This window comes from Trichococcus paludicola, from assembly GCF_003052295.1.
Taxonomy (GTDB): Bacteria; Bacillota; Bacilli; order Lactobacillales; family Aerococcaceae; genus Trichococcus; species Trichococcus paludicola.
Window position 1 is genome coordinate 1 of sequence record NZ_QBLC01000005.1, and the last position, 57,671, is coordinate 57,671.

The 57,671-nt window shown below is 46.9% G+C and carries 49 protein-coding genes (1 of these 49 running past the window's edge); 25 read left to right on the forward strand and 24 right to left on the reverse strand.

The features are described 5' to 3' along the window. Positions 1-390: 390 nt before the first annotated feature. Genes C7R56_RS08040 through C7R56_RS09025 form a run of 4 tightly spaced genes read right to left on the reverse strand, consistent with a single transcriptional unit; the run spans position 391 to position 4,015 of the window. Positions 391-993 carry a response regulator transcription factor gene (locus C7R56_RS08040; RefSeq protein WP_107996028.1) on the reverse strand — a complete coding sequence of 201 codons (603 nt, stop codon included), beginning with the start codon at positions 991-993 and terminating at the stop codon, positions 391-393. Then, on the reverse strand, positions 990-2,948 hold the full coding sequence (locus C7R56_RS08045) for a sensor histidine kinase (protein ID WP_107996029.1): 1,959 nt from the start codon (positions 2,946-2,948) through the stop codon (positions 990-992). The genes C7R56_RS08040 and C7R56_RS08045 overlap by 4 nt, the downstream gene beginning before the upstream one ends. Before the next feature lie 7 nt (positions 2,949-2,955). Beyond that, positions 2,956-3,861 carry a polyprenyl synthetase family protein gene (locus tag C7R56_RS08050; protein ID WP_159072201.1) on the reverse strand — a complete coding sequence of 302 codons (906 nt, stop codon included), beginning with the start codon at positions 3,859-3,861 and terminating at the stop codon, positions 2,956-2,958. After that, complete coding sequence (locus C7R56_RS09025; RefSeq protein ID WP_159072202.1) at positions 3,848-4,015, reverse strand: hypothetical protein; 168 nt, start codon at positions 4,013-4,015, stop codon at positions 3,848-3,850. The genes C7R56_RS08050 and C7R56_RS09025 overlap by 14 nt, the downstream gene beginning before the upstream one ends. Positions 4,016-4,914: 899 nt before the next feature. On the opposite strand from C7R56_RS09025, the gene C7R56_RS08060 reads away from it, so the two are divergent. From C7R56_RS08060 to C7R56_RS08075, 4 genes are read left to right on the forward strand one after another with little or no spacing between them, the layout of a single operon-like run. After that, entirely contained in the window at positions 4,915-5,412 is a 498-nt protein-coding gene (locus tag C7R56_RS08060; RefSeq protein ID WP_107996032.1) for a hypothetical protein, read from the forward strand. A 3-nt stretch (positions 5,413-5,415) separates the two neighbouring features. Then, positions 5,416-6,660 carry an efflux RND transporter periplasmic adaptor subunit gene (locus C7R56_RS08065; RefSeq protein ID WP_107996033.1) on the forward strand — a complete coding sequence of 415 codons (1,245 nt, stop codon included), beginning with the start codon at positions 5,416-5,418 and terminating at the stop codon, positions 6,658-6,660. Further along, positions 6,661-7,344: an ABC transporter ATP-binding protein gene (locus C7R56_RS08070; RefSeq protein ID WP_107996034.1), complete on the forward strand. Its 684-nt coding sequence runs from the start codon at positions 6,661-6,663 to the stop codon at positions 7,342-7,344. Continuing rightward, the gene (locus tag C7R56_RS08075) at positions 7,341-8,540 is read left to right on the forward strand and encodes an ABC transporter permease (RefSeq protein ID WP_107996035.1); all 1,200 of its coding nucleotides are present in this window, start codon (positions 7,341-7,343) and stop codon (positions 8,538-8,540) included. The genes C7R56_RS08070 and C7R56_RS08075 overlap by 4 nt, the downstream gene beginning before the upstream one ends. Positions 8,541-8,906: 366 nt before the next feature. Here the strand turns inward: C7R56_RS08075 and C7R56_RS08085 are convergent, their stop codons facing one another. Next, on the reverse strand, positions 8,907-9,488 hold the full coding sequence (locus C7R56_RS08085; RefSeq protein ID WP_107996037.1) for a GNAT family N-acetyltransferase: 582 nt from the start codon (positions 9,486-9,488) through the stop codon (positions 8,907-8,909). A 137-nt stretch (positions 9,489-9,625) separates the two neighbouring features. On the opposite strand from C7R56_RS08085, the gene C7R56_RS08090 reads away from it, so the two are divergent. Next, the gene (locus C7R56_RS08090) at positions 9,626-10,189 is read left to right on the forward strand and encodes a P-loop NTPase family protein (RefSeq protein ID WP_107996038.1); all 564 of its coding nucleotides are present in this window, start codon (positions 9,626-9,628) and stop codon (positions 10,187-10,189) included. Between the two features lie 23 nt (positions 10,190-10,212). Here C7R56_RS08090 and C7R56_RS08095 read toward each other — a convergent pair whose 3' ends face one another. Next, a complete protein-coding gene (locus tag C7R56_RS08095) occupies positions 10,213-11,025 on the reverse strand; it encodes an AraC family transcriptional regulator (protein WP_159072203.1) in 813 nt (270 codons plus the stop codon). 1,012 nt (positions 11,026-12,037) lie between these two features. Between C7R56_RS08095 and C7R56_RS08100 the strand changes: the two genes are divergently transcribed. Beyond that, entirely contained in the window at positions 12,038-13,441 is a 1,404-nt protein-coding gene (locus tag C7R56_RS08100) for a hypothetical protein (RefSeq protein ID WP_107996039.1), read from the forward strand. 374 nt (positions 13,442-13,815) lie between these two features. Here the strand turns inward: C7R56_RS08100 and C7R56_RS08105 are convergent, their stop codons facing one another. Both C7R56_RS08105 and C7R56_RS08110 read right to left on the reverse strand, forming a co-directional pair. Then, entirely contained in the window at positions 13,816-15,837 is a 2,022-nt protein-coding gene (locus tag C7R56_RS08105) for an ABC transporter ATP-binding protein/permease (protein ID WP_107996040.1), read from the reverse strand. A gap of 105 nt (positions 15,838-15,942) precedes the next feature. After that, positions 15,943-16,599, reverse strand: coding sequence for a TetR/AcrR family transcriptional regulator (locus C7R56_RS08110; RefSeq protein WP_107996041.1), 657 nt, complete (start codon positions 16,597-16,599; stop codon positions 15,943-15,945). A gap of 158 nt (positions 16,600-16,757) precedes the next feature. On the opposite strand from C7R56_RS08110, the gene C7R56_RS08115 reads away from it, so the two are divergent. The 7 genes from C7R56_RS08115 (at position 16,758) to C7R56_RS08140 (ending at position 24,329) form a co-directional block, all read left to right on the forward strand. Continuing rightward, a complete protein-coding gene (locus C7R56_RS08115; protein ID WP_107996042.1) occupies positions 16,758-17,741 on the forward strand; it encodes a lactate/malate family dehydrogenase in 984 nt (327 codons plus the stop codon). Between the two features lie 197 nt (positions 17,742-17,938). Further along, entirely contained in the window at positions 17,939-18,868 is a 930-nt protein-coding gene (locus C7R56_RS08120; protein WP_107996043.1) for an ABC transporter ATP-binding protein, read from the forward strand. Further along, positions 18,865-19,695 carry an ABC transporter permease gene (locus C7R56_RS08125; RefSeq protein ID WP_234402612.1) on the forward strand — a complete coding sequence of 277 codons (831 nt, stop codon included), beginning with the start codon at positions 18,865-18,867 and terminating at the stop codon, positions 19,693-19,695. Before C7R56_RS08120 ends, C7R56_RS08125 begins: the two co-directional genes overlap by 4 nt. 44 nt (positions 19,696-19,739) lie before the next feature. Next, complete coding sequence (locus C7R56_RS08130; RefSeq protein ID WP_107996044.1) at positions 19,740-21,548, forward strand: DUF4153 domain-containing protein; 1,809 nt, start codon at positions 19,740-19,742, stop codon at positions 21,546-21,548. Positions 21,549-21,855: 307 nt separating this feature from the next. Continuing rightward, entirely contained in the window at positions 21,856-23,076 is a 1,221-nt protein-coding gene (locus C7R56_RS08135) for a MalY/PatB family protein (RefSeq protein WP_199903011.1), read from the forward strand. Between the two features lie 48 nt (positions 23,077-23,124). Next, positions 23,125-23,256: a hypothetical protein gene (locus tag C7R56_RS09110; RefSeq protein ID WP_267896502.1), complete on the forward strand. Its 132-nt coding sequence runs from the start codon at positions 23,125-23,127 to the stop codon at positions 23,254-23,256. Between the two features lie 182 nt (positions 23,257-23,438). Continuing rightward, positions 23,439-24,329 (forward strand): DMT family transporter, encoded by an 891-nt coding sequence (locus C7R56_RS08140; protein ID WP_199903012.1) that lies wholly within the window; start codon positions 23,439-23,441, stop codon positions 24,327-24,329. A 214-nt stretch (positions 24,330-24,543) separates the two neighbouring features. Here C7R56_RS08140 and C7R56_RS08150 read toward each other — a convergent pair whose 3' ends face one another. From C7R56_RS08150 to C7R56_RS08190, 8 genes are all read right to left on the reverse strand, one after another. Further along, positions 24,544-24,915, reverse strand: coding sequence for a hypothetical protein (locus C7R56_RS08150; RefSeq protein WP_107996046.1), 372 nt, complete (start codon positions 24,913-24,915; stop codon positions 24,544-24,546). A 403-nt stretch (positions 24,916-25,318) separates the two neighbouring features. Further along, positions 25,319-26,173, reverse strand: coding sequence for a MurR/RpiR family transcriptional regulator (locus tag C7R56_RS08155; protein WP_107996047.1), 855 nt, complete (start codon positions 26,171-26,173; stop codon positions 25,319-25,321). 10 nt (positions 26,174-26,183) lie between these two features. Beyond that, positions 26,184-27,113 carry an exonuclease domain-containing protein gene (locus tag C7R56_RS08160; protein ID WP_107996048.1) on the reverse strand — a complete coding sequence of 310 codons (930 nt, stop codon included), beginning with the start codon at positions 27,111-27,113 and terminating at the stop codon, positions 26,184-26,186. 42 nt (positions 27,114-27,155) lie between these two features. After that, positions 27,156-27,446, reverse strand: a complete 291-nt coding sequence (locus C7R56_RS08165; RefSeq protein WP_107996049.1) for a hypothetical protein — start codon at positions 27,444-27,446, stop codon at positions 27,156-27,158. A gap of 304 nt (positions 27,447-27,750) precedes the next feature. Next, positions 27,751-28,461, reverse strand: a complete 711-nt coding sequence (locus C7R56_RS08170) for a Crp/Fnr family transcriptional regulator (RefSeq protein WP_107996050.1) — start codon at positions 28,459-28,461, stop codon at positions 27,751-27,753. Between the two features lie 84 nt (positions 28,462-28,545). Beyond that, entirely contained in the window at positions 28,546-30,417 is a 1,872-nt protein-coding gene (locus C7R56_RS08175; RefSeq protein WP_107996051.1) for a heavy metal translocating P-type ATPase, read from the reverse strand. A gap of 379 nt (positions 30,418-30,796) precedes the next feature. After that, positions 30,797-32,191, reverse strand: coding sequence for an L-cystine transporter (locus C7R56_RS08185; RefSeq protein WP_107996053.1), 1,395 nt, complete (start codon positions 32,189-32,191; stop codon positions 30,797-30,799). A gap of 568 nt (positions 32,192-32,759) precedes the next feature. Next, positions 32,760-32,981 (reverse strand): heavy-metal-associated domain-containing protein, encoded by a 222-nt coding sequence (locus C7R56_RS08190; protein WP_107996054.1) that lies wholly within the window; start codon positions 32,979-32,981, stop codon positions 32,760-32,762. Positions 32,982-33,147: 166 nt separating this feature from the next. Here C7R56_RS08190 and C7R56_RS08195 point away from each other — a divergent pair, with 166 nt between their 5' ends. Next, positions 33,148-33,576 (forward strand): NAD(P)-dependent oxidoreductase, encoded by a 429-nt coding sequence (locus tag C7R56_RS08195; RefSeq protein ID WP_107996055.1) that lies wholly within the window; start codon positions 33,148-33,150, stop codon positions 33,574-33,576. 74 nt (positions 33,577-33,650) lie between these two features. Here the strand turns inward: C7R56_RS08195 and C7R56_RS08200 are convergent, their stop codons facing one another. Next, positions 33,651-33,989 (reverse strand): YtxH domain-containing protein, encoded by a 339-nt coding sequence (locus C7R56_RS08200; protein WP_159072204.1) that lies wholly within the window; start codon positions 33,987-33,989, stop codon positions 33,651-33,653. 167 nt (positions 33,990-34,156) lie between these two features. Next, positions 34,157-35,029, reverse strand: a complete 873-nt coding sequence (locus tag C7R56_RS08205; protein ID WP_159072205.1) for a MurR/RpiR family transcriptional regulator — start codon at positions 35,027-35,029, stop codon at positions 34,157-34,159. Positions 35,030-35,196: 167 nt separating this feature from the next. Between C7R56_RS08205 and C7R56_RS08210 the strand changes: the two genes are divergently transcribed. The 5 genes from C7R56_RS08210 to C7R56_RS08230 all read left to right on the forward strand — a co-directional run bounded on the left by C7R56_RS08210 (position 35,197) and on the right by C7R56_RS08230 (position 41,897). Continuing rightward, positions 35,197-36,606: a glycoside hydrolase family 1 protein gene (locus tag C7R56_RS08210; RefSeq protein ID WP_107996058.1), complete on the forward strand. Its 1,410-nt coding sequence runs from the start codon at positions 35,197-35,199 to the stop codon at positions 36,604-36,606. Positions 36,607-36,659: 53 nt separating this feature from the next. Further along, a complete protein-coding gene (locus C7R56_RS08215; protein ID WP_107996059.1) occupies positions 36,660-37,991 on the forward strand; it encodes a PTS sugar transporter subunit IIC in 1,332 nt (443 codons plus the stop codon). Between the two features lie 33 nt (positions 37,992-38,024). Then, positions 38,025-39,503, forward strand: a complete 1,479-nt coding sequence (locus tag C7R56_RS08220; RefSeq protein WP_107996060.1) for a glycoside hydrolase family 1 protein — start codon at positions 38,025-38,027, stop codon at positions 39,501-39,503. Between the two features lie 187 nt (positions 39,504-39,690). Further along, positions 39,691-40,023, forward strand: coding sequence for a hypothetical protein (locus C7R56_RS08225; protein WP_107996061.1), 333 nt, complete (start codon positions 39,691-39,693; stop codon positions 40,021-40,023). A gap of 443 nt (positions 40,024-40,466) precedes the next feature. Continuing rightward, positions 40,467-41,897 carry a 6-phospho-beta-glucosidase gene (locus C7R56_RS08230; RefSeq protein WP_107996062.1) on the forward strand — a complete coding sequence of 477 codons (1,431 nt, stop codon included), beginning with the start codon at positions 40,467-40,469 and terminating at the stop codon, positions 41,895-41,897. A 297-nt stretch (positions 41,898-42,194) separates the two neighbouring features. Here the strand turns inward: C7R56_RS08230 and C7R56_RS08235 are convergent, their stop codons facing one another. Both C7R56_RS08235 and C7R56_RS08240 read right to left on the reverse strand, forming a co-directional pair. Next, the gene (locus C7R56_RS08235) at positions 42,195-42,875 is read right to left on the reverse strand and encodes a response regulator (RefSeq protein ID WP_107996063.1); all 681 of its coding nucleotides are present in this window, start codon (positions 42,873-42,875) and stop codon (positions 42,195-42,197) included. Then, positions 42,875-44,476, reverse strand: a complete 1,602-nt coding sequence (locus C7R56_RS08240) for a Spo0B domain-containing protein (protein WP_234402613.1) — start codon at positions 44,474-44,476, stop codon at positions 42,875-42,877. The genes C7R56_RS08235 and C7R56_RS08240 overlap by 1 nt, the downstream gene beginning before the upstream one ends. Positions 44,477-44,709: 233 nt before the next feature. Between C7R56_RS08240 and C7R56_RS08245 the strand changes: the two genes are divergently transcribed. From C7R56_RS08245 to C7R56_RS09030, 3 genes are all read left to right on the forward strand, one after another. Further along, positions 44,710-46,008, forward strand: coding sequence for a 2-hydroxycarboxylate transporter family protein (locus tag C7R56_RS08245; RefSeq protein WP_234402620.1), 1,299 nt, complete (start codon positions 44,710-44,712; stop codon positions 46,006-46,008). A gap of 49 nt (positions 46,009-46,057) precedes the next feature. Beyond that, the gene (locus C7R56_RS08250) at positions 46,058-47,230 is read left to right on the forward strand and encodes an NAD(P)-dependent malic enzyme (protein ID WP_107996064.1); all 1,173 of its coding nucleotides are present in this window, start codon (positions 46,058-46,060) and stop codon (positions 47,228-47,230) included. Between the two features lie 222 nt (positions 47,231-47,452). Next, positions 47,453-47,590, forward strand: a complete 138-nt coding sequence (locus tag C7R56_RS09030) for a hypothetical protein (protein WP_159072206.1) — start codon at positions 47,453-47,455, stop codon at positions 47,588-47,590. Positions 47,591-47,605: 15 nt separating this feature from the next. On the opposite strand, the gene C7R56_RS08255 is transcribed toward C7R56_RS09030, so the two are convergent. After that, positions 47,606-48,763: an ROK family transcriptional regulator gene (locus tag C7R56_RS08255; RefSeq protein WP_107996065.1), complete on the reverse strand. Its 1,158-nt coding sequence runs from the start codon at positions 48,761-48,763 to the stop codon at positions 47,606-47,608. 145 nt (positions 48,764-48,908) lie between these two features. Here C7R56_RS08255 and xylA point away from each other — a divergent pair, with 145 nt between their 5' ends. The 3 genes from xylA to chvE all read left to right on the forward strand — a co-directional run bounded on the left by xylA (position 48,909) and on the right by chvE (position 53,055). Next, complete coding sequence (gene xylA / locus C7R56_RS08260) at positions 48,909-50,216, forward strand: xylose isomerase (RefSeq protein WP_107996066.1); 1,308 nt, start codon at positions 48,909-48,911, stop codon at positions 50,214-50,216. A 52-nt stretch (positions 50,217-50,268) separates the two neighbouring features. Further along, positions 50,269-51,762, forward strand: coding sequence for a xylulokinase (gene xylB, locus C7R56_RS08265; RefSeq protein WP_107996067.1), 1,494 nt, complete (start codon positions 50,269-50,271; stop codon positions 51,760-51,762). A gap of 204 nt (positions 51,763-51,966) precedes the next feature. After that, entirely contained in the window at positions 51,967-53,055 is a 1,089-nt protein-coding gene (gene chvE, locus C7R56_RS08270; RefSeq protein WP_107996068.1) for a multiple monosaccharide ABC transporter substrate-binding protein, read from the forward strand. Between the two features lie 265 nt (positions 53,056-53,320). On the opposite strand, the gene C7R56_RS08275 is transcribed toward chvE, so the two are convergent. The 3 genes from C7R56_RS08275 to C7R56_RS08285 form a co-directional block, all read right to left on the reverse strand. Continuing rightward, complete coding sequence (locus C7R56_RS08275) at positions 53,321-54,967, reverse strand: glycoside hydrolase family 13 protein (RefSeq protein ID WP_107996069.1); 1,647 nt, start codon at positions 54,965-54,967, stop codon at positions 53,321-53,323. After that, the gene (locus tag C7R56_RS08280; protein WP_107996070.1) at positions 54,964-56,589 is read right to left on the reverse strand and encodes a glycoside hydrolase family 13 protein; all 1,626 of its coding nucleotides are present in this window, start codon (positions 56,587-56,589) and stop codon (positions 54,964-54,966) included. Before C7R56_RS08280 ends, C7R56_RS08275 begins: the two co-directional genes overlap by 4 nt. 73 nt (positions 56,590-56,662) lie before the next feature. Further along, positions 56,663-57,671: the 3' portion of a glycoside hydrolase family 13 protein gene (locus tag C7R56_RS08285; protein WP_107996071.1), read on the reverse strand. Its footprint extends 755 nt past the window's final position; 1,009 of the gene's 1,764 nt are visible here — the last part of the coding sequence; its start codon lies off the right edge, out of view; it ends in the stop codon at positions 56,663-56,665.

Genomic DNA, 57,671 nt, shown 5'->3' on the forward strand with positions numbered 1-57,671 from the left:
GGTGGTTGGAACCTTTTTTTGATTCGTTTCAGCTAGTTATGTCCCAGCCTCTTCTTATTTTTTTAACATGAATTCCCAGAATCTATAATGAAGAGGGATAACGGCCTTGTGTAACTCCTTCTGCTTCATCGTAACCTCTCCCAACGCGCTAACTTCGGACGAAAATTTCATTATTCTCAATTTGATATAATCGTTCAGCGCGGGCAGTAATAATCGTAATCGCATTAGTTATAAATATTGAAATCTGTTCTATGCACTCTATCTTCTTTTCTTCTGGAAGTTTACTAAGCCTTGAATAAATATACGATGGAACAAATTCCTTCGATGGTGCAAGTGTGACAATAAAGGCCATTCCTTAATGTGATCTGAAACTTCGTACATCAGTTAGCATTATTGTAGACGAACATTAATAATGCCCAATTCAATCGCTTTAATTACTGATTCAACAACAGTACTCGTTTGTAGTTTCTCACTTACAGAATACATGTGATTTCGAACTGTTCTCTCCGAAATTCCCAGTTCAGATGCAACCGCGGTTTGTTTAACTCCTTGAGAGATCAGTTGTAAAATTTCTTTTTCTCTGTCTGTTAAAAGGATACGTCCACTAGTCTTAAATTCAGGAAAAAGTTTCTTATTTTCAAATTGAATGATTTTCAGGTTATCCACCAAATCATCTGCTTCGATGTGCTTATCAAAAAAGCCATGAGCACCAATTTTAAAAGCTTTCTCCTTATATTCTATCAAGCTAAAACCTGACAAAAAAACCAGTTTTACCGGGTATTTTTGCAGGATCTGGCTCCCTATTTCTAGTCCGTTGTGTTCGCCCATGTGAATATCCATTAAGATGATGGATGGCACGTAGGAATCTACAACTTCAAGAGCCTTCTCTGGATCAGATAGGTAAAAAAAATCTGATATTTCAGAATAACTTTTAAGCGTTATCTCCAGACTTCTTCCGATTAAGTGATGATCGTCAATTAACAGTATTCTCATAAAGCTTCACCTTTTTCAAAAGGAATGTTTATTTCTATGATGGTTCCAGGGTTAACTGTTTCCATTGGAAAAATCTCAAAAGATCCATTTAACCACTTTAAATCATTTTTTATAGAAAGAAGTCCGATATGCTCTTTCCCCTTAAATAAATTTTTTTCAATTTTAAAGTAATCATGTATTCCTTTTCCATTATCTTCAATGACTATGGATAGAATATTTTTTCTGTTGAGTATTTTGGTTATTCCAAAAGTAGCTTGTGAGTGTTTCCCAATATTTTCGTTGAGCTCTTTAATAACTCTATATACAGGAGCTACTAAGTGTTTGGGTAGTTCCTCATTTAACTGATAAATCAACAAAAACTCTATCTCAGGATACTTGTGATTGAAATCTTCTATCAGAATTTGAATATTTTCCTCAAAACTTAAATAATATAATGTAGATGGAGAAATATTAAAAACTTCATCTCGTATAGATCGAATCAATTTTGAAAACTCTATGCGTACCAAGGATTCTATTTCATCATCTCCATGAAGGTTTGAGACAAGGGTATGTAATCCGATAATGGACTGCAGGACGCTATCGTGCAAGTAATGCGTATATTTTGTTTTTTCTTTTTCAAGATTATTGAACAGTTTTGCTTGTAATAATTCGGTTGTTCCTAGCGAGGAATCAATATATTTTTGCTGGTTAGTATGCATTTTCCTGATAGTCGTAATAATCCCTTCGTATTGATGCAGGATATCTTCTATATGATCTAAATCAACCGAATAGTCCGTTTTTTCTATAAAGACAAATAACTTTTCATGAAATCTTGAAACGGATAAATAATGGTAAGTCTTTCCACGTATAGTTACTTCTTGCTTTGAAGAGAGCGACGAAAAGATTTCTTTTTTTATTGCTCGGGAAATTCTGCTTCCGGACTGACAAAGTACAAACCTTTGATTGTTCGATTGCATCATAACTAATATTGTCGAACTTTTTGTTTCACCTTTCAATCGATTCAGCAGTAAATTGGACACGCTATTCATAAAATTAGAATACGTAACCTGATTTAGGAGTTCTATTTTTTCATTGTTCAACTCTTCAATATTTTTTTCGGCCTTCATTTTTTTTAAGTGCTGAATATATTGAATTAAAAAGTGAGAGAGATAACAAAAGAAATAAAAAAGAAGCGTGACCATCAGTTTGTTTTGCAAAGAAACTTCCAACCAACTAATGATTATAAAAAAACAAAAGCTTAAAATATTTATTGCCATATTCAAAATAAGGCTATCCGGTAACGAAATCGTCTTCATGTAACTCAAGATACAGGCAATGCACGTCGGAAATACCAAAACTAATAAAGCTGTCCTCGGATCGCCTGATACGCCAGACGAAAAGACCGCTGGCAAAGAATAACTAACAATAAATGGAATAAAGGCCAACAGAACAGAAAAACTTAAAAATTTAAAGCTTAATGAACTAAAGAACAGTTTACGTTCCTTATATATAGTTATATAGCTCGTAGTGGTTGAAATAGTTAACAGTACCAGCAAGGTGAATTCCGGATAAATTTTGAGAATAAAAGAAAAAAACGAATAAATTGAACTACCTGTTAAAATTAACATACTTATTTTAAATAGTTTTCTATTTTCTGATTGAATAAATGAATATAGAAACAAATAAAGCGAAACTGGGCAAAGACACAAAAGCAATAACCCAGTAAAATTAAGCCAGGGGACGTTAGAGTAAATAAACAAGAACATCAAAGCCATAATCGTAGTTAAATTATAAAACTTGGATGAGGAAGGATAGTCGGGTATATTTAAATAAATAAAACTCCCTAATGAAAAAATATAGGCGCCAATAAAGAGATAAATAAGATCCGTGTGCTCCATTGCGGTTAGGTAATAAAATATATAGGTCAGCATAATAAGCCAAGGCATTGTAACGCCAGCTATTTTCATTATTTTCAAATCTATGTTACTCCTTTAAATAGCTCTTTAATAAAGTAAAAACTTCTACAGAAATGTTAGAATTATTCTTTAGAATTTGAAAAGCTTCTTCAAAGTAAAGCGAGGCAGCTCTTAAACAATATTCAACCGCACCGCATTCTTCCATATAATATGCTAAGAAAGCTAAAGAATCCTCATCAGTTATTCTATTCTCAACAATAGTGAAAAACATTTTATTGTTATCTATAGTTGCGTATTCAAGGGCCTTTATAAAGGGAAGCGTTTCCTTGAATAAAACCAAATCCGACTTGCTCGTGTCCATACAGTCTAGCGCATCGTTTTGCAGTTGAAAGGCAGTAGAGAGATTTTGTGCACAGTCTTTCCAAATAAGTTCATTCTCAGGACAAGCAAGGTAGAAGACCAGTTGAACTAAAGGAGTAGATTTCTGTAACATCTTAGAAAAATAAACTTCTACAGAGGAATCTTCTGAAAGTGTTGAATAAAAATCGAAACGCTCTCCATTTATTGATTCTGTAAGAAAATATAATATTTTAGAGGCATCGAGATAGTTTTTGGTGAGTTCACAAAGCTCTCCTATACATATAAAAAGTAGAGACATAGCGTTAATGAGCAACTCATTTTTTGGCAAAGCAATCACACTGTCTCCGTCTAAAATATCATCAAGGTAATCACACAAAATAAAAAGAATATCCAGTCTGACCGCAATCTGATTCTTTGTTGGAAGGGAATGTGGTTTATTTTGATCCAAAGAAAGAAACAAATAAACTTTCCCTAACGACAATCTGTCCGTACTTTTTTTTGACAACTCCATTTGCACGAGATCCACAAAAGAAGAAGAAAAATTCTTCTTAAATTCTGATAAGTAGGCAGTTAAAGCTATATCATATTCCTCTTCAATTTTATAAGTTCCCATATTCTTGTATATCAATTTTTCGAACCCAGTTATTTTCACCATTCAACGTAAAGGATACGTTTCCATTTTTCCCGATATCAAATAATGGATTCTTTCTCTTTAACAGTATCTCCTCCTCTATTTTTTTCAACTTCTCTTCGATTACTTTATCCATACAGCCGCTCCTTTTTTTCATTTTACGTTCAGTATGTAGTCTTCCAATAAATATTCTATCTTTTCAAAGGTGAGTATGTCCATGAATACATAGGGGGTTGCCGGTTTTACTCATACCTCTCGATATAGGAATCATTTAAACTGACTTTAGGAACATGGGCTTTCTAAAGTCATTTTTATGGCAATTTGAAACGGAGGTATTGGTTCATGTAAATGTCTTAACACCATTATTTTCCTATGAAGATAAAGCCGAGAAAAATGCTGGTTGCTGATTAACAAACTAAAAGCGTTAAGAAGGAGACTCACTGCACTTTTTTTGAGTCTTCAACTGTTATTATAGCACTTTTTTTACATAAAGATGCGTGAAGGAATCAATAAATTTACATATCAGGAATGGGACCCATCTCCCTCATTATTGTAAAAAGTATTTTAAAGAGTTGTCTTGAAGGTAATGTTATTATTCTTGCAACGTACGTGTTAAATATAGGCTAGTTACTCGGCTTATAATTCAACAACAAATCAAGAAAGGAAGGCACTCATATGAAAATTTCAGAGGTGATGCTTTTTTTCGCATTGCTAGCTACTTTTTTTCTGATTTATTTGGACTTTCAAGTTAACAGACTTGATTATCGATTAATATTGGTATGCATTTGTTTAATAGTCATGCTAATCATCAATCGAAATAGTATCACTACAAGTTTAATGGCTCTGACGATGATTGTTTTACTATCCAGGCTGCAGTTTAACTTAATCGCATTTATGATACTTACGATATTCTTTGGAACATACTACTTTTTAAAAAATGAAAGCTAAACCATGCGGCTGACCTTGAAATCAGTAATTGCAACTGTCATCAACCAAATATTAAAAATATATCAATGAAAAGGTGTGTAATCTAAAATGAAGACAAAAGACAAACAGGATTATCTTAAAAAGGCTAAAAATTGGAATATGGTGTTATTAGTTTTAAAAGCTCTAGGGCTGCTTACGTCGATTGTAGGGCTACGGGGGATTTTAAATCCTGACAAAGCACTCTACACAGAAGCTGTCTACGGATCTTCAGCTACGCAATTATATGAACAAGCAAATAGTATAGGAACAAAAGCTTATGCCGTTATTGGCGTAATCATCTCGATTACAATCCTGATTATGCTTATCTCTGCACATAAAAAACTAAAAGCAGGCGTCTCAACTGCAAAAACGCCTTACTACCTGCATTTATTTTGGATCGTAACCGGGATTATCTACTCCTTGCTGTTCACTCCCAAAATAGAAATTCAAGGATTTACCGAATTTGCCAGTATGATTTCTATCGTAAGTATTGGTCTACAAGCGCTTGTTTCCCTACCAGCGATTTTTTCCATAATCTATCTATTTAAAGCCGAAACAGAGGCGTAAAAAATGAAGAGAGACAAGGCAAAGGAAGAACACGCTAATAAAAAAGGCTTTAACATGAAACCACTATCCAAAAAGAAACGCATAATCATTAGTTTCGTATGGGCAATAGTCGCCATTTTAGCGATCAGTACGGCGTTTTTTTTCAAACAAAAACAACAACAAGAACCTGCAGTGGCCTCCTATGACGCGGTAACAATAAAAAAAGCCGATGATTTAATTTTTAATGGATCCGTTGCGGCTCAAAATGTAGAGGAATTCTATTTTGATCAGACAAAGGGCGAGGTTTCCGACATTTTAGTAACAAATAATCAAGAAATCAGTGCAGACACGGTGGTTTTGGTCTATCAAAACGAAACCGTACAAGATCAAATAACGGAACAGCAACAAACGCTCGATAAACTAACTTTAGCGGTGAATAATGCACAAGAAAATCTAGACAATACGTATACAAAAAAACAAAACATTCAAAATAGTTTGAATGAAGCATTAAGTAAATTCAATAATGCAGATGCCGATTCAATGGAAGGTCAAACCATTCGCCAAGAAGAACAAGCTAAAATGGATCAGTATAAAGAAGCTATTTCTTCTCAGGAAGAAGTCATCTCACAAGCGCAGCAGGTACTAGATTCCGCAAACTTAGATTTATCCACTGCCACTCAAAATATGGAATTTGCCCAGAATAAAATTACAACAAATGTAGCAGCAACAACTGATGGAACCGCCATTGTGGAACCGAAAGGGAAAACAAATGCGAGTGTTCCCGTTATTAAAATTTTAGGTAAGGACACAATCATAAAAGCATTAGTTTCCGAGTATGATTACAGACACTTAGCAACAGATCAAGCTGTGGAAATCCAATTGCTGAATAGTAATAAAAAAATTGCAGGTACGATTACAGAAGTCAGTATATTGCCGGAGTCTACAGCTACTGAGGGGACTGCAACGGCACAATCTAATGTGGCAAATTATTCCTTCAAAGTAAAACCATCAGAAAACTTACAATATGGGTATAGTTGCCAAATTTATGTACCCGTTAATGAACTGCGTATACCCAAAAAGGCAATCCTGAACGAAGACGATAAGCAATATGTTTTTGTTTACTCCAAAGGAACGGTCAAAAAACAAGCTATCCTGGCAGAAAATAGAGAAGGTGTTTTTGTTGTTACAGAGGGATTAAAAGAAAAAGACCGCATTATTTCCGAGCCATCTCAAGACTTAAAAGACGGCCAAGAAGTGATGGTGAATTAGATGATTAGTTTGGTTAATGTGAATAAATACTATCAGAACGACGAAGAAAGCCTGCATGTTCTCAAAAATATTAATCTAGCGATTGCTCCAGGTGAAATGATTGCCATTATGGGCCCATCGGGCTCGGGCAAATCAACCTTAATTAATTTACTGGGATTCATCGATAAACAATTCGAAGGAGAGTACTTATTTGAAGGGGAGGCTCTATTGACTTCTTCGGATGAAATCCTCTCCAAAATTCGGAATCAAACCGTAGGTTTTGTGTTCCAAAATTTCAGCTTGATCGAAAATAATACTGTTTTTGAAAATGTTGAATTGCCCTTGCTTTATAATGGCTATAAATTCCATCAAACAGAAGAAAAGGTAAGGGCTGTTTTAAAAAAAGTGGGTCTATCCGATAAGGCAGATAAACACCTGAAACAATTATCTGGCGGTCAACAGCAGCGCGTGGCAATTGCCAGAGCGTTGATTAACCAACCTAAATTCCTCATTGCGGATGAGCCGACAGGTGCATTGGATTCGCATACTTCTGAGGAAATTATGAAGTTATTTGTTGATTTGAATACCCAAGATCAGGTTACGATTATTCTCGTTACACATAACCCTGATATGGTCCCGTATTGTTCAAGATTAATAAGTATTCGCGATGGTGAGATTATTGAAGACAAGGCGTTACGCCCATGAACATATATGTTAATTGGCGAACCGCTACTAAAGCAATCTTAAAAAACAGAAAACGAAGCCTGTTAACCATATTTGGCATCGTTATTGGGATTGCCTCCGTCATCACTATTTTATCAATCGGTCGTGGATTCGAGAAAGAAACGTTAAAGAATTTAACCAATGGCGAATCGGATGAAGTGAACATACAAGTAAATTATGCCCCAAGCAACGACAGTCTGAGCTATAGCAGTTTGGATTATTTCACTGATGTGGACATTGCAACCGTAAAGCAAGTGGACGGAGTGAAATCCGCAAATTACCCTGACCCCGATTATTCGAACATTTATAAAGGCATTTACATCAAAGGCAAAAAACAAAATAAGCAGGTTTCTTTAATAAATAATCTGGGTAAGGATCCCATTGTCGGACGCCAGCTGACCGCGTATGAAAACGAAACGCTGGATAAAGTAGCTATGATAGATTCCGTTACCGCAAAAGAGATGTACGGAAGTGCTGAAAATGCATTGGATCGTGGGATTGAATTAGAGGGCCATCTATTTAAAATAATCGGGATTTATCAAGGCACGGAGTCAGAAAGTCTATTTTCTATGCCAGAAAGCAACATTCAAATTCCCAAAAAAACCTATCTGCACTATTTCAATGACACGACTGAAAAATCTTCCTTAACAGTGACATTGGAAAAGGGAGCCACGCCTAGTTCCGTGACGACGGATGTGATTGAACAACTCAAGGAAAAGGGCGCAATGAAAGCCTTTGGTGAGTATCAAGTATTCGACACCGCCTTATTAACTGACGGGGTCAGTAAAATCCTCCGCACGATCACCGTATTTATTTCCGCCGTTGCCGGAATCTCCCTTTTTATTGCAGGTGTAGGCGTCATGAATATGATGTACATTTCTGTCTCAGAAAGGACAAAGGAGATTGGGATTCGACGTGCACTGGGAGCCACCCAAAAGTCCATTCGGATGCAATTTCTTTTGGAGGGCGTCACACTGACCTTGTTTGGAGGGATTGTGGGCTATATTGTAGGGATCAGTTTTGCATATATAATTGGCTCCATCATTGATATTCCAATTTCAATTGAATTTTCAACTGTTTTTTTAGCCATAAGTGTATCGACTGGGATCGGTTTAATTTTTTCTGTCATGCCTGCTTCAGCAGCTGCTAAAAAGGACCTGATTGAAACATTAAGATAATCCAAGAAGCGCCATTTGATTTCACACTGAATATTTGGAGGTATGAGGTATGAAAAAGTCGCTTTATACAGTTGTAAATTTCATATTTGGAATAATGTTCATTTCTTTAGTTTTTATTTTTTTCTTAGATTACTCTGAAAATGTAAGCAAGAATACTTATATTTTTGGAGGAATGTTATTAATGTTGGGAATAGCGTTTAACTGGTATATGTTTATTAGAATAGTTAACAAAAGAGGGTAGACACATGGAGAAAAAACGAAAAAAATTAGGCTTATTAGTAACTCTATGCTGTGCTTTATTTATAATATTTTTTTCATTATTTTTAAATAAATAGCGGGACTGCTTTACAGACGGCGGCTGATTTTTTATTTGATAAAGGATATTCCTTTGAGGTCCCACTGCATATGGTCATAGACATGTCCGCTCAGCGTTCGCTCGGAAACGGTCTTGAAGCCGACCTTTTCATAGAGCTGTTTTGCCTGAAGATTGTCCTTTTCGCAATTCAGGCCGATGACGGTTTCACCCGCGGCCGAGGCGAGTGTCGGCAGGGTTTGCAGTAATTGGTGGGCGACGCCTTTTCCACGCGCTACTTGCTTCGTCACGATGGAATCCAAATACCATTCTCCGGCAAACGTTTCGCTGTCGGGGAAAAGTCTGGGCGCCGCGATGTGCATTTCCTCAAAAGCGTTCCGGAGTGCGGCATCGATGATGGGTTCGGTTGCTCCCGGATAGCCGAAGCAACAGCCGAGGATTTCGCCGTTTTTTTCATAGACAAGGCCATTCCGGAAGCTGAACCGGTAGACGTCCTCGTGCATGGCCCGGACCATCGCGGCTTTCAGGACATCCGGATTCAACAGATCGAGCAGCGGCAATTCCATATCAACGAAAATCTCGTGGATCAGGTCGTAGAGTTCCGGGCAATCCTCTTTTCGGGCTTTGCGTATCATCTTGCATCGTTCCTTCCGTTTTTTTTAATTCCAGTATACCATTAGTTGCGGAGGCGCATCAGTTGCTGTTCACTGCATTTCCGCTGTGGTAAACTGGTCGATGGAAGAGAATGTCTCGTTCAAAAGGAGGGATCGGTTTGGCAAAGAAGAAGGCCAGCGGGAGTCGGAAGGCCATGAAGCGGATCGTCGTCATTGGATGCAGCGGATCGGGGAAGTCCACTTTTTCGCGCAAGCTGCAGCAGTTGACAGGCAATCCATTGCATCATCTCGATAAATTGTTTTGGCTGCCTGCTTGGGAATTGCGCTCTGATGCGGAACAGGACCGAATCCAAAAAGAACTTGTGCAAGAGGACAAGTGGATAATCGACGGCAATTACCAACGGAGCCTGCCGATCCGGCTGGAGCGTGCGGATACAGTCTTCTTTTTCGACTACCCAAGAAGGTTGTGCCTTTACCGCGCGTTGAAGCGGATCGTTTCGAACCGCAAGCGCACCCGTCCAGATATGGGGGAAGGCTGTCCGGAACGCTTCGATTGGGAATTCATGAAATTCATTTGGAACTTCAACAAAAACAACCGCCCGGGCTTGGTCGCCTTATTGGATCAGGTACCGGATGGCATCGAAATCCAACATTTTCGCAGACCGCATGAGGCGATAGACTATTTGTGGGCATTGAAAGAACAAAAAGAAGAAGTCGCTTAAAACAGCGGCTTCTTCTTTTTGTATTATTGGTTTCCTTGACGACGATATTGTGAAGGCGTGCAGTTCGACAATTCCCGGAATGTTTTCGAGAAGTGTGAAGGTGACTGGAAGCCGACCAAGTGTGCAATATCGGCGATTGCAATATTGGTGTTGCGCAACATTTTTTGCGCTTCATCGATACGGATATGGATCAAGTAGTCGATCGGCGACATGCCAACTTCCTGCTTGAAGATACGGATCAAGTAGAATTTGTTGATGTGGACCAGATCCACCAAGTCATCCAAAGTGATGTTCTTGTGGTAGTTCACTTTCATGTAATTCTTGACCGTTTGGATTTCTTTGTGGTTCTTCTTGTTCAGCGAGTTGCGGATCGAGAATTCTTCCAGACGCAACAAGTGGATCAGGATGATCTCGACGAAGCGTTTGCTGACCTCTTCGTAGCCTTGGTTGCGAGTGCTCATTTCATCCAGCAATAAATTCAGGAAAGTTGCGGTTTCTTTTTCACCGTCGTTGTGGCGGTAATAAGAGAAATCGCTTTCTGCGTCTCCGATTTTTGAGAACTCCAGACCGTGGATACCGACTTCGATGATCTCTGCTGCTTTATCTCCTGTCAGGTCCCAATAGTACTCTACATTTGGATTCAATAAGATCAATTGATCTTTTGAAAGCTTTTCCGTCGTTTCTTTCATTATTAAAGAAACATCCCCAGATGTAACGTAGAAAAGTTTAACATAAGGGAATTTTTGGTAGTTAGTAGGTTGGGCGGCTGTGATTGTATTCTTTTCAGCGAGTACAATCTTCAAGGAGAGGTTTTTTATGTTGGACATGGTATACATAGTTATCCTCCTAACGTAATCTATCTGATAGCAACGGTTCGACAATTTGAAAATTAATTGACTCAAATTCCATATCATCCGAACGAGCCAATAACAATAATAATATACTATTTTTTTACTTTGTCTAGTATATTTTATAAAAATATAAAAATTTAATCCTTGTCATAAAAAGGCTTGTTTGTAATATGTCTGTAATTAAATCTGACATGTACAAACTAGCGTCTAAAAATGATAAGTTTATTGCGGAAAGTATGTTGCCGTTAACGAACCCAATTTATTGATGCAACAGAGGGGGCAAATATTTTGCCATTAAAGCGTATGGATTGAGGGATCGGTGCCGCTCCTCCCAATCGCGGCCGACTGCAAAAAAAGTATCTGGCTGAGGGATCACTATCCCTTTTTGGCGTGCAATTTAATGGCCACTTCAACATGGATTTCCGTTCCCAAGACAACGGAAAGATTCTCGGAGCATAATCGACATAAAGTATGTTTTTGTTTATTAAAAACCGGAACAAAAACAAAATAATTACAGTGATTTGCAATTGAAAGCCTGTTTGATGGTTTTTTAGCGATTTCAGATGATTTAAATTCGCAATATAGCTGATGTAAAAATATTTATTTTCTGGATGCTGGGATTTTTGCTCATTAAAAAGTGAGGGACGGGAGAGACCAGGAAGGGATACTTTTCTGGAAATGCTTATGGGTTGGGATTCCTCAGGCGCTGTAGTATATTTGTACCCTAATGCGATAAACGGTATTTCATGTATAGTATAGCACCATCGCGTGAAAACGTCATTAAATAACTGAACATTTTTATATCAACTGAACGGAATTTGTATAAATTTTTATAAATTCTATGTAGGATGTTTGTTTCAGCTTTCAGTTAATTGCACAATTTTCAGTATTTGGTAGCCAAATTGGTCAGGCGCGTAGGCTTTCTTGCTTTGTTTTTTAGGCAATATGGTAAAATGGACTTAGAATTGTAAGGGATTACGGTCCGGAGGTGTGGAAGATGAAAGGTGATTACGATCTGTTTTTTGAGTATTATTGCGCGATGTATGACTATGTACTGGCTGAGAAAGTGTCAGTGAATGAGCATACGTTGCATGATTTTCTGCATACGCAGCACTTTTATCGATTATCCCATGAGGCGCAACGTTTTGCGAAGCGGTTTGCAGAAGAGGACATCTCCGTGGATCGGCTGTTGCTGAATGAACAAGAAGCGCATGAATGGTATCTCTTCTATTACAAACAGAATTTTCCAGCGGGTTATCCTTTCAACCATGCAAACTTGGAATTCATGGAAGGGGAATATGAGCTAAAGGACTTTTCACCGATAATCGGGCCTTTGGGTCATCAACCCTTGCATGCGGGGATTTTGCGGAAAAGGGTGAATGAAGATTATTTTATTTTCCCTTATTTCAGGAATCAAGTGAAGTTGTCGCACCTCATTCTCAGGCCTATTGTAAATAAATTAATGGTAGAAAACAAATACAATGTCAGGAAGTCGATTGAACTCGTTCAGTTGTTTGAAGCTGAAGCAATCGGATCGGGTTGGGAGCGGACCAGAATCAAGGCGCAGATGGAAGAAGTGTTGCGGCAACAGTTACATTATCGCGTCAGTTATTCTGACATAAAAAAACTGTGGCTACAAATGATTTTCATCAGCTTCCGTTACGAAAAGAATGAGGCGAGTTATATCCAGTGGGAGCATCATGATTATGAGGATACGGTCCGGAAATTAGAAAATTTTGCGGTGGTTTTGGATGGCAATCCGGACATTCAGCTGACTGCTGAAGAAGGCGCATTACTGAAATGGGTCCGTTTTGTCGTTTTTCGATCCCGTGGCATGCATGACAGGGCGAAGGAAGAGGCACATAAGCTGTTGGAACGCGAAGAATTGGTGGTGGGTGCAAGCCGGCAGCCGTTGTACACTAAGTTGGACATTGTGCCTGTCAATGATACTTACAAGGATTTGGTGGTCCGTAAACTGTCGATCGATTTTCGGGATATTTTGGTTTCCTATTTGTTGGAGAGCTACATTGCCGATCGGAAATATGAAGCAGCTTTTTTCTTGTTGCAACAATCCGACCCTTATTTCAAGCATTTTATCCCCCGGTATTACCGGAGTGCAAACCGCAACAAGTGGATGCCGGGGGAGGGCGAAGTTTCCACCGAGCAGCTTTTTCGTGAGCAGTTCCAACGGGTGCGGATTGTCCTCGGGGATCATTGGGTCGATGCGTTGCATAAAGAGATCGAGCAAGAAATGAAGGAAGGCGTTACCCTGAAGAAGGACGCGTTTGATTGGTTGTTACGATACTTGTACAATGTGATGAGCATTTTCCATGAAATGCAAGAAAGCGAATTGGCCGATCAGATGAATGCCTTTTATGCGCAAATCCGCCTAGCGGAATAAATAAAAAGAAGCAGCCGACAAAAAGTCCGGCTGCTTCTTTTGGTTCGTCTTAGTGGTCGATTTCTAGAGTGGGATTCATCGTATCCTTGTAGTTGAGTTCTGATTCGCAGATACCGCTCCCGTTTTGTCATGGCTCTTGCGATTTTTAATCGCTTAGAGACATGATACACTTGACCGGTACGGTCACAGTGCGTCCTCCTGTTGTCCACTCCAACGTCCGGGTATCTAAACGCGAATCATCACATCCTGCTAGTTGAACTCTGAATTGCAGGATGTTCCGCCTAAGCTGACAACCACACGTGGACACAAAGCGTCCGCTTTGTTTTTGTCCTCTTAGTGCTCGCCCCCTACCGCAATTCATCGTATCCTTTTTCTTAATCGTGGCGAAGTGCTTCTACTGGATCCAGGCGGGCTGCTTTTTGGGCAGGCATCAGGCCGGCTACCATGCTGATGATCACACTGGTGACGATGCCGAATACCGCAAACGCCGGTGTCATATTTAGGATGGCCGTATCAAAAAGATTCTCCACAACAATGTTTCCGACAACGGTGATGAGGTAGGCGATGCCTACGCCCAGAATTCCGCTGAACAGACCGATCAGGAAGGACTCGGAAACGAAGATGCGGCGGATATCTTTCTTCCGGCCGCCAATCGCTTTGATGACGCCGATTTCTTGTGTCCGTTCCACAACGCTGATGTAGAGCACCGTCAAAATCATGATGGCGGACACGAACAAGGAGATGCCGGCAACCCCGGAAAGGATGTAAGTGAAGATATCCAACATCTGGGTGAACGTGGAAGCCAGGGCATCCGCGGATGAACCGCGGTAACCTAGAGCGGCTACTTCATCTTTGATCGCTTGGGTATTTTCAGGATCGTCGGATACCAAGTAGACAACATTTGGCTCCACTTCCATATTGTTCTCTGCAGTCAATGTTTCAAAGGAATCAGCCGACATATATACAGACTCGAATGCGCCGATGGCTTGGCCGGCCGTGTAAATGCCGCTGATGATGTAATTTTTTTCCAATGACTCACCGTCTATGGTAACGTCCAGAGTCACTTCTTTTCCGAGGGCTTCTTCCGGAGTAGCACCCATCTGATTGGCTATGCCTTCTGTGACCAGAATCTCGCCTTCTTCAGGAAACGCCCCGAAAAGGATGTTGGAATCGGTCATGCCTGAGGTTGTTCCGAAAGTCATGAAGGAGTATTTATTCTCCTCAAAGATGACATTATCGCTTCCAATCGTAAAGGAAGAATAGGCCAGATTGACTTCAGCGACATGCGGAATATTCCGCAATTCCTCAATGTTCTCTTCTTCGAACGGATCGGACTGCGTTACGCCCGTAGGGGGGCCCGATGGCGTAGAGCCGGCGGGTATCTCAGCCCCGGTAGGAGTCGTTATCATCATGGATGAATCGGTGTTTTCACTGTTGTTGGTTTCGATGACGACGGGCATCTGGACTTCACTGACCAGAGGATTGACATTGGCATTCATTGTTTCGGTCAGGTAGTCATTGACGCCTTCGCCAAGGGACAGCATCACGATGATGCTCATGATTCCGATGCTGCCGCCAAGAGCGATAAGGATGTTCCGGGCCAACTTTTCCTTCATATTAAGAAGGGCCAAGCGGATTGCTGCAAAAAAAGTGAGATTCTTGCTTTTGATTTTTTGCTGCAGTTCCAATGCGTTGTCCTGCAAGGCAATTTCGCCTTGACGGATATCGCCGATGATTTTTCCGTCATCGATTGTGACGACGCGCGTGGAGCGGGCCGCTACCTTTTCCGAGTGGGTGACCATGATGACGAGTTTGCCGGTTTTGGCGATGTCCTGGATGATGTCCAGCACCTGATCCGTTGTCTGCGAGTCCAGTGCGCCGGTAGGTTCATCGGCAATGATGATATCCGGATCATTGACCAGGGCGCGGGCGATGGCCACACGCTGTTTTTGCCCGCCGGATAACTGGCTGGGTTTCTTTTTGTATTGGTCGTCAAGGCCGAGCTGCTTCAGGACTTCTCTCGCCCTGGCCACCCGGGTTTTTTTGTCGACGTTCGAAAGCGTCATCGCCAAAGTGACGTTATCCAGCACGCTGAGGTGGGAAACGAGATTGAAACTCTGGAAAACGAAACCGATTTTCTCTTTGTGGTAATTCACGAAATCTTTTTCCTTGAATGTGCTCATATTTTGGCCGTCAATGGTTATTTCGCCTGAAAACTGGCTGTCCAGACCGCCCAGCAGATTCATCAAGGTCGACTTCCCGCTGCCTGATTCGCCAACGATTGAGACCAATTCACCTTTGTCTAAGGAAAGATTGACGTTCTTCAATGCCTGGAAATCTTCCGCGCCGCTGATCGGGTAATATTTGTTCAGATTTTTTAGTTCGACAAAAGCCATAATAATGCGATGCCTCCTTATTATTTTAAAAGAAACGACGACGAGTGAGTATTTACTCACCGTTCGATTAGTCAAGTATAGCGATTCGGGAAGGGACTGTCAATGCTATTGCTTATCGGGTCGGAGGCCTTTGACGATCTGCTGGGTCAAATATGCGATTTCGGCTTCTTTGTCCCGCTTTGTATCCGTGAAAAGGACGTAATGGGTCAGGTGATTACCGAACAGGATGCTCATGATATATTGCCAAATAACGGGATTGGGCCAATCGACGACTTCGTTTTTTTCTTTGTAGCCGTCGAGGATTGCGTAAATGCCATCTATTAAGTCCTTGGGGATCATCGTGTTGAACTCTTGGAATCGCTGTTTGTCGTACATCATTTCAGTTAGGAAAATTTTTCCTGACTGGAAATGCTCTTCCGGCATCATAACGTCCTTGCGCACGATGAATTCCACGAATCGCTCAAATGGCGCATTCTCTGCTGAATTACGGAACTGCTGCACTTGGGCGAGCGCTTCCGTCGAGATGATATCGCGCAGAATCGGGAAAATCGTAGCGTAAAGCAAATTTTCCTTGGTCCCGAAGTGCTTGTAGATGGTCCCTTCAGCAACGTTGGCTGCTTTAGCGATATCCTTTGTGCTGGTATTGGAAAATCCTTTCGTCGAGAACAGCACGACGCAAGCATCCAGAATATCCTGCATCTTGGGCGACAAACCCTCTTTACTGCGAATTTTTTGTTTTAAAGCTTCCACAAACTTTTCCATTTAACGTATGCTCCTCTGAGTGATGTTGCTTCCATAGTACTCGGACCGACGGATTATTGCAAGCCGACGCCATGACGGGCCCTTTTTCACGAAATACATGTGATAAATCAACGAAAAGGTGCTAAGATGAAAGTATGATGAGAACTGGAGGGGAAAAGATGCAAAAAAACAAACTTGTTGTGGTGGGTGTGGGTCACGTAGGTTCCTATGTATTGGCTGACGCAATGAAATTGCGGTTATTTGCGGAAATTGCGACAATCGATATTCTGAAGGATGTTGCCCATGGGGAAGCCTTGGATCAGGCGCATGCGACCGCATTGACCTATATGTCCAATGTGGACGTACACGCGGGGGATTACGCCGATTGCGCGGATGCGGACATCATCATTATCGCTGCCGGACCGAGTGTCCTGAAGGATGATAAGAATCCGAATGCCATCCCGGATCGCGCCTCCTTGACCGGCAAAAATGCGGCGGTCATCCGTGAGGTGATGGGCGAAATCATAAAATATACAAAAGAGGCCATCATCATTTTGATCACAAATCCATTGGACACGGTGACCTATATCGCGGCCAGCGAATTCGACTATCCGGAAGGGCGGATCTTCGGGACAGGCACGATGCTGGATTCGGCCCGTCTACGGAAAGTGATTTCACAACAGTACGGTGTCGATCCCAAAAGCGTGACCGGCTATATGATGGGCGAGCACGGATTTACCGCCTTTCCGGTGGTGAGTAGACTAGCCATAAACGGCATCCGTTATGAAGAGTTCGGAACCCATTTCCCGGAAGTGGAGATATTGAATCCCGAAGCAATCGGGGCGGCGGTCGTGAAGTCGGCCTACGATGTGCTGAACGGCAAGGGCTGGACGAATGCCGGGGTTGCGCAATCCGCCATCACCTTGGCGCAGGCGGTCATGCTGGATGAAAAGAGCGTCCATCCCGTCTGCACGATTTTGCGCGGACAGTACGGACATGATGGGGATGTTGCCTTGAGCATGCCTTGCCTGATCGGCCGTAACGGTGTAGAAAAGCAATTCGGGATTGCTTTGGATTCGTGGGAAACCGACAAGCTCAACGCTTCCATCGATTACATCCAATTGGCGATGAAGGATGCGAAGACAGGACCGTTCAAACGGTAAGCACAAGGGAGCACAGCCACGGGCTATGCTCTTTTTTTGATGGCGCCTTTTTTAGTGCTAAGCCCTTAAATGCATCGCAAAATTTGACAAAGGTGCGCATGGATATCCATAATTATGATATAGACGTTTCGTTTTATCAGCAACAGTTCTAATGTTGGATGCGCTCACCTTATTTTGTTGGGAAGGCAGGCATAGAGATGGCAGCCATAATTAATGTGAAAAATTTTTCGAAATATTATGGGGATTACCTTGCGGTGGAGGATGTTTCTTTCGAAGTGGAAGAGGGCAGCAGCTTTGCTTTTCTGGGTCCGAACGGTGCGGGGAAGAGCACGACAATTAACGCCCTATGTACGATGATCGATAAAACCTCGGGAGTGCTTTTGATTGATGGAGAAGATGTCTCTAAGCAACAGAAAAAAGTCCGCAAAGCGATAGGCATCGTTTTTCAGGAACCTACATTGGATCAGCAGATGACAGTGCAAGAAAATCTGGTTGCTCACTGCAGCCTTTATGGGGTGCCAAGGGATGAGGTGGGGGAACGAATTGGGATACTGCTGGATCTCGTTGATTTGTTGGAATGGCGGAATAGCCTGGTCTCTACCCTTTCCGGCGGGATGAAGCGTCGCGTGGAGATCGTGCGCGCGCTGGTCCATTATCCGAAAGTTCTTTTTTTGGACGAACCGACGACGGGGCTTGATCCCCAGACAAGAAATCGCATGTGGGAATACATCATGAAGCTGCAGAAAGAGAAAAATATAACGATTTTCTTGACGACGCACTATATTGAAGAAGCGGAAGTGTGCGATCGAGTGGCTATCATGGACGACGGGAAAATCATCGTCAACGATACCCCGCAAGCTTTGAAAAAACGGTATACCAAAACGCGGGCCGTATTGAAGGTGAAGGATTCCCGAAAAGTTGAAATCTATTTCTTGCAGCAGGAGTTCCGTTATGAAAAGAGAGGTGGATACTTGCACCTTGAGGTGGATGACATGGGAAGATTTATTGAGACAATCCATTCATTGAAGGATGATATTCTCGATTTGGAGGTTACGAAAGGGAGCCTGAATGACGTTTTTCTTGAAATTACAGGCAAAAAAATCCGTGAAGGCGGTGATGCGGGGTGAGAGTCGTCTGGACATTATGCTTGCGCAATCTGCGTAACTTTATGCGCAACCGCATCCGCTTGCTGATTACTTTTCTTACGCCTTTCGCTTTCATTTATGTATTGTCCTCCCTTTTTCAAAGTCAGCTGCAAGAAAATTCCGTCAATCATGTCATTGCGGGTGTGACAATCGCCACCGTATTTCAAACGTCATTGAATATCGCGGCGACTACGATTGAGGACATCAGTTCAGGGTACATGAAGGAAATACTGGTTAGCCCCATCAATCGTTTTCAGGTAGCAGTCGGACAATTGTTGGCAGGCGCCCTGATTGCGACGTTGCAAGGCTTCATCATTTTTGTGATCGGGATGTTCACAGGTCTGGGATTCGAAAAGCCGCACACAATCGTGTTGGTCTTCCTTTCCATGTTCCTGGTAGGGATTGTCTATTCTGCCTTGGGGCTTTGGGTTGCCACCATCGTTCGGGATGCGCAAACCTACCAAATCGTTGGTCAGGCGGTAGTTCTTCCGTTGGTTTTTTTATCCGGTGCCTATGTTCCTGTGAGCCTTTTTCCGACCTTTTTGGAATACCTGTCCTATGCGAATCCCATGACCTATACGACCATGTTTTTTCGGGCGATCGTCTTGGAAAACAACGGAACGGACGCCGAAATGGTCAAAAATGGATTAGCGTTGAATTTCAACGGGTTCATATTCAAGCCATGGATGAGCGGCCTTGCCGTATTCGGATGTGGCATTGTCTTCCTCGCGATGGCAACCGTTACGTTCCATCGGGCCGATTTTACGCATAAACGAAAGAAAAACAGGAAAGCAGAGAGGATCGGATAGCGTTATTTTCCTATCAGCCCTATTGTAAGAAAGGAGTGGCAAAAATGAAATTCAAAGATTCATTGCGGACGGCCTACAAAGGAATGGGCCGCTCAATCAGTCGTTATCCATTGACCGTACTATTTTTGATAGCGGTCGCAGTGTTGAACAGCTTCATGATCGAAAACCCGCGCGAGGATTATGCCCGCTATCTGTTCACTTTTTTGGTGGGAGCCATGCTGAGCATCGTCGGCCAAATGGTTTATGAACGTTTCTATACGCAACGGAACACCCGCTATCTGTTGATGGGTGGAGCCGTGTTGCTCACGATCGGTTATTACTTCGCGGTCGGACCGCAGACGCAGTACAATATAGCCATAAATGTCAAAACGGGTGTGGCGCTGTTCGCTCTCATGATTGCTTTTATTTGGATACCATCAATCAAAAATGTGAAAGTGCCTTTCCACCGGAGTTTTTTGTCGGCTATGAAAGCTTTCTTTACTACCATACTTTTTTCAGCAGTGTTGACAGCCGGAATCAGCGCTATTTTCTACGCCACTGATTACCTGCTCTTCAATATCGATTTCAAGATCCTCACGCATCTTATGAATATCGTCGCTTCCTTGTTCGCACCGATCTATTTCTTGTCGATGACGCCGCAGTACCCGGGCAAACGCGAAGAAATGATTCCGGATGAGGCATGGGCGAAGCGCGGGGAAACTTTGGATCGCCAATTTATGGTGCCGCGGTTTCTGGAAATCCTGATTTCCTACATCATCATCCCTTTGACTGCCATCTATACGTTGATTCTCGTGATCTATGTCGTCATGAATATCGGAGGCGAATTCTGGACAACCAATCTTTTGGAGCCGCTGCTTGTTTCCTATGCGATCATCGTCATCATCGTCTATATCCTTGCCTGCAATCTCGAGAATAAGTTTGCCGACCTGTTCCGCAAAATTTTTCCTAAGATCCTGATTCCGATCGTTGTCTTCCAGACCATCGCCTCCTTCCTGAAAATCAGGGAGATGGGCGTCACGCATGGCCGCTACTATGTCATCCTGTTCGGCATCTTCGCGACGATAGCGGGCGTGATCTTCAGTTTCATGAAACCGAAGCATAACGGTTTGATCGCCATCGCCTTGCTTGCGCTGTCGGCCATTTCCATCATTCCGCCGATCGATGCCTTTACCGTCAGCAAGAACAACCAAATCGGTTTTTTGGAACGGAAATTGATGGAAAATGACATGTTGGTTGATAACGCCATCGTTCCGAAAAGCGATGTTTCCATCGGCGATAAGATTGTCATCACCAAGGTCGCCTCCTACATCGACAACATGGGCTACAACAAAGAGGTGGCCTACTTGCCGAGCGATTTCAATGTCTACAGTGATTTCAGCGATACCTACGGATTTGATATGACTTATTCCGAAACGGAATATCCGCAAGGCGAGGGAGAATTCGTCTATTTGAACTGGGATGCCGATCCCGTCGTCGGAATCGCCGGCTTTGATGTCATGCTTCATCAGTATCTTTACTACTCCGAAGTCGAAACAAGCCCAGTTGAAACTACCGATTTTGAAGTGGATGGACAACCATACCAACTGGAAAAAAGGTTGGATGGCACGTATTATGTCTTGACCGTAAAGGATGCGGCAGGAGAGGAATTGATCGTCTATAATACCCGCGAAGTGTACGATACCATTTTCGAGGAGGCTGCGACTTCCGGCTTCGACAAAGGGAATCTGACGACTGAGGATGCGACGATATCTACCGAAAATGACCAGATCCGAATGAATATTTTGGTCAATTCCTTGGAGCGCACACCGGATTTCACCGGTGGAGATCTATACATTTTCATTGAATTCAAGTAAACAAAAGGCCAGCAAACATACTTTCAAAGCCCCGGTGCGCAATTAGAGCGTAACCGGGGCTTTTTTGGTTTTTACCAATGAATGAACATGTAAGGAATAGTGACGCGGAAGAGCGGCAGTTAGATAGGGGTTCGGCGATGGGGTTTTATTTGGTGTGAGGTTTTGTGACCTGATTTGTCATGAGAAATTAGACTTTGGACAAAAATCCCCTTATAGTTAGTTACATAATTGCATTGCACCCATAAACAAGGTGCTGATCCGACACTCGTGTGATTAAATCTCACACGAGTGGGAAGGGAGAGATAATATGGTGTATGGGATGGAGATTGAAGGAAACAAAAAAATATATGATTTCGAGTCGGTCCTCAGCAGAAAAAACAAAGGCTCCGTGAAATGGCAACAGATGTATCAATGGATGCCGGATGTAGCGGATGACGTGGTGCCTCTTACGGTGGCGGATATGGAATTCCGGACTGCGCCCGAGATCACCAAAGGCTTACAGGAATATTTGGAAGACAACATACTGGGCTATAGTGTCCCTACCGAAGGCTACTATCAAGCGGTCATCGATTGGCAACGGCGCCGGCACAATTTTGAGGTGGAGAAGGAATGGATTTTGACCAGTCCTGGTGTCGTTTCAGCATTTTATGCGGCAGTCAGGGCGTATACCCAGCCGGGTGAAGGTGTCATCATCATGACGCCGGTTTATTATCCTTTCTTTGGAGCCATCGAAAATGCGGGACGGAAAGTCGTCAGGAATCCTCTCTTGAATCGCGCGGACGATTACACGATCGACTTTAAAGGGCTTGAGCATCTTTGCCGTAAGAAAGAGAACAAGCTGATTATTTTCTGCAGTCCCCATAATCCAGTCGGAAGGGTGTGGACGGAAGAGGAGCTGGCGCGCTTGGCGGATATCGTTTTACGCTATGACATGATTATCGTCGCGGAGGAAATCCATCATGACCTGATCATGCCCGGCTACGAACATAAGGTTTTCCAGACACTTTCCCACGCAGTGGCTGAAAGGACGATCACCTGCACTTCGCCATCCAAAACATTCAATTTGGCTGGGCTGTGCACTTCCAACATCATCATTCAAAATGAGACTTTGCGGAAGAAACTGTCCGATGCGCTCGGAAGTGTCGCATGCGGTATGGTCGGGACGCTGGGGTTGGAAGGCTGCCGAATTGCCTACGATGAAGCGGAACAGTGGCTTGATCATCTGATTCCGGTCATCGACAGGAACCAGCATCTGGTGCGCGACTTCTTCGCTGCAAATTTCCCCAAAATAACCGCCCCCTTGGTTGAGGGAACGTATCTGCAATGGGTAAACTTCAATACACTGGGATTAGAACCGGAAGAACTGGAACGGTTCATGCGCGAGGAAGCGCAGTTCTTTACCGATGAAGGTTATATTTTCGGAGATGGAGGCGAAGGCTACGAACGCATCAACTTGGCGGCGCCGACCAAAGTGATTGAAGACACGCTCAATCGTCTCGGGCAAGCATTGTACCGAATGCAACAGTAACCAGTAAACCAGCAAGATGTGCGTTTCATAATGAAGGAGGGAGCAACAATGATGAAAAATTTTATTAAATGGGGATCCGTTGTCTATTATTTCGCTGGAAAGAAACCTGAAAAGGCAAAGAAACCAAAAAAAGTAGAAGAAATCAGGGAAGCTTCCATCATCACTGCGTCCATCGATTAGTTTGGACAAACCCGCATGGGGAACGCATGAAGCAATGGCTTAATGACAAATGATCCATAAAAGAATACGGAACGCAGCTGGCTGCGCGTTCCGTATTTTTTTGCGTCAGACCTGTCCCGGCCCATAAACTCTGTGATATGATGGGTGTACTATTTTCATCAAACAAGGGAAGGTGTGGGGTTGTGTCGAAAGGAAAAGGGAAAGTGATGCTGTCGATGCTGATATTCGGGACGATCAGCATCTTCGTTAAGAATATTGATTTGGCTTCCAATCAGGTTGCCTTCTTCAGGGGCGCTTTGGGGAGCCTGTTCCTCTGGGGGACATTGGTGGTGCGCAAGGAAAAGATCCCTTTGGAATTGGTGAGGAAAAATGCCAAGTTCCTGTTGCTTTCGGGTTTTGCTGTCGGCATGAACTGGATCTTGCTGTTTGAAGCTTTCCGCTACACGACGGTATCGAATGCAACCTTGAGCTATTATTTCCAACCAATCTTTATGACGCTGTTGGCGCCGTTCGTCTTCAAGGAATCCTTGACCGCGAAGAAGATCGCTTGCGTCCTGTTGGCGATGCTCGGGATGTTCCTGATCATCGGCGTGAGCCCGAATGCGGGGACGTATAATCATCCGGTCGGGATCGGATTCGGTTTGGCTGCGGCGTTTTTCTATGCGGTGGCCATCATGTCCAACAAAAAAATCGCGGGTCTTGGCGGGATCCCTTTGACTGCTTTGACGCTCGTCATCGCAACCGGAATCCTGACCCCTTATGTCGCACTGACTTCCGGGTTCGGATTGGGACAATTGACTGGCGGATCCATCACCAGTCTGCTGGTTTTGGGGATCATCCACACGGGGATTGCCTATGTGCTGATGTTTGCGGGCGCCCAGGCGGTCGAGAGCCAGACATTCGCTGTACTCAGCTATGTAGACCCGGTGACAGCGATTGTGGTCTCGGCTGTATTCCTGAAAGAAGACCTGTCTCCCATTCAATTGGCGGGAGGCGTACTGATACTCGCCGCGGCCTTCCTGAACGAATTTCTTGGCAACAAAGAGAAACAAATGGCGACCAGCAAAGAGTAGCAAAAAGGCAGCCGCTTTCCATATGGGAATTGAATTTATGCTCAGAAATAACCCGTCAAAAACCGGTTTGGCGGGGAAAAACGTCCGCGGACAACAAGCGATTGCCCGTCAAAACCATTTTGGCGGGGAATTCCGCCACGAACGCGAACAACAAAACACAGAAAGGGGCGGCCTCATTGGAGGCAGCCCCTTTCGTTCGGTATAGATTCAGTTGTTACGCGATTTTTATCATGCGCTTCCGGATGGCTTTTTCCCATGTATAATAGTGATTGACTGCGAATTTGAAGAGGGTACCGTCTTTCCTTTCGATGATCAGCGCTTTGCGGAGGCCGTAAGCGCCTGGACGTACACTCCTGATGTCTTCATAGGGAATAGCGATGTCGTAGATGCCATCAGCGAAGGCTTTTGAGAAGGGTTTGAAGAAAATCTTTGTCATGATTTTGGCTATTTCCGGCATGTCGAAGCGGAGCTGCTTGTCTGTCAAAAAGCCAAAGCCATCCAGGGCGGACTGTTCGCTTCGGCACCAACTCATCCTACCGCTGTACAAGATTACTTCCCCGGATCTGTCTCCAGTCTTTTTAAACATATCGATTCCTTCTTCCATAAACAAAACAGTAGCAATCCTTCGCCCTTATTATACCAAGAAGCTAATCAACAGGTCTAAAAATAAACAAAAACCCGAACAAATTTGTCCGGGTTTCGCAGAGCAGAATGCCTCTTTGCGTATGGCAGTACGCGGTTGAAAGCCTTTCTTCTCAAGGATGGATTCATTTTTTCCGGCGCTTACTGACTGAGCGATCTCACGCCGGGAGGAGCAACCTGTCATCAAAAATGAAGGCGCCTCTCTTATGGATGCACTCAGTATAAGCCATAACCCTTTGGGAAAAAAGGTACCAAGCCCCGAATGAAAGAAATCTATCACAACTTGCATCAGGATGGTTCGAACACTGATAGGATCCTTTCAGAAGGCGCAGCCGTTCCGATGATCCTCACCAATTGATTCGGCTGATTTTTTTGTAATAATCCATTTTCAGTGCGACATTACGCTCGTAGTCGAGTTTGAAATAGCTGGTGTACAGGCAATCCAACAGGAACAGCAAGGAAAGCCTGGTCGAAAACGAAGAAATCTTATTGTAATGACTTTCGTTCGAGCTCATGTAGAGATGGTGCGTGGCTACATCTGCGAAAGGAATGGCATCGGTGGATGTGATCAACAGAATGGGCGATCGGTTATTCTTCAGGATCTTCACGATTTCTGGAATGACCGTGCCCCGTCCGCCGTATGAAACAACAATGGAAAGATGCGAAGGATCGCTGGCGGCCGCCGTCAGACGTTGGTGATACTCCTCTATCGGGACATTGACGAATCTGCCGATTTCCTGCATCTGAAACTTGAAGTTTTCCGCGAAAAACAGATTCCCGGCGGAGGTGTAAAGGTCGATGGCCGGCATCTTTTTCATCAACGAAGCCGCTTGGCGCAGCTGCTCCAGATCCAAGTTGTTGAGCGAGGACACCACGGTCTGCTCATAGAGTTCCTGCATCGTCCGCGTGATCTGGTATTGGGTTTCGTTGGGGTGGATCGGATAGTTGAAATCCAAGGTCGTCCTTTCCTTCAGGTAGTCGCCCACCGAAGAAGAAACCAAGATCTTCAATTCGGAAAGGCCGGCCAGGTCCATCTTTTTGCACAAACGGTAAATCGTTGCGTTCGAAATGAAGCTGGCTTCGCTGATTTCCGAGGAAGTCATCTTCACGAAAGCTTCGGGATTTTCTTTTATATAGGAAACCAAAATTTTCTCGTTTTCGGTCAGGCTCACTAAATTATCCATTTTGCTGAAGATATTCATCCGTGTCACCTCATTTCTTCAAAAAAATGCGCAGGAAATCCGATTCGGAAAGCAAGGTCAGATTGTGGCCGCTGCCTTGCAGTTCACGGACAGATTGGATTTTGCGGCTCTCGCTCGGTGTGCCGATTTTGCGCCAATCACTGTCAGCGACGACCAGGTAAAGGGTCTCGTAGCTCAGGTTGGCATCGAAATGGCCACCGACATCGACAACGAGCTGCGCCAAATCGTTGCGCTTCAGTTTTTGGAAACGGCCGGTAAAGCAGACGTGCTTGTCGTAAAAGACGTGTTCCTTATCGAACAGCAGGCTCTTCGGCTTCCGCGGTGCGGCTGTTTTTGTCCGTTTGGCAGGGGTGTTTCTGCCGCCTTTCGCCACTCCAAAAGCATGCGAGAACAATTTTCCCATCCGGTATTGGTATTCATCCAGGAAGCCTTGGATGTCGTAATCGTATTGCGCCAGCATTTTGCTGGTGATCAGTCCGCAGGCGACAGCATCCTCCACTGCATTATGGTGGTTATCGATTGTCATGCCGAAGTAGTCCAGGACGGTCGGCAAACGGTTATTGTGCAGGTCCAGCATGCGCTGCGCCATCTTGCAGGAACAGAAAAATTCATTCTGCATCATCGGCAGTTTGTAGGTTTCAATCGTCTGCTGCAGGCAGCTCATGTCGAATTGGGCAAAGTGGGCCACCAGCGGATCTGCTCCGATAAAAGACCGGATGTCCGGATAAAGTTCGTCGAAGGAAGGTTCCCTGGCGACCATGGCCTCGGTGATGCCGTGAATCTGGATATTCCCGCGGCTGAAATATTGGCGCGGATTGATGAGCGCGTAATAGCGGTCGACTTCCTTCCCGTCGGAAAAACGGCTCAAGCCGATGGAACAGACGCTGTCACCACGGCTGTTTGCAGTTTCAAAGTCAATGGCGACGTAATCCATTTGCATGCATACTCCTTTTGGTTGTTTATTTATAAATGAATAGAAGATCTATTGCTGCTGCAAAGCCATGATCTGTTGGTAATAAGGGATCAGGCTGCCCAAAGCCGCGCCGATGATGAAGAACAACAGCATGCGGATCAAAATATAGGCCCAGCTTGCTGTATAATCCCGGGTCGGGTTTTTATTGGAGCGTCGGAAGAGGAAGAACATGCCGATTCCCGCAATCCAACCGATGCCGGACAAGAGCGCTTGGGAAGTCGCCGGATTCAGGTAGCCGATCACGAAGCCTACAACCGTGGCAAAGGCCAACAAAAGCCGTTGCTTCATTTTTTCTGTCATCAAAATTTCCCCCTTTTTCGTAAACCCATTCTACCACAAAGGGCGCTTGCGGAATACGGTTGTGATCCGACAAAAAAAGGATTGGAACCCAAATTTGTCGGTTGAACTTTTCATGTCGCAACGCAAACAGTCGATAGAACTCTAAATTGTCGATTGAACTACTCGTGTCGCAACGCAAACAGTCGAGAGAAACCCAAATTTGTCAATTGAACTACTTTCTTCGCATCACAAACAGCCGACATCTGACGACACATGCGCTCGCAAACCAAAAAACCGTCTCCATACGAGACGGTCGCTAGCAGTTTTACAAAAACAACAAGCCGTCGAGATCCAGGATGACGATCTCGCGGTGGTTCAGTTGTTTGATGAGATGGTGGTCCTCCAACGAACCCATTTTCCGGCTGATCGTTTCCGGTGTCGTTCCGAGGTAGGAAGCCAGATCCTTCTTCGACATCGGCAGCGTGATGGTGTCGCCGTCCTTCGTGGCCAATTCGGCAAGATAAAGGGCCAAACGGGCTTCGACTTTTTCTGTAGCCACGTAGGTCGTCTGTCTTTCCGACTTTTCCAGCCGGTTAGAGAATTCCTGCAGCAATTTCAGGGAGATGGCCGGATATTTCAACAAAAAGTGCTGCAGATCGCTCCTTTTCATCCGGCAGACTTGTGTCTCCTTCACCGCTTCGGCATAGGCTTCGTGCTTCGATTCGCTGAAGAGGGCCAACTCTCCTGTGAAATCGCCCGGATTGAGGAAGCGCACGAGCTGCTCTTTCCCGGATTCCGCCAGTCGGTAGATGCGGATCAAGCCGGAATGGAGGATGTAGAGCGTATCCGACGCTTCGCCGGGGCGGTAAATCAGTTCGCCTTTTTTGTAGGTCGCCGGATTGGTCACGGACATGATTTCGTCCATCTGGTCCGGCTCCAGGTGATTGAAGATCGGCACAAGCGAAATGCAGGAACTGTGCGAGTTGCAGGCGCATTCTCCGCTGCAGTTGTGCGCCGCGTTTTGGTTATTGTTCATAGGGTGGATTCTCCTTTTCGGAACAGGTCATGCAGTTGTTCGGTCATTTAAATTGTACCGCAATTCAACGGCTGCATGCGAATTTTAGTTTGATGCGACAGTATTTTTCCGGCCGAATCCGATCAGGCGCATGGCGTTCAGGATGACGGCTAGGATGCTGGCTTCATGGATGAACATGCCGCTGGCGAGATGGACGGATCCCAGCAGGACGCCCGCCAAAAGGAAGATGACGACGGCTACCGCAATGGCGATGTTCTGTTTCATATTTCGCATGGTTGCCTTTGACAGCGAGTAAGCATGTGAAAACTGCATCAGCTTATCGGCCATCAGTACAACGTCGGCCGTCTCCATCGAGATGTCGGTCCCGCCTTCGCCCATCGCCAAGCCGATGTCGGCGGTCGCGATGGCAGGCGCATCGTTGATGCCGTCCCCGGCCATCGCCACGACAGCACCATCTGCCTGCAGTTGTTTGACGAAACGCACTTTGTCCTCCGGCAACAGCTCGGCGTGGAAGGCGTCCAACCCCAATTGTTCGGCGACAGCTTGAGCGGTATGGCGGTTGTCACCCGTCAGCATGATGATCTGTTTGATGCCGTTACGGCGCATTTCGGCCAAAGCCTGCGGTGCATCCTCACGGATCTGATCGGCAATGGAAAAGAGCCCGGCAAGCTTGCCGTTAATGGCTGCGAAAACAACGGTATTACCGGTTTTTTCACGTGCGACTGCATAGCTTTCCGCCGCTTCATTTATCGAGATTCCGGACTTTGCCATCAGTTTGCGGTTGCCGGCGACGAGATGACGGTTGTCAATTGTGGCTTTCAATCCGTGGCCTTTTATGACTTCCGCATCTTTCGGCGCAGCAGTGTCCAGGCCGTGTTGATGTGCGTATTTCACGATTGTCTGTCCGAGGTGATGTTCGGAAATGCGCTCCGCCGAAGCCGTCAGCTGCAGCAGTTCCTGGCGATCGATGGCACTAACGATATGGATGTCGGTCACTTCCGGCTTGCCTTTCGTCAGCGTGCCGGTCTTGTCGAAAACGAGCGTATCGACTTTGGAAAAACGATCCATGACTTCGCCGCCTTTCACGAGCACGCCGTATTTAGCGCCGTTACCGATGCCGGCCACGTTCGATACCGGAGCGCCGATTACGAGCGCACCAGGGCAGGCGATCACAAGAAAAGTGATGGCAAGATGCAAGTCACGCGTCCAAACGTAAACGACGACAGAGAGCACCACAATCGCAGGCGTGTAGAAGTTGGCGAAGGCATCGAGGAAGCGTTCGGCCTTGGATTTGGATTCCTGCGCCTCTTCGACCAATTCGATGATTTTGGCGAAAGTCGTGTCGTCGCCGACCTTTTCCGCGATCATTTCGATGTAGCCTTCGTCGACCAAAGTCCCCGAAAAGACTTTAGCGTCCACGGATTTGTTGGCCGGAATCGCTTCTCCCGTCACAGCGGCTTCGTTGATGGCCGCCTGACCCTTCACGATGATGCCGTCGACAGGGATTTTTCCGCCCGGTTTGATGAACAGCCGATCCCCGACAGCAACTTCCTCGACGGGCACGACGACTTGGTCAGTGCCATGCAGGACGATGGCTTCCTGAGGCGCCATGTCGATCAAGGAGCGCAGAGAAGAACGGGTCTTTTCCAAGGTGCGTGCTTCCAGGAAATCACCGAACAGGAACAGAAAAGTCACAACGGAAGACTCCGTATATTCGCGGATGAACAGCGCGCCGATGACCGCGATCGTCACCAGCAACTCGATGCTGAAAGCCTTCATCCGCAGCGCCAGATAGGCTTTGTACATGATTGGCACCACCGCGATGAGCGTTGCGAGGATAAGCGCGTAGTCAGCAACTGCAGCATATCCGAGTGTTTTCAGGATGAAGCCGAGCGCAATCAGGATTCCTGAGAGTGCGGTTACGCGGTTTTTGTATTTGTGGATCCATTTGATCATGTAAATGACCTCCTCTTGTATTTCCTATAGCCTAATCATACGCCATCAGGCAGGAAAGCGACTTGATCAGGGTCAAGCTTTGGATGTGGAAATACGCGAGGGTTTCTTCGCGCGGGTGAGCGGTCGCAGCTCCGGTGAAGAGGCGCTCGTCGGAGTTGTGCGACTGGTTGGGGGCTGTGCTCCGACGAGAATCTGCTCGCAGGAGAAGAGCCTGCACATTACCGCTGTTCTCCGGTTTGGGGAGCCTCGCCGGAGGAGCGCAGCTATTGCCCTGACTCACGCCACCGCTCATTGGCATCCGAACACAAAAAAAGCTGCCTGCAAATTGCAGACAGCCGAGCCCTTCGCCAGGACAGAGAATTATATATAGAAGTAAAGACTAAATCGCATCCCCATCAACAACGGCAGCGTCGTCGTTCAGGATGGAGGAGTCGAATTCCCCGATGTTGCGGGAGGAAACGACGCCCGCCAGCATGCTGTCGTTGACGTTGGTCAGAGTACGCATCATATCGATGACCGGTTCTACCGAGATGACCAGTCCGGCGATTGTGACAGGCAAGTTCAGCGCGCCCAGAACGATCAAAGCGGCGAAAGTCGCACCGCCGCCGACACCGGCAACACCGAAGGAACTGATTGTCACGACCAGGATGAGCGTCAAGACAAAGCCGATACTGGTAACATCAATGCCCAAAGTTGGAGCGACGATGGTCGCCAACATAGCAGGGTAGACGCCCGCGCAACCGTTCTGACCGATGGACAAGCCGAAACTGGCAGCAAAGTTGGCAGAGGCATCATCGACACCCAAGGCTTTCGTCTGCGTTTCAACGTTCAAAGGCAGTGCGCCGGCGCTGGAACGGGCAGTGAATGCGAAGCTCAATACCGGGAAGGCTTTTTTGAAGTAGGTAATCGGATTGACGCCGACTGCTGCGAGAATCAAGCTGTGCACCAGCAGGACGACAAGCAAAGCGGCATAGGAAGCGACCACGAACAGTCCCAAGTTGACGATGGCTTGGTAGCTGGATGTCGCCATCATTTTGGTCATCAAGGCCAAGATTCCGTAAGGAGTCAAGCGAAGGACCAAGGTAACGATACGCATTACGATTGATTGGATGACTTGCAGTCCTTTATTGAACAAAGCAGCATTTTCGGGCTGTTTTTTCTTGATGCCCATATAAGCGATCCCGACAAAAGCGGAAAAGACCACTACAGCAATCGTACTTGTGCTGCGCAGGCCGGCCAAATCCTGGAAGATGTTGGTCGGGATGAAGCTGAGCACTTGGCCAGGGATCGTCAAGTCAGCGACTTGGGTCTGTTGGGTAGTCAAGGCTTCAATCCTTGCGGTTTCAGCGGAACCTTGCGTGAATTGCGCGCCGTCAAGATTGAAGAGGATGACGGATGCCCACCCGATAAGGGCAGCGATGGCGGTTGTACCCAGCAAAGTGCCGAGTACGGATCCGCTGATTTTGCCCAGATTTTTGGTTTCTTCAATGCGGGTAAACGCGCCCACAATCGACACGAAAATCAAGGGGATAATCAGCATCTGCAGGAAGCGGACGTAACCGTTACCGACGATGTTGATCCAGTCGATGGCAGTGATTGTTATTGTGCTGTCCGATGCGAAGAGCAGCTGGATGGCAGCCCCGAAGATAACCCCCAAAGCCAGCGCGATGAAAACACGTTTTGAGAACTTGACGTGTTTGGCGCCCAAACGATAAAGTGCGAAAAGCAATGCCGCAAATACGGCTAAAATAATGACAATGGAAATGATGTCCATTTGAACTCCTCCTTTAATTTATCTATCCCGAGAACGTAAAAAAGCCCTCGTCCCTATACTCCAAATGCTTGGAATACAGGGACGAAAGCTCTTCGTGATCCACCCTTATTCGCACGACCCTCGCGGATTGTGCCTTATGAAGTACGCAAAATCAGCCATACTTCTGTACGCTATCGGGTACAAACCGAAATGACACTAACGCATCATTTTGCTCCGAGACGCATTTTCGCTTTCCTGACCATGCCTCTTCTCACCGACTGAGGCTCTCTTTGATGACCCTGAAAGGTACTTCTTCTCTTCATCGCACAACTTATTTTCATTTGTGTTTTCATGATAGCACGCTTATTTTTCGAAAGCAACTGATATCCCTCGGTTCAGGAATAATTGAATTTGCGGGAGTGATGTGGTGGGCGCGGAAAAGATAAATAACTATCCGGAATCCATGTTTCTGGCCCCGAATCCGGATGAGAAGATGAATAACTTTCCGGAATCCATGTTTTCGGACACCCTCGAAAAATAAAAAAGCAGGGGACGCCTCGAAAAATGAGATAGCCCCCTACTAAAAAAGCTAGGATTCTTTGACCGATTGGACTTCGTAGCCCAATTTTTGGATCGTTTCACTGATGTCGTTCGCTGAAGTCTTGGTGCCGTCGAATGCGGCTTTGACTTTGCTTGAGTTGAACAACACTTTGACGGTTTCGACCCCCTCGATTTTGCTGACGGCGGATTCGATTTTCTTGATGCAGGATGGGCAAGTGACGGGTCCTAATTGGATAACGGCTTGGCTCATGATTCATTCCTCCTATTTGTCTGGTATGACTATAGTATAAGCGGAATGCGCCGGAAAGAACTTGACCGGCATCAAGTATTCGAAATCATTTTAAGTTTTGAGATACCTTCTGTAAAGCCGCACTGCTTTTTGTTTTGCGGAACAACAAAAAGTAGCTGTAAGCGGTATATTATTATTTTACGGGACGGAAGTTTTAGCAAAATCCGACTTCGTTTCCCTGCATGTCCCTGTCACAGCGGAAACAACAGAGATGATCAATAAGGAAACGCTGCGCTTGATGAAACCGAACGCTTACCTGATCAATTGCGCCCGCGGAGAACTCATCAACGAGGAGGCGCTCCATGAAGCCTTGAAGAGCGGCGTCATCAATGGGGCCGCCCTGGATGTCTTTCAGGAGGAGCCGATCGCGCAGGGTCATCCTTTCTTCGAATTGGATAACCTGATCATGACACCGCATAACGCCATCATCACGCATGAAGCGCTAGATCTGATGGGCTACCATGCAGCCGTCGGAATCGATGATGTACTAAATGGCAGACAGTCGCAATGGCAGGAACGCTTAGTGCAAACTGCTGTGGCAGAAAAAGTTCAATAGAGCGGAAATAAGCTAAAAAATAGAGTGGAAAAGCCATCCGGAAAGGATGCCTGTTCCACTCTATTTATATATACTCACAATGTCTTCATTGCTTCCTCAATCGGATCGAGTTCGTCCGACTCGGTCACGGGCGCTTCCGTTTCGGCATCTAATTTTTCCTCAACTTCAGCAGCCTTCGAGGCGAATTGTTGCTTCACCGTGTCTGTCGTTTCTTGGGCCATTTCTTTGGCTTGATCGACGGCTTCTTTTGCAGTTTCCTTGGCTTTATCGGTGTAGTCCATCACCTTGTCCAAGGTCTCATCGGCTTTGTCGGCCAAATCTTTGCGAATTTCTTTTCCTGGCTTAGGTGACAATAGTAGGGCGATTCCTCCGCCAATCATAATCCCTTTGACGAAACTAGAAAATTTTCCCATTCTTGGTTCCTCCTTCTTCATGCGGCAACGCGAACACTGCCAGCGGACATCAAGACAAACGATTGCTTACCAAGGACCTACCTCAATGTGTACAATACCAACATTTCCTTCTGACATCAGTATATAACACACCAAAAATTATGCAAACGATAACCATCAAGCCTCGTCTAAATATCGCCCATCTTCTTGTTGATCTGAACCATGCTCAACCGACCGGTATGCTCCAGCATGTATTCGTAGTTGGCTAAGTAATCTTTTTCGAAGATGCCGCTGTAGAAAAGATCGAGGATATAGCTGAAACCAGCGGAAGAAGCGAACTGACCGATTTTTGAATAGTACTTTTCCCAAGGCGGGATAAAGAAATTGTAGTCGCAAGCCTCGCTGAGACTGTTCTGGCCGAATGATGTGATGGAGATCGTCTTCGTTCCGCCGTAACGGCAAAGTTTGGCATCGCCTATCGTTTCGCGGGTTTCGCCGGTATAGGACAGCAGGATCGCCACATTTTCTTCATTGGAACGGCTGGCATAATAGTCTTGTTCGCCTGGACCGCTGGCGACGATCACGCGTTTGCCGATGCGCATGCAGTGGTATTGGAATTCCTTGGCATGGGCGATCGTCGAATGGGAGCAGTAGACATTGATCGTTTCGGCCGCATCCAAGAGTGCGATTGCATTCTCCAACTGGTGGTAATCCAAAAGGCTTTTTGTTTCCGCAATGGCGGCTTCCTTCAAGGCTGCAATGTTGGTTGCAATCTTCTGCACTTTATCCCCGCTTTGGATTGGAAAATTGGCGTCCAATGTTTGGGCCGAGTGGGAGTCTGATTTCTGTTCCGTCAAGTACTTCAGTTTGAAATCATTGAATCCTTTGTATCCGAGCTTTTGGCAGACCCGGACGACGGTGGCGTTCGACGTAAAAGTATGCTTTGCCACCTGTAAAGTCGTCATATCGACGACGCTGTCAAAATTATTGATGAAATACTCCACTACCGCTTTTTCCGTTCCGGAAAAAGATTCCGAAGCAAGCTTCGTCTGCAAGTCCATTCTGCTGTTCACCTCATTTAATATCATACGATCCGTAATGCCGTTACACGCAAACGGCAGGATAAAAACAAATTATGTAACCGCTTTCCAAATGCGTCCGGAAGTATATACGCCGGTTCTCTTAATGGTTATGATAGCATTAATAAAGGCTTTAGAGGAGGAAAAAAATGAGTAGATTTCCAAAAGGTTTTTTATGGGGCGGAGCGATTGCTGCGAATCAAGCGGAAGGCGCTTATCTGGAAGATGGCAAAGGGTTGGCCATCTCCGATGTGTTGACGAATGGATTCCTGACCGAGCCGGATAAAGCGATAGACTCGGATAAATATTATCCGAGCCATGAGGCAATTGATTTTTACCACCGATACGGAGAAGACCTGCAGTATATGGAAGAAATGGGCTTTAAAGCTTTCCGGACATCGATTTCTTGGGCGCGCATCTTTCCGACTGGAGAAGAAGAGGAACCGAACGAAAAAGGGCTGCAGTTCTATGATGACCTGTTCGCGGAGATGCTGAAACGCGGCATGGAGCCGGTCGTCACTTTGTCGCATTACGAAACGCCGTATGCTTTGACAGAGAAATACAATGGCTGGGAAAGTCGAGAGCTGATCGGGCTGTTCGAGAAATATTGCAATACCGTGTTCGAACGCTACAAAGACAAAGTCAGCTACTGGATGACTTTCAACGAAATCAACAACATGCACACGATTCCGTTTGCGGCAGGCGCCGTAATTCTGGATGAGACGGATGAAAACGAGAAACTGCGCGTCATCTATCAGGCTTCCCACAACATGTTCGTCGCCAGTGCAAGGGTCAATAAGCACTGCCACGAAATTATGCCGGAAGCGCAGATCGGCTGCATGCTTTCCTTGAGCGCGGTCTATCCGAACACCTGCAAACCGGAGGACATCTTCGGGGCGATGTCGTTGCGAAGACGCTCCTTGTTCTTCGGCGATGTGATGCTGAGAGGGAAATACCCGTCCTATGCCGACCGCATTTTCGAAGAGTTCGGGATCCAACTCGAGATGGGCGAAAACGATCTGGCAGAAATCGCTGCTTATCCGAGTGAGTACCTTGGCTTCAGCTATTACCGCAGCACGACCTACAAAGACGGCATGAAAATCCTGGGCAACACGGGCGGCATCATCGGCGAGAAGAATCCGTACCTGGATGAAACGCCTTGGGGTTGGCAAATCGATCCACTTGGACTGCGTTATGTCTGCAATGAACTGTATGATCGTTATCAAAAACCTCTGTTTATCGTGGAGAACGGCATGGGCAGCAACGATGAGGTGACGGAGGACAACAAGATCCATGATGACTACCGCATCGATTACACCAAGAAACATCTGGTCGAAATGGCCGAGGCAGTGAAGGACGGCGTTCCAATCATGGGCTACACCTATTGGGGACCGATCGATATCGTCAGCGCCGGCACCGGCGAGATGAAGAAGCGCTACGGCTTCGTATACGTCGACAAGGATAATGCAGGCAACGGCTCGCTGAAGCGCCTCAAGAAGGATAGTTTCTATTGGTACAAGGAAGTCATCGCGACAAACGGAGAAAGCCTGTTCGAATAGGACAGGTTGATCATAAGTAAGACAGCTTGGAACAGTTGAAGGAGGAATTTTAAATGAGTTTCATGGACAAACTTAGCTCAGGGATCGATGTCGTCGCCGAAAAGGTCGAGGGGAACAAATATCTCCGCGCCATCAAGGATGCATTCACCGCCTACATGCCTTTCATCATCATCGGTTCGTTCGCATTGCTTTTCAATGTGCTGCTGACGAGCCCGACGACCGGACTTGCCCAATTCGCGCCGTTCAGCTTCCTGACCGCGTTGGCACCGGCATTCAGCACGATCAATTTCGCAACGATGGACATCATGTCCCTGCTCATTCCTTTATTTTTAGCTTCTAATCTTGCAAAAAGCAATAATACGAACCCGTTGATTACAAGCGCGGTCGCATTGATCGCATACGTCATTGTAGTTCCGCAATTCTTCACCACCACAGTCGATGGGGTGCAGCAGGCCGTCAAAGGTTTGCCGGCCACCAGCACCAACGCGTCCGGCCTGTTCATCGGCATGATCTTGACGATTTTGGTCGTCGAACTGTTCACGAAATTATCCAATGTGAATGCTTTGCGCATCAAAATGCCGCCGAGCGTTCCGGGCGGAATCGTTGCTTCCTTCAACGTGCTGTTGCCGATTTTTGTGACCTTGATCATCGTGGCACTTGCAGCTCAATTGTTCCTGAATACCACTGGCATGTACATGAATGAATTTATCTACAAAATCGTGCAGGCACCGTTGGAAAGATTGGTCCAAAGCCCAGGCGGCATCATGCTTTTGGTTATCGTCAGCCAAGTCTTCTGGCTGGTGGGCATCCATGGCGGCTTGATCATTTCGCCGATCCGCAATCCGTTATTAATCGCTGCTTTGGCTAACAACATTGCAGCCGTCCAAGCCGGTGAGCCAGCTACGAATCCTGTCACAATGGGCTTCTGGATGTCCTTCATCGTTCCTGGGGGAGCCGGATTGACGTTGTCGCTGCTGATTGCCATTCTGATCGCTTCCAAACGGGATGACCACAAGGCCGTGGCTAAAGTATCCTTCATGCCCGGCTTATTCGGGATCAGCGAGCCTGTCGTTTTCGGTCTGCCATTAGTATTGAACCCGGTGTTTGCGATTCCGTTCGTCTTCGCATCCAGTATTGGAACGGCGATTGCGCTGTTCTTCAACCAGATTGGCTTCCTGCAGCCGAACACGGTCGATGTGCCGTTCGGCCTTCCGCTTGGCGTAGGTGCTTTCCTTGGCTACGGCATCAACGGCGTCATCGTGCAGATGCTGATCATGGCCTTGGGAGTCGTGATGTACATGCCGTTCGTCTTGGCTGCCAATAAAGTGACGGTTGCGGCGGAAGAAACAGAAACTGTAAGCCAAATTGCTACAGAAAAAATCTAAGCACAGCATAACCACAACAGAAAAGGGGACATAATAATGAAAAGTTACTATCCGAAAGATTTTCTCTGGGGCGGCGCCATCGCCGCCAACCAGGCGGAAGGTGCCTGGAACGTTGACGGAAAGGGCATGTCGGTAGCCGATGTCGCCCGTTTCAAACCAAGCATCTCTGTCGAGGACTACAAGTCGCAATGGCACGTTTCATTGGAGGACATCGCCGTCGCGAAAGAGACCGATGATGTCGTTTATTACCCGAAAAGAAGAGGCATCGACTTCTTCCACCGCTACAAGGAAGATATTGCCTTGTTCGGCGAAATGGGCTTCAAGGTGCTGCGCGTTTCGATCGCCTGGACGCGGATTTTCCCGAACGGAAACGAAGCGGAGCCGAACCAAAAAGGCTTGGATTATTACCGTGATCTGTTGGAAACGCTACGTGCGCACAACATCGAGCCGTTGGTGACGCTGTCGCACTATGAAATGCCGCTCTATCTGGTGGAAAACTACGATGGTTGGGTTTCGCGTGAAGTCGTCGGTTTCTTCACCAAATTCAGCGAGACGGTTTTCCGCGAGTACAAGGATCTGGTGACATATTGGCTCACCTTCAACGAAATCGACAGCGTCTTCCGCCACCCGTTCACAACTGTTGGTGTGGTCGAAGAGAAATACGTCGACAAAAAAGCCGCCGAAGAAGCCATCTACCAAGCGCTGCACCACCAGTTCGTGGCCAGTGCGGAAGCGACCAAGCTGCTGCGCGAAATCATCCCGGGGGCGCAGATGGGCGCGATGCTGACGAAGACGATGACCTATGCGGAAACTTGCGATCCGGATGAGGTGCTGATGGCGCAAAAAGCCAACCGCGACAATCATTTCTACGCGGATGTGCAGATTTTCGGGGAATATCCGAAGCATGTATTGAACTATTTCGAGGAAAACAACTTTCAGATTGCCTGGACTGCTGAGGATCTGCAGCTGTTGAAAGCATACACGGTCGATTTCCTTTCCTTCAGCTATTACATGTCAATGGTCGTATCGAAAAATGAGTCCCAGCGCGAAAAAGTCGGCGGTAACCTGACGACTGGCGTGAAGAATCCGTATCTGGACACCTCCGAGTGGGGCTGGCAAGTCGATCCGGTCGGGCTGCGCATTTCCCTGATCGATCTTTATGACACGTATCGCATTCCTTTGTTCATCGTCGAGAATGGCATCGGCTCGACCGATGTGCTGACCCAAGAAGGCACAGTAGAGGACGATTACCGGATTGCTTATTTCCGCGACCATTTCGAACAGATGAACTTGGCCATCAAGGACGGCGTCGAATTGATGGGGTACACTTCGTGGGGCTGCATCGATATCGTCAGCGCTTCGACTTCCCAGATGACGAAACGTTACGGCTTCGTATATGTGGATGCCGACGATCTCGGCAATGGTACCTACAACCGCTTCCGAAAGAAATCCTTTCATTGGTACAAGGATGTCATCGAAACGAACGGTGCCAGCCTGTACACTGAACAATAGGGCAAGGAACAGAATATGCAGGGAAACCATATCGGGCGGAGTGATTGGCCAACCGATATGGTTTTTTTTGGCAGATTTGCAAAAATTGGCCATCTGCTTTGAGGAGCGTATAATTGAGTTAAGGAAACAATGCCATTGTACAACTGTAAAATCCGTCTGTTTTTGCCTGGAAAAGAGGGGAATCTTCATGAAGTATCCAATTGTTCCAAAGACGCAGAAAGGAAAATGGGCAGTAGGTTTGTTTGTTGCCTTCCTGGTGCTAGGGATTGCAGGGAACCTGATTTCTAACTCTACAGGAAACACCATCGAATATCCCAATCCGATCAATAGCCCTTTGTTGGGGAGTGTGATCTATCTTGCCTTTACGGCAGCGATAGTGGCTTCGATAATGGGAATCCTGGCCGTAAAGAAGGATCATGAGCGCTCGATTCTGGTATTCCTGTTGATACCGATCGGCCTGTTCTTTTTTGTCGCCATCGTGGGTTTTTTGATTGCTAATCTGATCGGCCCGCCGAATTGATAAGACAGGTAAGGCGCTCTTAACAGGGGCGCCTTTTTGTTTGGGGATGTGGATGCGCTTCGAACATGTGAGAAAATCATTTTTCTCCGATTGCTCAACTCCGATGAGCGGATGCTGGCCGGAGTTGGATGTCTTGCGGGGGTCTGCCCTCCGGCGAAGCCGCTGTGGTCGGAGGTGATGATCTTTTTAGAGCCCTATCTCCGGCAGAGAGGGGTTCCCCGGAGAAAAACAAGCTCGCCTATATTTTGCCTGAGAGTCCACAATAATTCGACTTCTTGTCTAACAATATTTACATTGTCCATCCAAAAGTGTTAGTATTATTAATGTAACCGATGCCAGGAAGATTCAAATGAATGGTAGCGGTTGCTGAAAGCTTTTGCATAAGCGAAAGCAATGAAACTGTATGTAACATTTTAGTATAAAAAGATCTAGGAGGATGGACAATGGCTTTAAGAGAAGACTTTTTATGGGGCGGCGCTACTGCTGCCAATCAATGTGAAGGTGGATACAACGCAGGCGGACGCGGTTTGGCCAACGTTGACGTTGTTCCCGTCGGCAAGGACAGAGGGGCCATCATCACAGGAAAAATGAAAATGTTCGATTTTGACGATGAGCATTTCTATCCTGCGTTGGAAGCTATCGACATGTATCACCGCTATAAAGAAGACATCGCACTATTTGGCGAAATGGGCTTCAAAACATACCGTCTATCAATCGCGTGGACACGCATCTTCCCTAACGGCGACGAGCAAGAGCCGAACGAAGAAGGTCTGAAATTCTACGAAGACTTATTCAAAGAGTGTCATAAATACGGAATCGAGCCATTAGTGACAATCACGCATTTCGATTGCCCGATGCACTTAATCACAGAGTACGGCGGCTGGCGCAACCGCAAAATGGTCGGATTCTATGAGAATCTATGCCATGCCATTTTCAACCGCTACAAAGGTCTGGTTAAATATTGGTTGACTTTCAATGAAATCAACGTAATCCTGCACGCGCCATTCATGGGTGCCGGTCTGTACTTCGAAGAAGGCGAAAACGAAGAACAAGTCAAATTCCAATCTGCACATCACGAGTTGGTGGCCAGCGCAATCGCTACCCGCATCGCGCATGAAGTGGATCCTGAAAACCAAGTAGGCTGTATGTTGGCTGCTGGAAACTACTATCCATATACTTGCGATCCTAAAGACGTATTCAAAGCGCAAGAAGAAGACCGTGAAAACTACTTCTTCATCGATGTGCAATCACGCGGCGAATACCCTGCTTACGCACTGAAAAAATTGGAGCGCGAAGGCATCAAAATCGAAATGGAGGAAGGCGACAAAGAAATCCTGAAAGCAAACACAGTCGATTTCATTTCCTTCTCCTATTATTCTTCACGCGTAGCTTCAGCTGACCCTGCAGTGAACGCAAAAACAGGCGGAAACATTTTTGAATCCGTCAAAAATCCTTATTTGGATGCGAGCGAATGGGGCTGGCAGATCGATCCATTGGGACTACGCATCACGATGAATGCGATGTACGATCGCTACCAAAAACCATTGTTCATCGTTGAAAATGGTTTGGGAGCTGTCGATGTGCCGGACGAAAACGGCTATGTCGAAGACGATTACCGCATTGCCTACATGGCGGCGCATATCGAAGCGATGAAGGATGCCGTGAACTTGGATGGCATCGACCTGTTGGGTTACACTAGCTGGGGCTGTATCGACCTTGTCAGCGCAGGAACAGGCGAAATGAAGAAACGTTACGGTTTCATCTACGTCGACCGCGACAACGAAGGCAACGGCACGCTGAAACGTACGAAGAAAAAATCCTTTGACTGGTACAAACAAGTCATCGCCAGCAACGGAGAAGATTTGTCCGTCTAAGGACTAACCGGTTCGCTTGCTGACGCAAGCGGACATTGCACAAGACAATAAAAAGAGCAGCAGCGAGGCAAAAATGCCTCGTTGCTGCTCTTTTTTGTGGTGTACCCACTGTTGGGGTTGGCTTCTCCGGTGAGGGCCTGCTCATCGGAGTTGATGAATGAAACCTGATCGCCAACTCCTGCGAGGGCTTGTTCCCCGGAGGAGCCGGACGAAATCCAGTCGTCAACTCCGGCGAGGATCCGCTCACCGGAGTTGACGACTGAAACCGATCAGTCAGCTCCGATGAAGCTGCTTCTCCTATCTTTTCCGGTAAAAAGCGGTCGGCCTTCCGACCGTCCCGTATTCCAGCCGCATTTCGATGACCTGTTTGTCCTCCAGATAGCGCAGATACTTCCGGACCGACACATGGGAAAGATTCGCCAGACTGGTGATGTCGTTCACTGTGAAATCGCCTTTCTGTTGGTCGATGCAGGACATGATCATGGTCAGCGTCGAAGGGGTCAACCCCTTGTCGATAGCGTCATCTTCCTTCTCTTCAGGGTGATTATCCAGCGATCGGAATTGATCCAACTGCTTTTGCGTAATTGGCTTACGAGTATTGAGCAGTTCCTGGCGCTGAATGAAAGCTTCGATGCTCTTCTCGAAGCGTTTGAACTGGAACGGTTTGAGGATGTAGTCGATGATGCCGCACTGCAGGCCGATGCGGATCGCTTCCTGTTCACCGGCTGCCGTGATCATGATCAGGTCGGCCGGGTAATCCCGTTTCCGCAGCGCCCGGATCAGATCCAAGCCGCTCTTCCCTTGGATGTTGACGTCGACCAGCAGCAAATCGTAAGTATGCTTGCTGGTCAAACGGATGGCCTCATCAAAGCTGCCGCAAGTCCCCGATACGATAAAGCCGGGTATTTTCTCCAGATAGCGACGATTGATGGACAGCACCATCGGATCGTCCTCCACAATCAATACATGATAGACCATCAGTTTCCTTCCTTTCGGTACGCCGTCTTCAGAGAAATCTTAACCCGGCGCTCATTGCTTTCGATTTCCAGTTGTCCGTCCACTCTTTTCAGCAGTTGGGAAATGACCGGCGCGTGCAGTTCTTCCGTCAGCCGAACCTTCGTGGCGGGTTCCAGCTGCATTTCGTAAACGGTCTCCAACCGGTCGTTCCAGAAGCCGAAATGGATCTGCAGGTCATCGGCCAACCGGTTTTCCAAAATGAATTGGTCCAGGAAACGGATGATGTTGATCCAGCACTGGACAGCCGTGTGATCGGTGGTCGGCGGCACATCCGGGTAGACTTCGATCATGAACGGATAGTTCTGCTCGGTGAACTTGCTGCGCTCGCCGATCAGGAAGCCTGCGATGACGGGATTTTTGACCAGGAAAATCATGCGATGCGAAAATTCCTGCTCCGGTTCGAGTATTTTGCTTAAGTAGTCGTTCAGTTCCTCATATTCCTCCAGATCCGCCAAACCGTAGATGACATGCAGTTTGTTCAGGAAGTCATGCGATTGTGTCTGCAGGGTGGTGGTGTAGGTGGCCGCGTTGAACAACTGATCCGTCAGCAGATAGAGCTCGGTGGCATCACGCATCAGGATGATCTGGCCGATGACTTTCTTAGAAACGGTGATCGGTGCGGTTGAAAGCAAATAGTCCACGCCGTCCTGATGATAAATCCGGTCGGTCGTTTTGTTTTGTCCGGTCAACAGCTTTAGGTCTTGCGCAACAGGCAACAGCGATTGGATGGGCATGCCGATGATGGTCTTGTCCACTTCCTCCCCACCATCCTCTCCATTCTCCGTTGTTCCATCCGATGAAAGCGGCCGGAACAACTTTTTGGCCTCCAGATTGGAAAGAACGACTCGGTTGTCCTTGTCGGTGACGATGATGGCATCTTTCGTGTTCTCCAGCATCGCATTGCGTTCTTCCAATAGCCGGGCTATCTCGATGGGCTCCAGGTTGTACATTTGGTTTTTGAGATGGAAAGCTGTGAAAATTGCTGCGGCAGCTCCGAACAGTAGGCTGACCGCGAAACTGACGGAGAAAGGCTGCATCGTTTTTTTGGCGATCGAAGTGAGCGTTGTCGTCTTGATGCCGATTGCGACGACGCCGATTTCCACGTTTTCCGCATTGAAGACGGGGACAAAGGCGCGCAATGATTGGCCCAACGTACCTTGCGCGATTGAAGTCGTCTCCTGTCCCGAGAGGGCGGCTTCTTCATCGCCACCCTGGAAGGGGGCATTGATCTTTTCCGGATCGGGATGGGTCAGGCGGATGCGGTCCATCGTCATGACCACGACGAAGTCCAACTGGTAAGTTTCGGTTATCTGATTGGCATAGGTCTGCACTTCCGGATTGGTGGCTCCGTCGCTCAGCGTTTGGATCACCAACGGCTGTGCAGCCACGATTTCGGCGATGGACAAGAGCTGTTCCTCTTCCTGCTTCTGCGTCGCTTCATAGATGCGGTTCGTCAGCAACAGGTACAGAACGCTGACCGTCAGAGCCACCGTCACCAATACCATGAGGGTGAGCTTTACCCATAAGCGCTGATTTTTCCATTTTTGCTTCAATTTGATCATTCATCCATGTTCCCTTCCTATTACACAGCCATTATACCAAACGAAAAGTAGGCGTTCTCAATTTAATTAATTGAATAACACTTAAATTAATTAAATAATCTATTTTAAATCTGTAAGCGATAGCATAATGAAACCATGTTAAAGAAAGCGCTTCAAGATTGCGGTTAATCAAAAGGAGGAGAAGGAAAGTGAGAGACACGACAAAAGAATTGGAGCTTGAACAGCTCCCGGGCATTTCAGAGTTGACGGTTTTCGACAGATTCAAGAATGCGAAGGTAGGCGCGATTCCGTTGCCGACTTATCTCGTGATGTCAGCCATTATAATAACTTCTGCGTATCTGGGCGAATTGCCCGTCAACATGCTGGGCGGTTTCGCAGTCATCTTGAGTTTGGGTTGGCTACTGGGTGGGATCGGTGCAAGCATCCCGGGATTGAAGAATTTCGGGGGATCGGCCATCCTGTCGCTTATGGTGCCATCGATCATGGTATTCATGAATATATTCAATCAAAATACGCTGGATGCAGCGAACATGCTGATGAGGGAAGCAAACTTCCTGTATTTCTACATCGCCTGTCTTGTCTGCGGCAGTATTCTGGGGATGCACCGCAAGATTCTGGTGCAAGGTTTGATTCGGATGATCATCCCGATGGCAGTAGCGATGATCGCTGCATTGATCGTCGGAACTTCAATTGGAACTTTGTTGGGACTAGGTTTTGAGCATACGCTTTTCTACATCGTGACACCGATCATCGCCGGCGGAATCGGCGAAGGCATCCTGCCGTTATCGCTTGGTTACAGCGCAATCACCGGCATCCCGAGTGGAGAATTGGTTGGACAATTGATTCCGGCAACAATCATCGGTAACTTCTTCGCGATCATCTGTTCCGGTATTTTGAATCGCCTAGGCGAAAAATATCCTGAGAAAAGCGGTAAGGGCCAATTGATCAAATTCGGTGGCGACGACGATATGGCTGATGCCATGCAGGAAGACAAGAGCCCGCTGGACATCAAATTGATGGGTGCTGGCGTGTTGACGGCCTGCACACTTTTCATCGCAGGTGGACTTTTGGAAAGACTTACGGGCTTCCCGGGTCCGGTTCTGATGATCCTGATTGCTGCAACTATCAAATACTTGAGCCTGTTGCCTAAAGATGTTGAAAAAGGCTCAAAACAGCTGTACAAATTCGTTTCCGGCAACTTCACATTCCCGTTGATGGTCGGCTTGGGCTTGTTGTACATCCCGCTTAAAGACGTCGTCGGCATGCTTTCTTGGCAGTATTTCGTGGTCGTGATCTCAGTCGTGTTGACTGTAGTGCTAACTGGTTTCTTCGTCGGTGGGAAAATGAACATGAACCCGATCGAAGCAGCCATCGTAACGGCTTGCCAAAGCGGCATGGGCGGAACCGGCGATGTTGCCATCCTATCGGCTTCGAACCGTATGAATCTGATGCCGTTTGCCCAAGTAGCTACCCGTTTGGGTGGAGCCATCACCGTCATTTCCATGACATCCTTATTGCGTTTCCTGTTCTAACAACATAAGAACCAAAAACTAAAACGAGAAGAAAGAGAGTGTGTTCATTATGACAAATGTAAATGAAAAAGCATTGGCTATCAGCAAAAAATTCGGCGGTAAATTGGAGGTCATCTCAAAAGTGCCGATTGAAACAATGGAAGATCTGAGCATCGCCTATACACCGGGCGTCGCTGCTGTCTGTATGGAAATCGCGAACAACAAGGAATCCGTTTATACTTATACAACCAAGAAAAATTTGGTTGCCGTCGTAACGGATGGATCGGCTGTCCTGGGCTTGGGCAATATCGGACCGGAAGCAGCCATTCCGGTTATGGAAGGCAAAGCGGCCTTGTTCAAACGCTTCGGGAATGTGGATGCCGTTCCGATTTCCTTGAATACGCAGGATGTTGAAGAAATCATCTCGCACGTTGCTGCCATCGCACCTTCTTTCGGCGGGATCAACCTGGAAGACATCAGCGCGCCTCGCTGTTTCGAAATCGAACGTCGCTTGAAAGAGATGTTGGACATTCCGGTCTTCCATGATGACCAACACGGGACCGCGATCATTGTGCTGGCTGCCCTTTACAATTCCTTGCGCCTGACAGGCAAAAAAATCGATGAGATTCAAGTGGTCGTCAATGGCGGCGGTGCTGCAGGGATCGCCATCAGCCAAATGTTCCTTTCCGCTGGCATCAAGAATCTGATGGTCGTGGATCGCACCGGCATCATTTCCGAAACCGATCCTGAATTGGCCGAACGCCATGTGGAAATCTCAAAAGTGACGAACCGCAGCTTCCGGACCGGCACTTTGGAGGATGCAGTTGTCGGGATGGACGTATTCGTCGGCGTATCCGCGCCGGGCGTCCTGAAGAAGGAATGGATCGCAACCATGAACGAAAAACCGGTCATCTTCGCGATGGCGAACCCGACACCGGAAATCTTCCCGGATGAAGCGAAAGCAGGCGGCGCCTATATCGTCGGCACCGGCCGCAGCGACTTCCCGAACCAAATCAACAATGTGCTGGCATTCCCAGGGATCTTCCGCGGCGCCTTGGATGCCCGTGCCAAAGACATCACGATCGAAATGCAGCTTGCTGCAGCGCGCGGCATCGCCAGCATCGTCAGCGATGAGGAACTGAACGTAGACTACATCATGCCGGATGTCTTCACTCCGGGCGTGGCTGACATCGTAGCCGCCAGCGTTATGAACGCAGTCAAAAAAGAGGAAGTACTTGTTTAAAGCATAAATGTAGAGGGAAGAAGGTGCCGATTAGCTTCGGTGCCTTCTTTTTTCGCGGTTTCCGGTAATTTAGGGTGGGTTCGGAAGTCGGGAGTGTCGACTGAACGGAGGACGGAGAATGCAGAACAGTCGAGACAAGTCGAGGGCGTCGGCTGAACAGGGGGCGAAGAATGTAGAACAGCCGAGACAAGTCGAGGGTGTCGGCTGAACAGAGGACAAAGAATGCAGAACAGTCAACACAAGTTGAGTGTGTTGCCTGAACAGGGGACGAAGAATGCGGAAAAGCCGACGAACTCCAGTATGGAAGCGGTTGGGCTATTAGAACGAGACAACAAATCAAAACCACCCGTAGCAACATAACGGGTGGTTTTGATTTCAGCTGTCTGTATTCATTTTCAGATTCTGGATGTTCAGGAAGTTCTGCGTGGACCTAGCCACACCCCCGAATAAGGTCGCTTTTCTCTTGAGCGAGCTGCTGACGACACTGGTGTCACATGAAAATTTACCTTTGAGATCACCCTTAAGAATACTGATCAATTCAGGGATTTGCGAATAAATGGAACTGTTGATAACCACGAGATCTGGTTCGTATATCACCGCCAAATTATTAACTGCTATGCTCAAATAATGCGCATTGGTCCGAAGTGTTTTTTGGACAATGGGATCGCCTTTTTTGTAGCGTTCAATCACTACCGACGAATTGACGTCCGGCAACGCAAGCATCTGCTCCAATTCGCTGTAGATGGCCTGGTGGGATGCGTATTGTTCGAGGCAACCTTCATTGCCGCATGGACACTTCCGGCCATCAGGGTAGAGGATACTGTGGCCAATTTCACCGGCTATACCTTTTTTCCCGGTCCTCAGTTTCCCATTTTCTACAATTCCGGCTCCGATGCCCGTATGGATGCTCAGGCTGACGACGCTGTCCGAAATGGATCCGAAGGTATATTCACCGAGCGCCGCCAGATTCGCTTCATTTTCCAAATATACATAAAAGGGGTAAATTTCTTCCAATTGAGCCTTCAGATTGCTCTGCAAAGTATAGTTCGGTGTAAAGATGATTTCTTCCTGATTGACGAGTCCGTGGATCGCAACGCAGACTCCCGTGATGCCGTGCGGCGTTTCCACAGCATGTTGCGTCAATTTTTCAACCATTTCCGTGATATAGTCGAGGACATTGGCGGAGGAAACTTTGATGCCTCTGATTTCGGATTCATAAAGGACCTTTCCATCGATATAAGCGATGAGCCCCTCTATGTAATTGGGTGCGACATCCAAGGAAAGGGTAAGCGCAGCTTTTCCATTGAAAGTGAGCATGATGGGCTTCCTGCCGCCGATTCGGGCTGCGTCGCCGACCCGGTCCTCATGGATCAATCCGTCGTCCAACAGTTTTTTGGTGATCGCGGACACGGAAGCTTTGTTCAGTCCGATATGGACGGATAATTCAGCGCGGGAAATTTCTTTCTGGCCAATGATTGCATTCAAAATGGTGGCCTCGTTGTTTTCGCGGATTGTGTATTTGCTATGAATCAATAAAACCACTCCTTCTTCCTTCGTTATCTATCATATATCTTCTGAAAGCGCTTGACAACAAAAAAATAATCGTTTATATTATGTTCATGAGTTAGTTGAGCGAACTAACCCAAAGACAAGATAACATTTTTGAGGAGGAAAAGAAATGAGTTATTTTTCAACAGTAGATAAAATTAAATATGAAGGCGTTACCACAGAGAACCCGATGGCATTCCGTCATTACAATCCGTCAGAAGTCGTGATGGGCAAAACGATGAAAGAGCATTTACGTTTTGGTGTCGCTTACTGGCACACAATGACGCAGGACGGTTCTGATCCTTTCGGAAGCCCTACGAATATCCGCACATGGGAAGGGTCCACTCCGATGGAAACCGCAAAAAACCGTGTGGAAGCTTTCTTTGAAATTTTGGAAAAATTGGATGTTGAATTCTTCTGCTTCCACGATGTCGATATCGCCCCAGAAGGAAATTCCCTTGAAGAATTTTTCAAAAATATCGATGAAATCACAGACCTGATCAAAGCGAAGATGGATCAAACCGGCATCAAACTCTTGTGGAATACAGCAAACATGTTCTCCCACCCACGTTATGTGAACGGGGCAGCTTCCTCCAATAGCGCTGAAGTTTTTGCCTATGCAGCGGCACAAGTGAAAAAAGGCTTGGACATCAGCAAGAAATTGGACGGCGCAAACTACGTCTTCTGGGGCGGCCGTGAAGGTTATGAATCCTTGTTGAATACGGACATGAAATTCGAGCAAGATAACATTGCCCGTTTGTTCAAAATGGCAGTGGCTTACGGCGAGAAGATCGGCCACAAACCACAGTTCCTGATCGAACCGAAACCGATGGAGCCATCCAAGCACCAATATGACTTCGATGCAGCAACAACAATGGCTTTTATCCAAAAATATGGTTTGGAAGGCGACTTCAAACTGAACCTGGAAGCGAACCATGCGACATTGGCTGGACATACATTTGAGCATGAGATGAATGTGGCCCGTTGCTACGACGCTTTAGGATCGATTGATGCCAACCAAGGCGACATGCTGTTGGGTTGGGATACAGACGAATTCCCGACAAACATCTACGATACGACATTGGCTATGTATGAAATCCTTGAGAACGGCGGGATTGCACCGGGCGGAATCAACTTCGATTCCAAAGTACGCCGCTCTTCATTCGAGATGGAAGATCTGTTGTTGGCACATATTGCCGGGATGGACACTTTTGCCCGAGGATTGAAAGCTGCTGCTAAGTTGAAAGAGGAACGTTTCTTCGATGACCTGAAAGACAAACGCTATGCCAGCTACAACGATGGCGTTGGCGCAAGAATCTTGTCGGACAAAGAAACTTTGGAATCATTGACAGAGTATTCCCTGCAAAACGGAGACATCAAATTAGAGTCGAGCCATCTTGAATTCGTCAAATCCCGCTTGAACGACTACTTGGTATAATCCATACAGAAGTCGTTCGGTTGATGGATGCAACAGAAGAGGAGCAAAAATTATGGCGTATGTGTTAGGAATAGATTTGGGAACAAGTTCATTGAAGGGGTTGCTACTGGATGAGCAAGGAAAGGCAGTAGCTTCCGCCCAAAAAGAGTATCCGCTGATCCATCCGAAATCCGGATACAGCGAACAGGATCCGGGGCAATGGATCCTGGCCTGCGAATATGTACTGGACAGGCTGAAGGATGAAGTTGCGGACTTCACTGCACAATTGGAGGGAATCAGCTTCTCCGGCCAAATGCACAGTTTGGTTGTGCTGGATGAAGATAATAATGTCCTCCGCAATGCGATTCTGTGGAATGACGTCAGGACCACCGAACAGTGCAAGGCGATCACCGACGCTTTCGGAGAAGAACTGCTTGCGATCACAAAAAATATTGCGTTGGAAGGATTCACTTTACCAAAAATTCTGTGGATCCAGGAAAACGAGCCGGAAATCTGGGACAAGGTGCGGCACATGCTGCTTCCAAAGGATTATCTGGGATATTGGATGACTGGCACCATGCATATGGATTACTCGGATGCAGCCGGCACGCTACTTCTGGATGTTGAAAAGAAAGAATGGTCTAAAGCTGTTCTCGAAAAATTTCGCATCCCGGAAACCTATCTGCCTGAATTGATCGAATCTTCGGGCATGACCGGAAACCTGCGGCCGGAACTGGCGAACCGCTTCGGCTTTGAAAAGGAAGTAAAAATATTTGCGGGTGGGGCAGATAACGCCTGCGCTGCGATTGGCGCAGGTATCGTGAACGCTGAGACAGGCATGGCCAGCATCGGAACATCCGGTGTGTTCCTCGCATTCGAGGATTCGGCTGAGCAGGATTACCAAGGCAAGTTGCATCTGTTCAACCACACGATTGAGGATGGCTACTACTCGATGGGCGTCACCTTGGCGGCAGGCCACAGCCTCAACTGGTTCAAGGATACGTTCGCGCCGGACAGCACGTTCGAGGAACTGCTGGAAGGCATGGATGCGATCAAACCGGGTGCAGACGGCTTGCTGTTCACCCCGTATATCGTCGGGGAACGTACGCCGCATGTCGACAGCAAAATCCGCGGCAGTTTCATCGGGATGGATACAAATCATACGATCAAACATTTTGGACGTGCAGTTCTGGAAGGGATCACCTTCTCCTTGAAGGATTCGCAAGTATTGATGGAGAAAGTAGCTGGCAAATCCTTTAAGCGGATTGTTTCCGTTGGCGGGGGCGCCAAAAATCCGGATTGGCTGCAGATCCAAGCAGATGTTTTCGATGCCGAAATCGCCTATCTGGAAGTCGAACAGGGACCTGGGTTGGGTGCTGCAATGTTGGCTGCGGTCGGACTTGGGTGGTTCCCGACAGTGACTGCTTGCGCGGACGTATTTGTTGCCTACAAAGATGTCTTACGGCCTATTCCGGAAAACGTTGCAGCCTACCAAAAAATATATGCACTGTATACGCAAGTTTACGGAGCGACTAAAGAATTGTGTCATGCATTGGCGAAAGAATAACAGTCTATTTGTGCAGAAATTTGAGCGTGCATCATTAAGATTTTTGGGTTTGAATCATGGGAACGAATCGTGGCTGGAGGGTATGAAACCATCCAGCCACGATTCGCGAAATGATGCCGAGGAACGGGCAACTCATTTAATGTAAGCGTTATTTTTATTGGTGTGGTACAGATGTAAAAATAATCAGCAGTGGAGGAATTCGGAATGGGATTCAGTTTGAAAAAAGGTATCCTTGCAACAGCAACTTTGTTATCTGCATTGGTGTTAGGAGCTTGCGGAAGTGGTAACGCTTCTACCGGAGAAAGTGGTTATGTCGGGATTGCGATGCCAACGAAATCGATGGAACGATGGATTTCGGACGGTAACAACATGGTGACGGAATTGGAGAAGCTGGGTTATAAAACGGACTTGCAATATGGAGAAGACAAAGTCGAAAATCAGATTGCGCAAATCGAGAACATGATCACGAAAGGTGTCGATCTTTTGGTGATAGCCCCCATCGATGGTTCTGCTTTGACAAACGTTTTGGAAAAAGCTGCGAACGAGGATATTGAAGTCATCGCTTACGACCGTCTGTTGATGAATTCCGAGCATGTAGATTACTATGCAACATTCGACAACTTCGGCGTTGGGGTTCTACAGGCTTCCTATATCGAAGATGCATTGAACTTGAGTGAAGGTGAAGGCCCTTATAATATTGAATTATTTAGTGGATCTCCAGATGACAATAATGCTTTGATCAATTACGATGGTGTGATGTCCGTGTTCCAACAGTACCTTGACAGCGGTCAACTGGTTGTTCGTTCCGGTCAAACAAAATTTAGTCAAATCGCTACGCTGCGCTGGGACGGGTCGACTGCCCAAGGACGGATGGATAATCTGTTGAGCGCAAACTATTCAGATGAAACATTGGATGCCGTCTTGTCTCCTAATGATACGATCAGTCTAGGGGTTATCTCTTCATTGAAAGGGGTAGGCTATGGCTCCGCAGACAAACCGATGCCGGTCATCACAGGACAAGATGCAGATCAAGCAGGTGTGAAATCGATCATTGCCGGCGAACAAACGCAGACAGTATTCAAAGATACGCGTATCTTGGCTAAAAATACAATCGAGATGATCGAAGCCATCTTCAAGGGTGAAGAAGTGCCTGTCAATGACACCGAAACCTACGACAACAGCGTTAAAGTGGTGCCGACCTATTTGGCAAACCCAATCTCGGTCGATAAAGAAAACTATAAAGCTGAACTGATTGATACCGAATATTACACAGAAGAAGATTTAGCGCAATAAGCAGAATGCACGAAGAAGGGGTTGTCTCATTAGGGACAGCCTCTTCTTCGTGCATTCATTTTAGCGTTTTGTAAAACTTTATTTGGAGTAATAGATGAGATTGTTCTCCTCCGGTGAACGGAGGCTACGCCGGAGGACGCCCCACATTATAAGTCTGTGTTCCGACGAGGATAGTCTCGCAGGAGGAGAATCCGCAAGATACCGCTCAACTCCGGCCAGCGGAGCCTAACCGGAGGAGGGCACAGATACCGTCGCTCAACTCCAGTCAGCGGGCAGCTGCGGGCGCCGCAGCAACTTCCTCAAACACCCAAGCATCATAAGGCTGCAGCTGTACGCGTTTTTCGATAGCCAGCTGTTCCGAATTCGTCAGCAGCAAGTGCCAGTTTTTGTTGGACACTCTTGTCGGCAGATCGATTTGGCAAGGATTCCGGCTAAGATTCGTCAGAACGAGAACCTGTTTGGTGTCCGACTTGCGCAAATAAGCAAAAACCTGCGGATGATTTTTCAGAATCAGTTCGAAGGTACTATCGGAAAATACGGACTGATTCTTTCTCAATCGGATCAATTGTTTGTAATGACTTAAAACGGATTGTTCATCTTTTTCCTGCTCGGCGATATTCAAATGTTCAGCGTTACTGTTCACAGCCATCCAGGGCAGCAACTCGGAAAATCCGCCGAACATCCCGCCTTCCCATTGCAGCGGCGTGCGCGAATGGTCCCGCGTCCAATGGGTGACGTTCCTTAACGCTTCTTCTGGAGAAGAGCCGCTCTCCAAGAGAATCCGGTAAAGATTGTGCGAATCTTGGGCGTCGACTTGTTCCATCGACTGAAAAGCAAAGTTGGTCATGCCGATTTCCTGGCCTTGATAGATGAAGGGCGTCCCTTTCAGCAACATATACATCGTGGCAATCGCTTTGGCGGATTTGGGTGATTCATCCCCCAGAATCGAAGCGATCCTCGGATTATCATGATTCTCCACGTATAAGGCGTTCCATCCGTTCGATCCCAAGTCTTTTTGCCAACGGGAAAGCACCTTTTTGAACCCCAACAGATTGAGCCGTTCCGAACCAGGCTGGCCTTCGCGCACGTTATGCTCCAACTCAAAGATCATATTCAAATAGCCGTCTTCTTTGGTCCAATGCGCGGCTTTTTTGCTGGAAACGCCGCTGGCTTCGCCGACCGTCATGATGGGGTATGCATCAAAAATTTCCTTCAGTTCTTGCATATAGACTTCGATTCCCGAGACGTTCATGAAGGGTGCCCAAGGATTTTCGGTGATCTTGAAATCCCAAGGTTCTTTCTGGATATGGCTGATCGCATCCAGACGGAAGCCGTCGATCCCCAAGTCCAGCCACCAGCGGATCATCTGGTAAATTTCTTGCCGGACTTTAGGGTTTTTCCAATTCAGATCGGGCTGTTCCGGAGCGAAGACATGGAAATAGGCCTGACCCGAGCGGTCGTCGTAAGTCCAGGTCGATCCGCCGAAGAAACTTTGCCAATCATTCGGCATTTTATTTTCCGTCGCATCCGCCCACAAATAATAATCGCGATACGGGTTTTCGCGGCCTTTTTTCGCTTCCAGAAACCAAGGATGCTGATCGCTGGTATGGTTCACGACCAGATCCATGATGATTTTGATGCCTGCAGCATGGGCCGTGTCCAACAGTTCCTCGAAGTCGGCCATTGTCCCGAAATCGGGATGGATATCCTGGTAATCGGAAATGTCGTAGCCGTTATCGACATTCGGCGAAGCGTAGACCGGATTCAACCAAATGAAATCCACGCCCAATGACTGCAGATAGGGCAGTTTTTCGATGATTCCCTGCAGGTCACCGATGCCATCGTGGTTGGCGTCCCGGAAACTCCGGGGGTAGATTTGATAGCCTACCGCATTTTTCCACCAGCCGTTCATGCGGTCACCTTCACCACAAAAGCTTGCCAAGGCTTCAATGTCATGTCCTTCAAATCTGTAAGCTCCAACTCATAATTCTGGATGATCACTTCGGCTATTTCGTCCTCGACCGAGAAGAGCTGCGCGTCATCTGAAAAATTGGCCACAATCAGCCAACGCTCGCCCTCGTATTCCCGGTAATAGCTGATGACTTCATCGACCGTATCCACCAACTTGAATTCGCCCCAAACCATGATCGGCTGCTCTTTGCGCAGACGTATCAGCTTTTGGTACGTGTAAAAAATCGAATTTGGATCCGCCAATGCCGCTTCTGCATTGATGACCGGATAATTTTCATTCATGCCGATCCAAGGGGTGTCGGTCGTGAAGCCACCGTTCAAGGAAGCGTCCCACTGCATCGGGCGGCGGGCATTGTCGCGGCCTTTGGCGTTGATCGAAGCCAGGATCTCTGCCTCTGAATAGCCTTTCGCCAAGCGCTCGTGGTACATATTGATCGTTTCGATGTCCCTTGCTTCTGAAATGGTTGTAATCGGCGTGTTGGTCATGCCGATTTCTTCGCCTTGATAGATGTAAGGGGTGCCCTTCATCATGTGCAAGAGGATCGCCAGCATTTTGGCGCTTTGCGAGCGGTAAGTCTGATCGTTCCCCCAACGCGACAGCATCCGTGGCAAATCGTGATTATTCCAGAACAAAGAGTTCCAGCCGTCCTGTCCGAGTTCCGTTTGCCATTTCGTCAGAATCCGCTTCAGTTCGGCCACCCGCATCGGCTGTAGATCCCATTTCTCGCCGTCCGGTTTTTGGTCCAGGCCGATGTGTTCGAATTGGAAAACCATCGAGAGCTCCTTGCGTTCGGGAGCGGAATATAATTTGGCGATTTCCGGAGTGGCGCCCCAGGTTTCGCCGACGGTCAGCAGGTCATGGGCGCCGAAAGTCGCATGATGCATTTCCTGCAGGAATTCATGCAGCTGCGGGCCGTTGCCGGTGATTCCCTTTTCGGGGATTTTTCCGATCAGGTCGATGACGTCCATGCGGAAGCCGCCGATGCCTTTAGCAATCCAGCTGTTCATCATCGCGTAGATTTCCTGGCGCATCTTTTGGTTCTGCCAGTTCAGGTCCGGCTGTTTTTTGCTGAAAAGATGCAAGTAGTACTGTCCGCTTGCGGCATCCCATTCCCAGGCCGGTCCGGAGAAGGCCGAGCCCAACCCGTTCGGCACGCCGCCGTCCGCGGCAGGGTCTGCCCAAACATAATAGTCGCGGTAAGGATTGTCTTTGCCTTTTTTGGCTTCGACGAACCAAGCGTGTTCGTCCGAAGTATGGTTGACCACCAGATCCATCACCACCTTGATGTGCCGCTTGTCGGCTTCCGCGATAAAGTGTTCCATTTCTGCCATTGTGCCGAATTCAGCGAGAATGGCTTCGTAATCGGAAATGTCATACCCGTTGTCGTCGTTCGGCGACTGGTAGACAGGCGAAAGCCAAATCGCCCCGATCCCCAATTTTTCCAGATACTCCAATTTTTCGGTCATGCCGGTGATATCGCCGATGCCGTCGCCGTTGCTGTCCCTGAAGCTCCGCGGATAGATCTGATAAACGACAACCTCTTGCCACCAATGTTTTTCCATGCTGCAACCTCATTCCTTATTCATTTCATTTGAGAAAATCTATTGCCTAATTGCCCGCCGCAACGTGCAGTGACTATTCTTTCATCAACACAAAGCCTTTGCGTTCCAATTCGACCGAGCCGTCCGACACGTCCGCAAGATTCGCAAACAAAGCGTTCCCGATCAGTTCCACCCGTGCTGTGTGTTCACCGGTGTTGAAGGCGCCGCGGATGACCTCTCCGCCCAGCATGCGCTCCAAAATGATCACGCCGGATTCTTCAGATACTTGCCGCCAATAAACGGTGCCTTCCGAAAGGATTTTTTGCTGCTCTTTGCGAAGTCCATTCAATTGTTTCACGAATTGGTGCAGATTGCGGTCCTGTTTTTCCTCTTCCCAGACCATGCACTTGCGGCAATCCGGGTCCATCCCGCCGGTCAAACCGATTTCATCTCCGTAGTACAGGCATGGGACTCCAGGTTGGATATAAGTAAATGCCATCGCTTGCTTCATGATGTCTTTGTCCTCGTTGGCTTCGGTCAACAGGCGCGGCGTATCATGGGAATCGAGGATGTTGAACTGCATCTGGTTCGTCTGATCGCGGTAGAGCATCAGCTGGTTGTTCATTTCCGACACCATTTTACTCAATGATAGTTCATTCTTCACGAAATAGCCCATGATTGCATCAGTGAAGGCGTAGTTCATGACCGCATGGAATTCGTCGCCCTGCAGCCAATTTTGGGAGGAATGCCAAATTTCGCCGAGAATGTAGAAATCTTTTTTGGCTTCATCGCAGACAATCCGGAATTTTTTCCAAAAGGCGTGATCGACTTCGTTCGCGACATCCAAACGCCAAGCGTCGATATCGAAGGCCTCAATCCAATAACGGGCGATGTTCAACAGATAATCCTGCACTGCCGGATTGGCCGTATTCAATTTCGGCATATGCGGATTAGCAGCAAAAACATCGTAGGTGATATCATAAGCATCCTCGAAATTTTCGCCCCGTTTGTACGAAGGCGGGAACTCATTGATGTGGAACCAATCGACATATTTCGAGTCTTCGCCGTTTTTAAGCACGTCTTGCCATTGCGGAGAAGAGTCG

Coding starts and splice junctions, on each gene's coding strand:
- C7R56_RS08275 (WP_107996069.1), bottom strand. CDS start 54,967: ATGAACGGCTGGTGGAAAAATGCGGTAGGCTATCAAATCTACCCCCGG.
- C7R56_RS08095 (WP_159072203.1), bottom strand. CDS start 11,025: ATGTATACCATGTCCAACATAAAAAACCTCTCCTTGAAGATTGTACTC.
- C7R56_RS08160 (WP_107996048.1), bottom strand. CDS start 27,113: ATGCAAATGGATTACGTCGCCATTGACTTTGAAACTGCAAACAGCCGT.
- C7R56_RS08190 (WP_107996054.1), bottom strand. CDS start 32,981: ATGAGCCAAGCCGTTATCCAATTAGGACCCGTCACTTGCCCATCCTGC.
- C7R56_RS08135 (WP_199903011.1), top strand. CDS start 21,856: ATGGTGTATGGGATGGAGATTGAAGGAAACAAAAAAATATATGATTTC.
- chvE (WP_107996068.1), top strand. CDS start 51,967: ATGGGATTCAGTTTGAAAAAAGGTATCCTTGCAACAGCAACTTTGTTA.
- C7R56_RS08165 (WP_107996049.1), bottom strand. CDS start 27,446: ATGACAGAAAAAATGAAGCAACGGCTTTTGTTGGCCTTTGCCACGGTT.
- C7R56_RS09025 (WP_159072202.1), bottom strand. CDS start 4,015: ATGGATAAAGTAATCGAAGAGAAGTTGAAAAAAATAGAGGAGGAGATA.
- C7R56_RS08110 (WP_107996041.1), bottom strand. CDS start 16,599: ATGGAAAAGTTTGTGGAAGCTTTAAAACAAAAAATTCGCAGTAAAGAG.
- C7R56_RS08230 (WP_107996062.1), top strand. CDS start 40,467: ATGGCTTTAAGAGAAGACTTTTTATGGGGCGGCGCTACTGCTGCCAAT.
- C7R56_RS08240 (WP_234402613.1), bottom strand. CDS start 44,476: ATGATCAAATTGAAGCAAAAATGGAAAAATCAGCGCTTATGGGTAAAG.
- C7R56_RS08070 (WP_107996034.1), top strand. CDS start 6,661: ATGATTAGTTTGGTTAATGTGAATAAATACTATCAGAACGACGAAGAA.
- C7R56_RS08280 (WP_107996070.1), bottom strand. CDS start 56,589: ATGGAAAAACATTGGTGGCAAGAGGTTGTCGTTTATCAGATCTATCCG.
- C7R56_RS08085 (WP_107996037.1), bottom strand. CDS start 9,488: ATGATACGCAAAGCCCGAAAAGAGGATTGCCCGGAACTCTACGACCTG.
- C7R56_RS08050 (WP_159072201.1), bottom strand. CDS start 3,861: ATGGGAACTTATAAAATTGAAGAGGAATATGATATAGCTTTAACTGCC.
- C7R56_RS08120 (WP_107996043.1), top strand. CDS start 17,939: ATGGCAGCCATAATTAATGTGAAAAATTTTTCGAAATATTATGGGGAT.
- xylB (WP_107996067.1), top strand. CDS start 50,269: ATGGCGTATGTGTTAGGAATAGATTTGGGAACAAGTTCATTGAAGGGG.
- C7R56_RS08200 (WP_159072204.1), bottom strand. CDS start 33,989: ATGGGAAAATTTTCTAGTTTCGTCAAAGGGATTATGATTGGCGGAGGA.
- C7R56_RS08060 (WP_107996032.1), top strand. CDS start 4,915: ATGAAGACAAAAGACAAACAGGATTATCTTAAAAAGGCTAAAAATTGG.
- C7R56_RS08175 (WP_107996051.1), bottom strand. CDS start 30,417: ATGATCAAATGGATCCACAAATACAAAAACCGCGTAACCGCACTCTCA.
- C7R56_RS08100 (WP_107996039.1), top strand. CDS start 12,038: ATGAAAGGTGATTACGATCTGTTTTTTGAGTATTATTGCGCGATGTAT.
- C7R56_RS08075 (WP_107996035.1), top strand. CDS start 7,341: ATGAACATATATGTTAATTGGCGAACCGCTACTAAAGCAATCTTAAAA.
- C7R56_RS08065 (WP_107996033.1), top strand. CDS start 5,416: ATGAAGAGAGACAAGGCAAAGGAAGAACACGCTAATAAAAAAGGCTTT.
- C7R56_RS08205 (WP_159072205.1), bottom strand. CDS start 35,029: ATGGACTTGCAGACGAAGCTTGCTTCGGAATCTTTTTCCGGAACGGAA.
- C7R56_RS08155 (WP_107996047.1), bottom strand. CDS start 26,173: ATGAATATCTTCAGCAAAATGGATAATTTAGTGAGCCTGACCGAAAAC.
- C7R56_RS08170 (WP_107996050.1), bottom strand. CDS start 28,461: ATGAACAATAACCAAAACGCGGCGCACAACTGCAGCGGAGAATGCGCC.
- C7R56_RS09110 (WP_267896502.1), top strand. CDS start 23,125: ATGATGAAAAATTTTATTAAATGGGGATCCGTTGTCTATTATTTCGCT.
- C7R56_RS08040 (WP_107996028.1), bottom strand. CDS start 993: ATGAGAATACTGTTAATTGACGATCATCACTTAATCGGAAGAAGTCTG.
- C7R56_RS08185 (WP_107996053.1), bottom strand. CDS start 32,191: ATGGACATCATTTCCATTGTCATTATTTTAGCCGTATTTGCGGCATTG.
- C7R56_RS08115 (WP_107996042.1), top strand. CDS start 16,758: ATGCAAAAAAACAAACTTGTTGTGGTGGGTGTGGGTCACGTAGGTTCC.
- C7R56_RS08250 (WP_107996064.1), top strand. CDS start 46,058: ATGACAAATGTAAATGAAAAAGCATTGGCTATCAGCAAAAAATTCGGC.
- C7R56_RS08150 (WP_107996046.1), bottom strand. CDS start 24,915: ATGTTTAAAAAGACTGGAGACAGATCCGGGGAAGTAATCTTGTACAGC.
- C7R56_RS08235 (WP_107996063.1), bottom strand. CDS start 42,875: ATGGTCTATCATGTATTGATTGTGGAGGACGATCCGATGGTGCTGTCC.
- C7R56_RS08215 (WP_107996059.1), top strand. CDS start 36,660: ATGAGTTTCATGGACAAACTTAGCTCAGGGATCGATGTCGTCGCCGAA.
- C7R56_RS08105 (WP_107996040.1), bottom strand. CDS start 15,837: ATGGCTTTTGTCGAACTAAAAAATCTGAACAAATATTACCCGATCAGC.
- C7R56_RS09030 (WP_159072206.1), top strand. CDS start 47,453: ATGCAGAACAGTCAACACAAGTTGAGTGTGTTGCCTGAACAGGGGACG.
- xylA (WP_107996066.1), top strand. CDS start 48,909: ATGAGTTATTTTTCAACAGTAGATAAAATTAAATATGAAGGCGTTACC.
- C7R56_RS08210 (WP_107996058.1), top strand. CDS start 35,197: ATGAGTAGATTTCCAAAAGGTTTTTTATGGGGCGGAGCGATTGCTGCG.
- C7R56_RS08225 (WP_107996061.1), top strand. CDS start 39,691: ATGAAGTATCCAATTGTTCCAAAGACGCAGAAAGGAAAATGGGCAGTA.
- C7R56_RS08130 (WP_107996044.1), top strand. CDS start 19,740: ATGAAATTCAAAGATTCATTGCGGACGGCCTACAAAGGAATGGGCCGC.